Raw genomic sequence first — 56514 nt, 5'->3', positions numbered from 1 at the left:
CAGCCGCTCCCAGTCTTTGCTGCTGCCAGTCCGTCCCAGCCGGCAGAATTCCTCCACCTGGAACCCGTCGCTGATCTTCAGCAGGAGGGAGATCGCATAAGGGTGGTGGGGAATGAGAAAAAAGGGCGCGATCTGATCCGGTTTGACCCAGATCTTGAAGGGCGGGCGCGGGTCGGGGATCCAGGGCAGGATCTCCCATTCCTCCTCCCGCCGATTTCCGTATTGAAAAAGGTCCTTCACGGCTTCACCTCCTGTTCCAGCTTTTTTCTGCATTTCTCAATGTGGGCCCGCTTGGCGGCCAGAATCTCCCGCACCGTCTCCGCCTCCATCCGCAGCAGTAGGGCAATTTTCTCCGGGGGCATCCCGTCCGCCGCCAGCATACAGAGAATCTCCTTCTGCGCGGAGGCTTTGCCGGCCGCGAAGCCGGTATCATAGTCGTAAGACAGCAGGGCAAGGAATTGCTCCGGCGTCAGAGTGGAAATTAGTCCCTGCTCTCCGTGGCAGATCCTGCTACGAAGTGATTGTACTTCTTCCTGGGATAGTTTAGACATGGACTCCCCCCCCTTTCCAGCATATCAGGAACCAATCTGTCCCGCATTTACCGGGCGGAAGATCCTGCGGCCCGCCAGCAGCTCCTCCAGCTTTTTGGCCAACGCCTCCACAATGGCGTGGCAGGGATTCTCACCCCCCACGATCTCCAGCTTTTGCAGCTCGACACAGTGGAGCGTTCCATAGATGCCCAGCGTGAAGTCTGTCAAGTCAGCAATCATTTGGTAGCCCTCCATGTTGCTCACATCGGTCTGGCCCTCTTTGGCGGTCATCAGCCCAATGATCCCCACCGCCACAGTGAAAGCACCGCAGCAGGACTGCTCGGTCTGCATGCCCAAGCCCATGACAGAGAACATCTTCCGGGTCTCCTCGGACAAATTCAGATGGTAATACTCATTGCAGGCCATGAACACGGCCTCGGCGCAGGTCAGTTCCGTGCCGATGTGGTAGTGGTTGACCAGTTCATAGAGTTTCATTGTTGCCATACCATACTCCAATCGCAAAGCATTTCATTCTGTGTCACTCTGCGCAGCTCGTCCCGCACCTCCATCAGCGCAAAGCCCAGCAGGTTTTGTCCGCGCCACTTCATCGGGTCCTGGGCCTCCGGCGAACTGGCCGCGAGGCGGATGCCCCAGATGGCATCGTAGGGGCTGGCCTCCACCAGCACGCTGTCCCCGGTGGAAAGGAGAAACTCCCGCAGTTCGCGGTTCTGGCTGAATTTGTGCCAGTTGCCAAGTAGCACAATGGCGTACTTGAACTTGTCCCATACCTTCTGCTCAAAGCCCCGCACCTTGCGGCCCAGGGCCTTGATCTGCTTTTGGTCGCTGCATTTCAAAATCTGGTCCCGGATCTCTTTGTCGCCGAACAGCTCGGCCTTGGCAGCCATCATGTATTGCTCCATGCAGAGGTAGGGGGCAGCCGTCGTATAGAAGTCCTCCATCCACCACTGGCTGAGGTAGCTTTTTGTCAGCTGGCCGTCCTGGGAAGGCTGATGGCCCCAGAACAGGCACAGTTCCCGCTTTCGCCCGGCGGTAAACTCCTGCTGAAGCCACTGGCGGGTGTACTTTGGCCGGCCTTCCGGCTGCCACGCCTCCACCAGGAAGTCACCGTGTACCAGCACTTCGCCGCTGTCCTCGTCCTCCCACCAGCCCTTCCAGGTTACCGGCTCGGGAAAGAGGGCGCGGTATTCCGTCCGCTCCTCCGGGGAGAGGGTGTCCAGCCAATCGCCAAATCGGTATATGTAATCCTCCCCATAGCCCATGCGCCAGCCAATGGAGTATCGCTCGATCTCCGGGAAGGCCATCCAAGGGGGAGGCATGATTTTCTTATCTTGTAGTGCCATAGGGTTGTCCTTTCCTGTTAGAAACTGTCGAAGTTCTTCTCTCACATCCAGCGGAGCGCCGTCCAGGGATGTGATCTGTGCCAACTCTGTTTCCGTCAGATTTTTCAGGAAAATGCAGTATTCATCTGGGTGGCCCCCACAAGCTCCATTTTAGGCATCTCGATCTGCTGTGGGTCGGTGATCCGCAGACAAGGCTCTTCCGTTGCCCAAAACCGGGTCAGAGTAAAAACTTGGCCGTTGAAAATAACTTTCTGTTCCATCCTCATCCCTCCTGTAACTTCTTCAGCAGCTTCACGATCCGCTCCCGATTCTTTGCGGTTTTCATGAAGGCGGGGAGATGATCGGCCTGAGTCTTTTTCGCTCTTCCCAGCGGCTTTTCCCGCAGGTCGGCGCTGAGATAGTCGATCAGATAGGCAAGGTGCTCCCGGTTGAGTGCCCAGGCCGGTTTGCCCTGGAAGGAGGTCAAAAACCACAGTTCCAGGCCGAAATAAGGTTCTCGTCCGTCCTGAATCTCAGCAGTGTAGGAAAATGCTTCAGCTGTTTTATGAACTTCTCCCGACATGGTTGTCCCACAATAGGGACAGGCCACATGGAGAACAGAAAAGTGCTGCTTTTCCTCATCTTCAATATCCACCCGATAGTATCTTCCGCAGTTTTTGCACTGGTTATGGACATCGTAGCGGTAGATCGTCCGGTCACGGGTCTCCTGATGGCCGCAGCTCAGGCACCGGAAATAGGCGTTGTCATCATCCGCTGTCACCATACCTGCGCCGTGGCACTTGGGGCATTTCACCTGAATGCCGGAGGTCAGGGCGTTGTATGCACTGTATGTAAAGTAGGGTTCATCAACAATTCGGCTCATGCGCCCGCACATTCCTTTCTATCTAAGGCCCGGCGGACAGCGTTTTCTTCATGTCTGCCAAGCCTTTTTCATCTAACCCGTATGCCTGCTCAATCAAAGTCCCATACCGATCCGCATACTGCGAGAACTCTGCTTCACAGTGCAAATCATACAGCAACAGGCAGCCGTTGTGGAATACAACAGGGTCGGGCTCCGCTTTTCCTTCCTCCTCTGCTACCAGACGAAGCACCTCATCGGCAATGGCAAGCCGCTCTGATCTGCCTTTGAGCTTTGATAATGCCATTCGTACAAAGGCGGCAATCACCTCCTGTTCCTGTAGGGCAATCGCGGTCAGTTCTTTCTGAACCAAGAGGAGGGCTTTTTCATCCCACATCTCGGCGCTGCGTAGAAGATCCGCCACCAGCGTTCTTCTGTTGAGATCCCGATTTTCCCAGGAACCAAGCTCCAGTAGCAGATCTCTTTGCTTTACCTGATCCGGTTCGCGGCTCCAATCAAACAGCCTTGCCCGAAAAATCTGGTAGGCTGACATCAGTTCCAACCACGCCGGGCTGTGATCCTTGCCGAACTCTATCATGCTTCTCATTTTCCTCAAAAATCCCGCAGCTGCTCAAACTTCTCAATCAGGGCATCTTTTTGGAGTGTGTTGTCCGGCAGTGCGTCCAGAATCCCCCGCAGGGCCATGTAAATTTCATCCCGCTCCTCGGTTTCGATAAAGCCCATCTTGTTGAAGGTCTGGGTGTATGCTGCAACCGCATCCAGCGCCTGGGCCTGGGCGTCCTCGCCCGGCTCAGCGGCCAGTTTCATCAATTGGGAGCGGGTCTTGCGGTATTGATTGGCTGCCTTTCTCGCGGCACTGACAGGAATATGCTCCGCACCGTCCCAGCCCCGGAAGGGATTGCCCAGGTTTTGCGCCAGCCACTCCGGTTTCCGGGGCTTGGTGATCCGCAGGTCCATTCCCGCCTTACCTTTCCAGAGCTGCTTTGCCGCTTTTGCTGCCGTCTCCGGCAGGCTGGTCATCCAGAACCAGCGAAGCTCCGGCATCTGCTCCGGGGTGGGGATGTCGTCCGCCCCGAAGCCGAACAGGTCGAAGGTGGAAAGGTGCGTCAGCTCCCGGAACTCTCGCACAGCAGAGAAGTTTTGCAGATTTCCCGGCGCGCCCCAGAGCCTCAGCTCCTTCAGGTGGGGATGGACAGCAGCCAGTCCGCTCAGATCAAAATCTTTCAGCTGGATGCCATGCAGTTCCAATAGGTTCGGCAGTTCCGTGTGCGGGCGGTATTCCCCGATAAATTGGAGGGTCAGACCGCTGCCATCTTCGGGGGCATGGATGGTACAGGCGTCCGGCCCCTTGTTCTGGAACAGGAGCTGCTCTGTATCCTCACTCAGCCACAGTTCCTGAAGGCCTGTCATGTCCAACATCAGCTTTCTGATGCTGGTGCCCCGCAGATCAAGTGTCCTCTGACCGTGGTCCAGCAAAGTCAGTTCATCAACGAAGGGGGTTCCCCGCAAAAACTCCAGCAGATCCGGGTGCCACCGCTGGCAGATGAGGTCGGAGAGGCAGGGCAGCGCCTTTAGTTCCAGCGCCGAATCGAATGGCTCGTGCTGGTCCATGATCCGATGGCTGCTGACCTTCACCGGGATACCGCCGATCTCTGTCACCCCGTCGCTCTCCGTGGCCTCCTTGAAGGCCCGCCGCCGCTTTTCCGGGATGGCTTGCCACCGGATCTGGAGGTACACATCATAACCGTCATTCCAGCCGCCGTAGGAGCGGCAGGGCTGGTCGGTGAAGGGCGGCAGGGTACCCACCAGCGTGTACTGGGGCGGGACCTCCACCGGCACCCGCAGCAGATGAAGGTCACGGGACCAGTACATGAAATCTATGTAGAGCGGGCGGAGATGAGGCAGTTCCTCCGCAGTCAGAGGGGCGTCACCTGCCCAGTCCAGAGAGAGGATCACTGCCCAGGACTCCCTGCTCACCGTGTCCGGCGGCGCGATATAGGCCACCTGGCAGGCGGTGTAGCATTTCAAGTATCGATTGTAGACTGTATAGACCCCTCCGGCTTGTGCTTTCATACCTGTGCCTCCCCCTGATAGCTTATAGTCCTATTCTCTGCCAGCCGTCCAGTCGCTCCTGCACCCCGTCGATCCTCCAGCCCTCGCCCACACGCTTCATGAGGAAGCGGCGGACAAAGCCGGTGTTTTTCTCTCTGGTGTAGATGTAGAGCTTGTTTCGGGTGATCTGCTCCGCGTCCAGGAACTGCTCTCCCTTGTAGGTGCCCTGGGCGCTGTACGAGAGGCCCAGGGGTCGGAAGCCCATACGGGGCTTTTCGCTCACATACTTCTCCCAGATCACCAGCAGGCGGGGCACAGCCTCAGCATCTTCAAACCCGGCCTGTTCCATGTACTGCTCCCATTCTGTCATTTCAGCAAAGAAGGCAGACAACACCCTGCGGCATTCCACCGCCGCCTGTTCGTCCAGCTGGACGGGCTTTTTGCCCTTTTCCCGCTGGATTTGAGAGAAGTATTCCATCTGCTCCTTGGTGAACTGCACATGGGCCACCGGCTCGATGCGGTTGTTGCCGGCGATGGCCAGCAGACCCTCGTATGTAACGGCGGTATGGTCGATCTGGATGTGGGAGAGCTTGGGAATGGAGGCCGCCTGGAGCAAACCGGCGTCGTCCAACCCGGTGCGGTTGAGGGTGAGAAGGTCCAGCTTGCAGCTTTGCAGGGCGGACAGACCGCTGCCGTGGATGGCGGCGTTGCCGTCCAACAGCAGATAGCGCAGCTTGGGCATAGCGAAAAAAACGGGGAAACAGGCGTCAGTGAGTGCGCCGTCTTCCACGCCGAAGTTGACCATGCTTTTGTGTTCGGCGAAGGGGGCAAGCAGTTCATCCGTCACCGGATAGCCTTTCACATGGAAGCCTACCAGGGTGTAACCAGCCAGCCGTTCCATGAGGGCCAAGGTCAGCTCCGGGATCTCAAACTTCTTCTCTCCATCCAGGGTCAGGACACCGTTTTCCCAGTCCGCTGTCCGCGCCCGTTTCGGCCATTCCATAGCTGCTTACCCCCTTACGCCTGTTCCTGGTAGCTGGCTTCAATGTCGATGAAGCGCACGTACACGGCGCAGACTTCTCCCTTTGCGTCATAGCCGAAGTAGACGGGATAGTAGCCGTCACCCCAGCCGGAAGCGAAGATAGGCAGATTGCAGTCCGTGTCCGGCACCGTCCAGTTGAGCCAGTCGCCGTGGCTCAACTGATATTTGGGACAGGCTTTGGCGTTTTCCTCCAGCAAGTCACAGAACAGGTCGTTGTACGGATCAATGTCCGGGTCTTCCTCCAGCCGCTTGGCCCAGTATGTTTTGAAGGCCGCCTGGGTCTGGATGTCCGCAACACAGCCCATCCCGGCGTCTACGCCAAAGCCAAAATAACCGTCCTCATCCAGTTCCTCGTCCAGATCCTCTTTGCCCGTCATCCCCAACTCATAGCGGACAGGCTTTTCCCGGCTGACCTCCACCTTGACGCAGGCGTAGCGGTCGCCGTATTTTTCACTGGGCACCACGCAGATCTTCACGGGATAAGTTCCGGCAGGGATCGTCTGTATAAAGGGCGGTGTATCCTCCAGCTCCACCAGCGGATCGCAGGCAAAGATCGTTCCGCTGGGAAAATGGACGGCGCCGATGTCCAGCACATCCACTTCCCTATTCCCAATCACTTTCTCTGTGAAATGAGCGTCCAGGTCTGTTTTGCAGGCCAGTTTGTCTTTGATGGATTCATATTTGTTCAGCCATTGTGTTGCAGGCATTTCGATTTCTCCTTTCTTTTCCAGCGGTATCCGGACGATGGGCCGGTAAAAGTCATAGTTGCCGTTCAGTGCATTATCCTCCTGCACTTCCGGCTTGCAGTGGGGCGAGCAGGGCAGGAAACCAAGGAACGGTCCCAGCCCGCCGCAGATATTGCACCCGCCGTCGCCGCCGCAGGTGGTGAGCCTGTCAGCCTGTACCACTTCCCGCATATAGGGATCGTAGGCGATGGACAGGCCGAAGAAGTTGGGTTCCTCCATGTCATAGGGCCGGTTCTCATCCTCATCCATGTCCTCAAACCAGTGCAGACGCATGGAGTAGTCTAACCCATCTCCCCATGGAAACAGGGTCCGACATCCGCCGCCACACAGGTAGGCCCACTCGTCCGCCGTGGGCAGGGAGAAACCCTGTTTTTGCAGCCGGTTTTGAAAGTCCGGATAGTCTACCTCGTGATAGAGGCTTGCCTGCCAGCTGTCGCCATCCCGCTCGAAACGGGCACGGCCTACCAGAGTAAGACTGTTCCTGTCAGTCAAAGCGAATTGGCGAAAATCTTCCAACCATTCCGGGCGCAGCCGTGGGTCATCCAGCTTGACCGGCTCCCAGTTGATCTCCTCCAGCTCCCGGCCCACCAGCATGGGGCCGATGGCCGCCCGCCGGACAGGGGCCATGCTCTCTCCAATGAGTTCTGTCGGGTCTCGCTCCATTTCCCATTCCCGGAACAGGTACTCCAATTCCTCGCGGCTTTCCTGATTCAGTCCTGCGGCAAACTGTTCCCAGCCCAGTATGACGGTATCGCCGGGGACAAAGACGAACTCCCGGCCATCTTTTTTGAAGATTCCGGTGGTGCAGTGCTGTCCCCAGCGGCCAAAGTGCTCCATCCGCACAAAATCCAGGCGATACTGTGCTGCCAGCCGCTCCATTATGGGCCGCTTTTCCTCCGGGGAGAGTCGGTCAAACTGAGGGCGAAGCAGGAGGCTTTCGGTATCGGAAATGCTGTTTGCGCCATCCTTCGGCGGCTCTGGTTCTTCGCCCGCAAGAAAGATGGGCAGATTCGGGTACACTTCTTTGTACTCTCGCCAAGGTTCTAGCTTTTTGGGCTTGTTTGCCGTCCGAAGAAAACCCCAGAAGTCGATGGGATAACGAAACACCGGCCCGACCCTATCCCGCCGGGTGACGATGACCACTGTGCCATCGGTGAGTATTCCAATGTGCTGCATTTTCTCCCCGCCGAACATTCCCGGACGGATACGCAGCACTTCACGGGTGTTCATGTTGATGAGCTGGGCAAAGTCATCGGAGAGGATTTCGCCGTTTCCCTGCACCAGCAACCAGTCCCCGGTAAACCAGCGAAGTTTCAGCTCCTCGCCCAGGCCGGGCAGAGGGGCGATGCGACACCGCCCGGTGTCCATGTCCAGTTCCAGCAGGCATTCTTCCATCCGCCACTTGCCACTGACAGAGTGTATCATATAGATACAGTTGGTGCCGGGAACGGGAACGGCCTCGGAGAGATGGTCGTATCCATCCAGAGAGAAGGTGTGTTTTGTTACCTTGCCGTTTTCCCAGCGGTAGATCTGTCCCTTGTACCACTCGTTGGAAAAGTAGACCCGGCCCAGCCCGTCTGTCACGATGCCACAATGGTATTTGGTGCTCCATCCATCTTCCGGCAGGGGCCAGTTTTTCACATCCTGACAGGTGCCCCGGTCGGTGAGTTCAATCCGTGTGGCATTGGTGGGATCGCCCACCCAGAGGGAGTTTCCCACCCACCGGAGAGAATGGGGCGCCCCCTCGTATCCGATGGGAGAAGGCTCAAAAAAATTAAGTGTACTGGGGTTTTTGCCAAGCAACACCTTTCCGATCTGCCCGCTTGCAGAGGCTCCGGAGGCGGCATACACTCCGGCTTGATCCGAATAGGCGAGGTGCCCGAACTGGTACAGGCTCTTGGAGCGGGTCACTTTTGGCGGGCGGCAGCGCAGATCTGCCACACAGCCGTATTTCCATTCCTCCGAATGGCTGCTTTTCCATTCTCCCGCTGCAAAGTCTCCTGCCAGAGAGTTGAAGAAATAATCGTACTCATCTTGGAGTATGTATTCCTCGCAAGGCATCAGCTTCCCAGGGTCCTGCTCCTTGGCATGGTCGCCCCATTTTCGTCCTTGCTGTTTCATCAGGTGACAATATTGCCCCTGCTTTTTGCAGTAGCGTTCCCATCCGCTGCGTTCTTCCGCTGGAATTAGGACAAACAGATACTCGTCCTCCTCGTCCAGGTCATACAGCGCCCAGCCGAAAGTGGACAGCTCCTGTCCCAGCGCAGCCACGCCCATTTCGTGGGGTAATTTCATATACTGAATGCCGAGCGTATCAAAGCGTTCCTCCAGCAGCGCCGGGATCTGCCCGCTCCATTTCCGCCGAAGCTCCGCCAGCGTGTCCTGTACGGCTCCGTCAAATTTCAGAATGTCCAGCGCATCGGATATAATTTGTGCCCAGTCTGACATAATAGAGTCTCCTATTTCGAGCGATTCAAAGTTTTCCATCCAGTGCCTCCACAGGTTTCATGGCAGCGGAATCCAATTTGCACTGCCGCAGTTCCCGCTCAATCAGGGCAAACACATCCGGAAAGCACTCAATCTCATCCTGATATTCATATTTCGCATACAGTTTCCCGCACTCGGAAATCCAAACCTCTGCCGGGTAGTAGTAGCCGATATGACCGATGGGCTGACATTTTTCACCGGCCGCCTGTTCGATCTCTGCCAGTTCACAGCCGGACATATCCCGAAAATAGGCTTCTTCCAAATGGTTTTTGATTCCGTTGACCAAGTAAGGAAACAAAGCGAATTGAAAATCAGCCGCCCAGTTCAGTTTTCTCTGCTCCAGGTACCACTCACAGCACAGGCCGAAATATTTACGGTAAAACCGCTGGGTTGTCTTCATCATCGGGACGCCGTGGTCGGCGTAATACTGCTCCGCAATGGAGATGTCCACTTTTCGCCCTTCCTGCCATCCGGCGTACTCCATCAGCTGCTTGACCTTGCTTTTGAGGTCGCCGGAGATGGGGATGCGTTCTTTAATCATTCGAATCATCTCCTGTCTGCTGCCAATCAAAGATCCTTTGGATATCCGATCTTATCCAAGCCCGCCTTGATTTCCTCCCTCTCGCTGCGCGTAGGGTTCAACGCAGCGGCCAGTTCTTTTGTCACCGGCACCCCGTCAGCAAGCTGGCGCACAGCTTCCAAAGGCAGGTCGGCGTGATAAAACCACTTTCCGTACTCCACATAGGTCTGTGGATTGCCATCAATCGTGGAGAGCAGATCTTTGGATGCGTCCTCGCCGTCTATGGGGTTGCAGTGCCAGGTGGAGCCATCCTCCGTCCAGACGCAGAAGGTGCTCTTCATCTTTTTGACCTCTCGGCTGCCCATGAGTTTTTGCAAAGCAGAGGGCATCCCATCTGTCAGGTCTTCGACACGGGGAAGTTTTTCCTCCCAGTCATAGAGTTCGGAATCCACACCGTTGATTACACAGCCTTCCGGCGCAAACATGACGATCATGCTCCGGTCACTGCCATCAGTGGCAAAAAACGCCTCTTTGCCCTTTCGCCATGCGGGGTTGTAGGTATAGTGGCGGATGAAGCTCCATTCCTCCTCCAGCATGATGATGTCCAGAGCCGCCAGTCCTTTGCAGAAGTTTTTCAGACGCTCCGCATTGGGCAGGCCGGATAAATCTTTTGTGGAAATCATGTGGCTATCCTCCTGTCTTTCGTCACCACAGCCGGGCGATCCGGGTATATATCTTATTAGGCTCTCTGTCCGTAAAACTGGTCAATGAGTCGGTGGGTTCCGTAAGCGGCATCACATTCAAAATGTCCAGCACATAATACCAGATTCCTGTATCCCAGTCCCGGAACCGCCCATTGCAGACAGCTCTCCCATACTCACCGGGAGCCAAATCCAATGCCAGCTCATTGATGGGCTGTTTTTGCCCGGTCTCATCGTAGGTATATCGCTCCGGCATTGCACCGATGTGCCAATCATTGCGGTAACGCACATGGAGTCCGGACTCCTTCTGAATCAGTTCAAAAGGATGAATTCGCATTGAGCCATTCGGCTTCCATTCGATCAGCCTGCGACAGTCCTTATCGATCTGAAATCCATTGGGCCTCTGTAAGATCGATACAAAGTGTGTAGGCAGGCCAAAGGAATAATACGAGAAGAAGTCTTTCGGCAGCCGCATGGCTCTGGGATACTGGTTCCGCTGTGCGGCCGCATTTCCGCCCCGGCAGTCTTTATACCATTGCAGGCGGAGCTGCTGAACCAGAAGTATGGGCAGATGCTCCAACTGATGCTTATTCTGTTTCATCACCATACCTTCTTCCTTGATAGATCCTTCCAATGGTCTTCCATGTTTCAGGCATTTACAACTCTGCTGCAAACTCATAAGAAACCGCAATGATGTTGTAAACATCATCGTATGTAAACAGCCGGTAGTGCCGATAGATGTCTTTATCAAAGTCCTCCCGCACCGGCAGAGACTTCAGCCAAGTGCTATCCTCAATCAAATCGAAAGAACTGCCATCCAGATGCCCCATCCCAGCCAGATTTTCATAGGTGTCCAATTCGCAGGCAAAATAGGCCAGCACCCGCCGGAAGGTGAGTGTGTAGGGAAACCAGTCTTTTTCGTCCCTGTGCTGGGAGATCAGATGGCCATTGATGTCCCCCGTAAAGGTCAGATTGTTCAGAGCATCCTGTTTCACCTGGTCCAGATAGATACAGTCCCGTCCCATCAAAACACCTAAGCAAGTGTTAACAGCAGTCGCTTTTTCCATAGGTAACTCTCTCCTCAGCTCTCGTGGGTGATACAGAAAATCTCCTGGTTCAAGTCAAAGTAGACCACCATCAGCTCGTCGGTGATCTCTGGGTTGAAGGACAGGTCCAGAATGAAAACTTGCTGATTCATCTCGCTATCCACCAGGCTGCCGAACCGCTTGAGCCGCAAAAAGTCCGCCATCTCGGCAAAGGACAGCTTGGCCGGGTCGGTTCCTGGAAAAAGTTCCGCCGCAATATCCGGGCCTACATCGTCCCGGTGGAACTCCATGAAAAATACCACGGCATCGTGGTAGGGGCTGCCCTCGTCCGCCAGCGCCGCTTTGATGGCAGCTTTGGCCTTTTCCGCCAATCTCTCCGCCTCATCCAGCATTTCTCCTACCGCATCCATGGCAGCAGAATCAGCGGTCAGTTCTCCCTCCACATCGAAGAGAAAGGGCAGCCCCGATTCCTCGGGAAAGTTGAATATCTCCTCGCCGGGTGTATATGTAAAATCAATGCGTTTACAGTTCAGCTTCACAGGGATGCCTCCTCATTGGTTTTCCAGATGGGGTAATAGAATTGGCGAATAGACTACTGTATCTCCATCATGATCCATCTTGAGAATGACAGCAAATTCCGCCACATTGCTCTCCTGTCCCTTTGGGAGAGGAAAGATCATTGGGGGGCAACGCAGGGCAGCATGGTTCGTGGTTTTATTCCAGTCCTCCATGGCCGCAGATAAAATGGCGTCAATGTGTGCCAATACCTTCTCAATAGAACCCGCTGATATGTTGTAAAAAGCGGGGTTTTTATGATACTGCTCTGTGATGAAGTTTTTATAGGTTTGGACTGGCATAAAGCAAAATTCCCAATCAAGGGGATACAACCCAAGCCAATACTCATACAGTTTCATAGGCGCCTCCTTACCCCTCAATGTTGGCAGCTTTGAGGCCCTTTTTCAAGGAGCCGTAGACCGTCACCGCATGGTCGGTGAACATCTCGTCGCAGTCAAACCAGACGGTGAAGCTGCCGCCGGAGGTGACGGACAGGCTCGTCATGCTGATCCGCCGGGCAAGTTCTTCCTCTGTGATGGGGTCTGTTCCCGGGTCACGGGGGTTTTCCTCATCCTGGGAGAGCCAGTCGTTGGCCAGCCCGGTCAGGTTCTTTGCCGCAAGCTCCCGCATGGCCTTGTCCCAGGTCTCGCAGTCGGCCAGCAGCTTCTTGGCGGCACTGCGGGCACGGGTCCAGGAGGGCTTGCTCTCCGCATTGACCTCCAGAGACAGGTACACATCCGTTCCGCACCACTGGATCTCACCCTCAAAGGTGTTATAGTCCTTGTCCAGCGTCAGCTCCCCCAGCGTCTCATCCTGGAGCACCACCGGCCTGTGGTACTCGTCCAGAACGGCCTGAAGCTCCGGGCAGTCCTCGTGGGCCTTGACCACCTGGGCGATACACCAGGGCCACGCCACCAGATCCTTTGCCCATTCTTCCTTCATTCGGCGGATCTTCAGGCGGCAGATCTGCTCCTTGCCAAAGCGTCCCCAGCCCTTTTCGCTGTTACGCTCCTCGTCGGTGACCGGCCAATCCAGCCGCTCCTCTTTGGTGCTGACCTTGCCGGTGTCACAGAACACCATGCCCAGCGTCACAACAGTCATTTCCCAAAAGTTGCCCCTGTTGTTATATCCGCCCCCAATGCAGCGATTAATCAGAGCGACCACTTCCTGCTCCTCGGGCTCGTACATCTCATAGAATTCTTCAAACATCGGCGTGACCTCCTTTACAGCAGTTCCAGCACCGCGGCGGCGGGCTTGGCAAACTCTGCCGGGACTTGCTCCAATATATCCCGGTAGGCTTCCACCGACTGCCAGGAGTCATAATAGAAGCTGTAAAATTCGTCTGCGGGGAAAACCTCGTCCTCCTCGTAGCGCATCTCATCCGCTTCCCCGTCGTATTCTTCCGACCACAGATATTCTTCCCGGAGCAGATCGGAGAACTGCGGCAGCGGCTCGGCGTGCTCCATCTCATCCCCATCGCGAAAGCACTGGAGGATGCCGGCAAAGAAGTCCAGCAGTTCCCCGGCCAGGAAATGGGCCACAGGATTCCGGCCGCTCTCTTTGAGTGCTTTGCCCAGAATCCGGCTCAGGAACACCATGCCGAAAGGCGTGGCGTGCCAAAGGGTCCCCTGGTGCTCCATGTTGGTGGTGAGCTCATAGAGAGACTCTTTGACGGACGCCAAATCACGCATCTGCTCCAGCACCGCCAGATGCGCGGGAAAATCCGTCCCCCGGCCATAGGCGGTGGTGAGCCGGTGCCACGGGACATCCGTGACCTTGAGATGGGTGATGTAGGTCCTGTTTTCCTCTGTCATGTTGCCGCCCTCCTTACTCTGTTGTCTGGCTGCGGTACTCCTTCTCCAGCGCGGTGTACCACCGTTTCAGCATGGTTTGCAGACCGGTTTTCCCTTTACGATCTGTAAAAACGAGAAACTTCTGCATCAGTCTGGGGAATAGATATTTGCCCGCCTCTGTCAGATCCTGATTGAGATAGACCATCCGCAGGATACGGCCCTGTCGATCCAGAGGGTTCTTTTTCAGCAGTTCCTTTTCAAAGCAGAAGCGCAGGAATACTGCATTCTCGTCGTAGAAGTCCTCCACCACAGCCGCGCCAATGCTGGTATATGTGATGTCGTACACCAACCGGCTCCAGTCAAATTTCTCGGCATAGAGCAGTTTCAGTGCCTTTGCCCAGTGCTCCTCCGGAATCACCAGCATCCTGTGCTGGGCGGTGCTGGAGTAGCCACGGTAGACGGGTTCCGGCTGTCCCAGCAGTTCACTCACACTGTCGGCGTAGACGAAGCACAGCTCCTCATCGAACAGGCCACCGATGAAGTTGCCATTGCAGTACAGCATATAATTCTTGGACTTGGCTGGAGAATAAGAGAGGCTATATTCCTGCGAGACCAGGCTTTTATGTACCTTGTTCAGAAAGTCTATTGATGTCATGGCTTTACTCCTCAAACTCGCCCTCAATCATCCCGTTCAGATACCGGCCGGGATCTGCGATGAAGTCATCCCATTTGGCCAGAGGGTGGAATTCCTCATGCTCGATATCCAGATACCACAGCTTTTTGTCCCTGGGGCTCCACAGCAGCAGATAGTCGCTGTAATTGTCCATGGCCGCCATCAGGGAGAGCAGCTTCTTCCGCTTCCAGGTCATCTCCTGCACATCCATGAAAGAGTAGAGCTCTGCCCACTTCACCCATTTCTGCTCCGGGAACTCCAGCCGCAGGGGGCCGGTCTTCAAGTATTCCACCAGCCGGGCAGGCAGCTTATAGGGCATGAGCTGCCGGAGCTTTTCCTGCTCGTTGTGCCATTCCTCCGGTTCCAGGGCTTTCAGGTAGTCGGCCAGCTCCTGATTCTTGTTCTGCACCGCCACGGTGTAAGGCCGGTCGCCGTATTTGTCAGCAATGGTGATGTCGGCTCCTTGCTCAATGAGCCAGCGCACCATGGGAAGATTTTTGTGTCGGACAGCTTCGGTGACAGCGGTGGAGGCGTTCGGAAACACCATGTCCGGCTTGTGGTAATTGATGTCTGCCCCTTTTTCCAGAAGCAGCCGGGCAAGTTTGGTATTGCCCTCGGACACAGCGGCCCGGAATGCCTCGCCGCCAAACTTGTCCACTGTGATCCCGGCTTGCTCCAGCACCGGGATATTCTCCGGGCGCTTGCCCCAGCGCACTTCCTGGAAGGCCCGCTCTTTCTGCTTGGGGGTAAGCTGCGCGGTCTGTCCCACAAAGAGTTTCACCACCTCCGGCCCACAACAGCGGGCGGCGGTGAGCAGTAGGGGCTGTTCCTCTGCCAGACTGGAATCAGCCCCATGCTCCAGCAGGAAGTGGATCATAGGCACATCATTCCGAAAAACCGCGATCTCCAATGGCATCAGCTTGATGTATTCGCTGAGCTGGATGGGAACATCTAAATCCAGGCCACCTTGAAGCAGCGCCTCCAGCTTGGGAGTGTCATGGTCACAGATGGCGGCAGCCGTTTCCGGGAGAGTCTCCCAGCGGCCAAGATAGGCAATTTCGTACATAGGGCACCTACTTTCTCTATCCTACAATGGTGGTTTCCTTTACGGCCAGATTGTCATAATCCATAGCAATCAGTTTTTCGGCGGCCTCCGGGGTACACATGAACCAGGTGCTCACGCCCCAGGCGTCCATCCTTGTGACGGTGAAGAAATGGGTTTGGGCAGAAGCAGGTTCTCTTGCGTCAATATAGTAGTCGGAGTAGAGATACACCAGATCGACCTCTCGCTCCGGCAGCCACTTGGCCCGGCGCACACGTGGTTTGCCGTTTTTCAGCGTCTTCTCTCTGGGGTTCTCAAACCACGCCAGTTCCTTGAGCTTCAGACCAGTGAAGGTATCTATGAGCCGCTGGGCAATCTCCCGGTGGGTAAACACCCCGCAGTTCCAGGAGCCCACCAGCCAGGTCTGGATAAAGTCTCCCACCTTGCTGCCGGGGGCGGGCGGCCCGTAGACGCTCTCGTCCGCCCACATGACCTCCAGCTTTTCACATTGATCCGGCCGGGGACAGGATTTCTTATCACCATAGCGGTACATGATATTCACATAGCCGAAGTCCCGGCCGGTCCGGTCATGGCCGACGGCTTCCACTTGATAGGCAGTTATGGACATTTCAGCTCCACCTCCTGTGCCAGTACAAATCCGCACAGCCCAAGGGAAGCGTCGATGACAAATACCCGGATGTGCTCCCGATCCATGCGCTCCCGCAGTTCCTCGATGCTGCAACAGGCGGGAAAGCCGTAAGAGACGGCCCCGCCCAGCAGGTCTTTGTACTGTTCAAAAAAGCCGTCCACGGTGATCTCATCCATGCCGAAGAGGATGTTGTCCCGGATCACATTCTCAAACCAGTGGGCCAGCAGGCCGGTGAAGTGAACGGATACGTTCTCTCCGGCCTCAGTCCGGGTATCCACATGCAGGATATGGGCTTCAAAGTCAGCGCAATAGCACAGGACCCTGTTGTCGTGCAGATGGTCAAAGGATTGAATCACCATACTCATGCCAGCTCTGCGTCCAAAATCTGGACTTGCTTCCCTTCCTCGTTCACATAGTAAAGGGCGATATAATCAATGCCGTCCCGCCTGACCTGCTCCCAAGGCATCCGCTCACCGTTGATCAGTTCCACGGTATCCGCCCCATCCGGTTCGAAGTCCTCTTTTTCGTCCTCATAGTCAACGCTGTAACCCAGCTCCACCACCAGCTTGGAGGCAGGGATCCCATACCGCTTGAGGGGACGGTGCTCCAGCTTGGATGGATCGTGTACATCGCAGAACAGATTGTCGTAGCCATGCCGCCCACCGTCAAAGATGACGAACTCCTCGCCGCTCTCCGGATCACGGGCTGCCACCAGTCCGGGGACCTCATCCCCATCTACGATATAGGATTGGGGCTCTCCCTTCACCGTGAGCAGATCTCCGCAATACCAAACCTCCAGCAGTTCCTTGCCGGTGGAGGAACAGAGTGTCACGGTGGGCAGACGCTTCTCCGTCCACTCTTTCACATGGCCTTCCAGCCAGGTGGGATATTTTTCAGGCATCATAGCCGTTCTCCTCCTATTTCAATTTCAGCACAAATCCCCAGATACTCACCACGATCAGGAGGACACCCAACAAAAAGAAAACCACCCGCCGGTATCCCCTGCCGTGGCGGTGGGCATCCCGCGTACCGGTGGGGTCGCAGAGCCAGTTCCAGTTGCGGATCGCTCCGATCAAAATCACTGCACCGATGATTACCGAGGCAATATACCAATGCTCCTGTAAAAAAGCCGTAATCTGCCCGCTGTTCATTTACATATAACCCTCTTTCCATCATCGGGAGTTTCCCGCCGGATAATCTCCTCCCGCTCTTTCTGATCTATCTCCAAGGCTTTTTCCTCCTCCAGATATTCCTCGCAGTCCCGGACCAGCTTTTGGGCATTCGGGTCCTCCGGGGCCAGGTCCAGCCAGTGTTTTGCGTATTCATAGGCGGTGGCGGCGGAGGGGTATGCCATCAGACAGGAATAGCCCATCCTGGCGTTCCAGTAGGGGTCGTTCTCCCCCTGGGTGCAGACGGACTCCAACAGGTCAATGGCGTGCCGGATGAGAGCCCCGTCCACTGCACCGTCGGTCCCATGCGCTCTATGATCCCCCAGCACCGCCAGATTGCTGTAAGCCCGGCTCAGCTTGACGGTCAGAAAATAACCCCGCTCCTGCTCCGGGATAGCTTCGATGGCCTCAATACATCGGGAGAACTCGTCCGCATCATTCCACTGTTCAAGCAGCTCCGACAGCTTTGCTGTCTCCGCCTGATTCATGACTTCACCGCCTTTCCCGTATCACCCCTGTATATCCGCACCAATGGGGCCTTTTTTCAGTGTTCCATCCACAGTGACCACATGGCCCCAGAACATATCATCGTCCTCATACCAAGCGGTAAAACGCCCGCCGGGGGAGACCGAAAACTCAGTGAGAATGATGCGCCGGGCGAACTCATCCCCGGTGATGGGATCTTTCTCCGGGTCCCGGTCGGTCTGGTCATTGTCCGCCAGCCATTCGTTGGCCTGAGCGGTGAGCTTCTGGGCAGCCATCGCCCGCAGGGACTTATCCCAGACTTCCTGATCTGCCAGCAGTTTCTTCATCACATTGGTGGCGCGGGTCCAGGACGCTTTCTTTTCAATCTCCACATCCAGCGAGATCTGGACTTCTTTTCCCATCCACCGGCAGGTCCCGGTGAACATACTCATTTCACGATCCAGCGTGAGGGTTCCCAGCACCTCGTCCTCCAGAAGAATGGGCTTTGTGTATTCCGCCCAGAGCTCCTCCAGTGCCGGACAGGGTACGCCTTCCTCCAGTATCTCCGTGACATACCACTGAGGTTCGCTGAGGGCATCGCCTTTCCAGCCGCGGGCTTTGATCCGGTAAATCCGGCCCTTGGCAAACCGCTTGGAATAGCCGCCGGATTCCCGCTCCTTGTCCGTCAGCGGCCAGCTCAGGTAGCATCGGCCGGAGATCACCTGTCCGGTCTGGACATCCGCCATGGCAAGGGCATGGGTATGCGCCGTCCAGAAAGTATCCAGAAAGGTTTTGTCCGCGCTGGTACCGCTCTGGATCAGCACCAGCTTTTCCCCATCTTCCTGGGCGTACAGGGCAATAAAGTCCTTGACCGTTCTCTTTTTCATGACGTTCTCCTTACGCAAATACCTGCTGGTATTTCTCTTTCAGTTCCTTTGGCACCGTCTTGATGACCTTGCTGCCGCCGTTTTCAGAGGACGGGCCCCAGATGGCCCAGAGCAGGCTCTGCCAAGCGATGGCCCGGAATTTCGGGTCCTTGTCCTCTTCCGGCAGGAGATACGCGGAAAAGCGGCGCTTGACTGTCAGCAGCGCATCCAGGCTTTCCGCGTTGGCAATCAGGCTGCGGAACTCCTTTGCAGGCTTTAGATTCTGCATGGACAATGCGCCCCGTACCAATACGCCCAGTGTCCATGGTTGGAAACCAAACTTCCGGATCAAGGCATGAAGGAATTTCTCTTGCAGGGAGGAGTGCTCGTCATCGCAGAGATCCAGATACTCCGCCACCAGCGGCGCCCACTGTTCTCCTTCCAGCCCCAGAGCGAACACAGCAAAAGAGCCGGGCATGGCGCAGGCTTCATCCGCGAGGTTTTGGTACCACTCATACTCCCGCATAGCCAGACGAGCGTATCGCTCTATAGCCGGATGCAGATTGGGGTGTTGCACAGCGCAGGCAAAGAGCTGATTGACTCCCTTCTTGGGCAAGCCGGGAATGGGCAGATAGATTTTCTCCTTTCCTCTGCACTCCACCGAGTAACTGCGGGGGAATTCCTCCTGCTCCAGCACCGCGCACAGGTAGTCCAGGATTTCAGCATAGCACTCCTCCGTGGAGTCCCTGGCGGTGATGCGGATGGTGGCAAAGGCGTCATTGGCCGATGCGGTGAAATGCACCGTCTTACGTTGTTGGATGTCCTTTGGCAATTTGCCGCTGCCGTTGGTTTTCAGTTTCTTTACCATGTCGGGACGGATTTGGGAAACCAAGCCGAAAATGTGTTCGGTGGTGAGGGATTCAAAACTCTGCCCATACACGGTATGGCAGACAGCCACATAGCAGGCAAAGCGCAGCAATCCTTCGTCCACATCCTCCGGACGCAATTCCGGCCGCACTGCGCAGGGCGGAAAGACGGTAAAGCCATCTTCCCGCTCTCCCACAAGGAAGCAGCGTTCCTGCACCTGCTTTTCTATGTACTTCTCCAACTCATAGCGGATCTCTTCCCAGCCCACCAGCCGCCGCATGGCGTCGCAGATGGAAACCGCATCCTCGCAGGGAAATTCCTTCAGCGGCAGCCGGGAAAGATGCCGCTCCAGCAGCTGATTGGGGAGAAAGGGCGTTCCGTTATGATTTCGCACCACGGTCGGGTAGGCGGCGTGATTTTCACGGGCGGCGCCGCTCAGCACATCCTGAATGCAGAGATCCGCTTCCACCAGCACCTCAGGGTCAGTATCCGGCTTATGGATCAGATAATAACGGCCATGTACGCCGTCACGCTTTGGCAAACTCATATAGGTTCTCCCCTCAGGTCTGCTGGTGCTGCATGGATACGATCTGGCAGTCCGGGCAGAACTCCACATAAAGCGCGCCCTCTGCACAGTCAAACACCGTATCCCACTGGATCTGGGCCAGGTACTTCATGGGCTTCCCACAGTGGGGGCAGGTCGTATATTCCGCGTCCTGCACCCAGTTGGCAAAGCCGCCGATGGTGTTCACATCCTCACAGGCCGCGCCGTAAAACAGGGGCACAGGCGCTTTGCCCAGTACAAAGGGATTTTCGGTGAGGGCCTTGTAGTCCTCGGGACTGACATAGCAGTCCATCTTCTCCGCCCCGTCAAAGAGTTCGGAGGGAAAGACCTCCACGCCGCCATCCAGAGAAAAGCGGTTGAAGGCGGGGCCTTTCAGGAATCCCACGCAGCTGGGGCAGCAGGTGGCGGTCAGGATACCATCCAGCCCCAGGAACCGGAGCCGCTCATCCCTGCCATCCAATACCAGCATGTCCACCATACGCCCGCCGCAGTGGGGACAGGTGTCCTCCCGCGCCCGGCCAATGCGGACGGGAGATTTCTCGCCAGCGGTTCCCTTGACCATAGGATAGCAGGTGTCGAAGTTGAGCTGGATTTTCTGGCCCTCCTTGTTGAAGGTCCAGCCTCCGATCTGCGCATAGCTGGATGGGTCCACATAGAGGCCCTTGCGCCAGGGCCGGGGATTTCGCTCCAGCTCCAGCAGCGTCTCCATTGCCTTGTCATCTCCCTGCATAGCAAGGCAACTCATCAGGTTGGAGGCCTCGCTGGAATATTCCGCGGACAACAGCGCATGAATCAGGCCATCCCGCACATCGGCGGGAGCGTGATAATAGATCTCACAGGGCCAGAACACCTCTGCGGCCAGTGCCGCCCGCTGGATCTCCGGGGCGATGGCATCCCGGTCCCCCAGCAGCTGCCAGAAGTCGGTGAACTCCGGGTCCTCCATCTCCGCCAGCCTCTGGATGTTCTGAATGAGATTTTTCTGCTTTTCGCCAATTTGTTCCGGCGTCCAGGCAAGAGCAGCTTGCCGATCCTGCTCGCACTTACATTTCCAGCACAATCCCTCATAGCCCAAAGAGGTCCCACAGCCGGGGCAGGCGTATTTCAGGCTCATATTCGTTGACTCCTTTCCAAAGACAGAAAGACGCCCCGCGACACCCTGTCACTTGGACAGGCTGACGCAGGGCGTGAAAAGGCCGCAAGAAAGAAGCCACATCTACCCCCAGATGTGGTTTCCTCCACAGGCAAAATCCATTTTTTATATAGAATCAAAGTTATCTTTAACTGATTCGTGTGCATCTCCAAAAACTTCCGCCTACATCACGCATGATTCCACGCGTATAGTGTAAGTTGCTTGTGATACTTTTATATGGTTAGTTGCTTCTCTTCAAACCACAAGGTCGGATGGTTCTTTTCCATCATACCTAATTACATGGAAATTATCAACTAAAACTTGCATCGATAAAATCCCAGAAACCGCTCTCTGTTAGGAAAACACATAGATGATGGCTGACAACTGCAACAGGCTCTGCAAAGGCTATGCCCAGCCCTGCAAACTAAGCTTTCAGGCTGTGGCGGTGTTTCCCTCCATTTTCAAAAGCATAGGAATTAGGATTCAAAATGGATAGAGGAACTGTTTGTGGCACTCTTTCTTTATAGGGCAGCAGAAGACTTCCATGCGGAGCAGCAGGGTGTTTCCGCATAGAAAAATGCCGAATTTAAATCTTTGAGCAGGTAAATTGAGAACACCACAATCGAATTAGAGCAATTCGATTGCGGTGCTCTTTTTTGTTAATTACAGGTTAAAAAAGAATTTTTTCTTGCGTTCTTGTCAGCAGGGCCATTGTTGATGATATAATAAAAAGCAATATACACCACACCTGTTAAAATTAAGAATTTCCGATATCTGCTTTGCTATATAGCAATAAGGATCAGTTAATAACAGATGTATGGAGAAATTCAAAGGAGCAAAGTATGCGCAACCTTTTTGTCATTGGAAACAGATTTGATCTTGCGCACAATATAAAACGGGATTCAACCATTTTAGAGACTACTTAAGTGCAAACTACTCGATACTTCACAATATGCGCCATATGTACCAGAAGCAATAACAGAGCCATTACGGAAAAGAACTGCAAGACACTACAGAGATCGTTGGCTTAATCGCATATCTTTTAGACGAGGCTGCCGCAGACACAGGAAAATGTTTTGATAATGTTGAACCTCAATACGATAAAGAAGGAGACCGTATCTATTCTTGGGAATACGAAATGCAGAATCTATATGCGGGAATATGGCATGAACAATTCCATATATTACTGAACTTTCCATGGTAAAATTCAAACTTCCCTTTTGGTAGACAGCTTGATATTTTATTCAAAGAGGTGCATTTGCGATGGATATTTCTGTCCTTTATATTATTCCGAATGACCGGATTATTGAAACTGTCCAACGGGTTATGCAGCGTTGTGATGTTAACTATCCGGTATATTATGGAACCATGTCCGGAGCTTTGGAAATTGCGAAGCGGATGATCGCTCAGGGGAGCCGGGTGATTGTCAGCACCGGACTGACGGCTCTGTATTTGCGCAAGCATCTTTCTGTGCCTGTTCTGGAACTGCTTTTTACAAATACGGAGTTTGCCAGAGCCATTCAGGAGGGACTTGCTTTTTCCGATAAGATTCTCATAGTTGCCAGTACCTATGTTAATTATTTTGTCCAGCGCAGTCTGGAGTTGTTTCAAAATCCAACCCATTCTATTCAGGCGGCTGTGCTGTCTCTCGACCGCCCCTTTGAAGAGCAGGTTCAAGAATATCTTGACCAAGGCGATTTTGACGTGGTCATTTCGTCCACGCCTGGCGTGAAGCAGGCGCGAATCAACGGGAAAATCGGGATTTTGTTTGACGTTGATGAAAAAATGGTTGAGTTTTCCATACAGACTGCGCGTTCTTTGCTGGATTTTGTAGTACACCGCGCGGAAAACGATCAGCTAATACACGCTGTTATGAATTATACGCAAGAAGGGCTTATTATTACGGACCGCGACGGGATCATTTCACAGCTCAACGCCTCTGCAGAGCGCATTATTGGCACTGTAAATGAGGAAGCCTGCGGGCAGAATGCCGACCAGCTGCTGGCGAATCGTCATATTGTAGATTCTCTTACCAATGAAAGTGGTCTGGCTGATCCGGAGGCCCATCCGGTCGTTTTGCAGCGCAACACGATCCAACTGGATGGAAAATCTGTTGGCATATTACTCTCCATTCACGACATGGCGGATATTCGGATGCTGGAACGCTCTGCCAAACGCATTCATGAGTTGAACGGCCATGTTGCCACATGGCGCCTTTCCAATATTATTGGCAAATCGGAGGCTATTTCTCAGGCCCGGCAAATGGCGCGCCGCTTTTCTCAGTACAACAGCACGGTTTTGATCCTGGGAGAGACGGGCACCGGGAAAGAGTTGTTTGCCCAGGGGATCCACAATGCGAGTCCTCGCCGCAACGAACCTTTTCTGGCGATTAACTGTGCTGCCTTACCGGAACAGTTGCTGGAAAGTGAGCTGTTCGGCTATGTAAAAGGTGCATTTACAGGCGCCCGCAGCAACGGGAAAACCGGTTTATTTGAAGCAGCAAATGGAGGTACTATTTTCTTGGATGAAATCAGTGAGATCCCACCCAACATGCAGGCGCGTCTGCTTCGGGTGATCCAAGAACGTCAGGTAGTCCGGATCGGTGATGACAAAGTGATACCCGTTGATATTCGGATCCTTGCTGCCAGCAATCGGGATCTGAGGACTCTTGTGCAGCAGGGGGCATTCCGGGCAGACCTCTATTACCGGCTGAGCGTACTGGAATTAAAGGTTCCGCCTTTGTCCTGGCGCAGAGAGGATATTCCGCTACTGGCACAGTCCCTTTTACAGAACAAGAACAAGGCCCTGAATACACACGTTACGGGATTTGCTCCTGAGGCGCTGGAAGTTCTCCAAAGCCTAGAATGGCCGGGGAATATTCGTCAGCTGTCCAACTTTATTGAACGCCTGATGATTTTGTCTGATCCGCCGCTTATTACGGGGGAGAACGCCCGCGCCCTTGCGCAGAATGAGGCCACAAAAGAGCTGCCTGTTTCTAGGGAGGGCCATTTCCCTACCCTGGAGGAAGCGGAATCCAATCTGATTCGAAAGGCATTGGATCAGACGGGAGGCAGCCGTACAGCTGCTGCGCAGCTGCTGGGTATTCACCCCTCAACTTTGTGGCGGAAACTACGGGATTTTGATACAGAAATTCCTCTTTGATGATTGCATAATGCACAGTCCCCATTGCATGATGCAACTGTTCCAGCCGATTTTTGCCTTTTTTCGGTAGAAATCGGCTGGATTTTCTTATATGGATATGGCATGTAAATTGCTTTATACTTGTTTAAAGCGATTGTGAATTGCTTTGAAGAAAAGGGGGAATTTTCATGGTATCCGTTGGTTGCAGAATCCACACGCATCCCGCACGTACAGATCCCGGTCTGGTGGAACGGTTTCGCAATATCCCGGTTGCGAATCTTGACGACTGCATGGGACGTACAGCAGCGCTCTCCTCCGCCATCAGGCCCTATGGCCCGCGCCGGCTGTTAGGGCAGGCATTTACTGTAAGAGTCCCGGCGGGGGACAATCTGATGTTCCATAAGGCCATGGATATGGCTCAGCCAGGAGACGTTTTTGTGATTGATGCTTTCGGCTGCGAAGAACGCTCTATATTGGGGGAGCTGATGGTAAGTTACTGTAAAATACGGGGTGCTTCCGGCATTGTGGTGGACGGCTGTATCCGGGACGCAGACGCCATTCGGGCGATGAATTTCCCCATATATGCAAGGGGAGTTACGCCCAATGGCCCCTACAAGAACGGGCCAGGTGAAATCGGTGGAGCAGTTGTTGTAGGTGGACAGGTTATTCGTCCTGGTGATATTCTTGCAGGAGACGGCGACGGAATTGTTGTAATACGTCCGGAGGATGCGGAGGAGATTTTGGAGCAGGTCGAAAAGCTCATGGCCAACGAGTCCCGCACTCTCAGTGAGATGAAGCAGCATAGTACATATATCCGCCCCTGGGTGGACGAGAAGCTGGCAGAATTGAAATGTGAATATTTATGAGGTATCCAAATGAAAATTTTTGTCAACGAACCCATACATCCGGCAGCAATGGAACTGCTGCGGTCACGGGCTGAAGTTGTCTCCGAATGGGAGGATGTCCCGGCTGTCAGCGCGGCATTGGTGCGGACAACAAAAATTGGACCTGATTTTTTAAATCGAGCGAAGCAGCTGCGCGTGATCGGAAAGCACGGGATCGGGTACGACAATATTGACATTGCATCTGCGAAGGAGAGAGGGATTGCTGTTGTCTATACTCCTTTGGCGAATGTCAACTCGGTGGCTGAACTGGCGGTATCTCTTTTCCTTGCGTTGGCCCGAAAGCTGGTTTCCGCTCAAAAATTGATACGTTCCGGAGAGTGCACCAGGATCGCGCCCCCTGAGCTGACGGGCACTGAGTTGAGCGGAAAGACAGTGGCCCTGATCGGCCTTGGACACATTGCACAGCAGGTTGCACAGATTCTAGGAGTCGGTTTTCACTGCCACCTTGTGGGATATGACCCATATGTTTCCCGGGAAAAAATGGCTACGCTCGACATTGAGAAAGCAGATTGTTTGAAAGAAGCGCTGAGGGCGGGAGATTTGATCAACATCAGCGTGCCCCTCAATGACAGCACCCGTGGTATGATCGGCTCCGCGGAACTGGGCGTCTGTCGCCCCACTGCAATTCTGGTCAATACGGCACGTGGCGGGATTGTAGATGAGGTGGCGCTCTATGAAGCGCTGTCCCGTAATGAGCTGGCTGCGGCAGCAAGTGATGTTTTTGCCGTCGAGCCTCCCGGTGTGGATATGCCGCTGATGTCTTTACCCAATTTTCTGCCCACTCCGCATATAGGAGCCAATACGGAGGAGGCGCTTTATCGTATGGGGATTACGGTAGTGGAAGATCTTTTCGCCGTTCTGAACGGTGTTTCTCCACGATTTCCTGTTCCGTAAACGGATGAGATAAAAGAAAGGAGATTCACTATGCAACCCAAAAATTCCATTCGTCGAAAGCCTGCTTTTCCGGACGGCATGTTGATCGTCCTTGGAGTCATCATACTGTGTGTCATCGTGACTTGGTTTATTCCTTCGGGTCAATACGACCGTATTTTAGATGCCAGCGGACGGCAGATCGTTGATCCAAACTCTTTCCATTATATTGAAAGCGAAAAAATCAGTCTCCTGCGTATTCCACACTTTATTGTAGAGGGTACGATTGCACAAGCGGAAATGATTTTCTTCCTGCTGACGATCGGTGGCTGCTATGAAATCGTAATGCACACCGGAGTGCTTCAGGCGATCATAGCCAGAATGGCCAAATGGAAAGTGCGGGACATGGCGTTTATACTGGTCTTTACGCTGGTGTTTGCCGTGATCGCAGCTCCTGCTGGCGGTGTAGTGTCTTTCATCGGATTTGCGCCCATTTTTGTCATGATCGCCCGGGCCATGGGCTATGATGCGCTTGTGGGCGTCTCTCTGGTGCTGCTAGGAGGTGCTGTGGGTGCTGCTGCTGGACCGATCACTCCCTTTACCACAGGCGTTGCCCAGGGAATTGCAGAACTGCCGCTGTATTCCGGCCTGTCTTACCGGATAATCTGCATGCTTGTTTTGTGGATTGTTACAGCCCTCTTTATTGCTCGGTATGCTAAAAAAGTTCGGTTGGATCCCTCAAAGAGCTATGTTTACGATCTTGAGCAGGTGCAGAAGAATCAAGAAGTAGAAAAGCACTATGACACCGATCTTTCGGCTCAACAGATCGCTATTCTGGTGATTTTTATTTTAGGCTTGTGCCTGATCATCTATGGCAGCCTTCGCCTGAACTGGGGCAATCGAGTTCATATGCAGATCTATCTGTGCATGAGCGTGATTCTTGCGATTGTTGGTAAGTTCAATCCCAATGAGACAGTCCGGGTCTTTGTGCGAGGAGCCAAGGGGATGCTGGCCGCAGCTCTGGTACTGGGGCTTTCCCGCAGTATTAGCATGATTCTGGATGAGGCGCTGGTTCTGGACACCGTTATTTACGGCTGCGCTGCGATTTTGAACGGGCTTCCCACGTTGCTGCGGGGGCCGGCTATGCTGATTGCCAATACGGTTGTCAATGTTTTCATTATTTCTGGAAGCGGGCAGGCTGCCGCAGTTATGCCGGTGTTCATCCCTGTTGCGGATTTGGTGGGGCTGACTCGTCAAACCGCTGTGCTGGCCTTCAATTTCGGCGATGGCTTTTCCAACTGGATCCTTCCGCATTCTGCTCCGCTGATGGGATTTATTGGTGCTACCAGCATCTCCTACGGAAAATGGTTTAAATACTTCTGGAAGCTATTCCTGCTTTGGAATGCCTTGGCCATGGCGCTTCTTTTTATTGCACAGTTAATGAACTATGGGCCTTTCTAAATGAAAAGGAGATCACGATCTATGATGACAAAAGAAGAAATTCTGAATGCTGCAAAAAAATGGGAAGATTTTTGCATCGCTCTGCGCAGGGATTTCCATGAATCCCCTGAATTGTCCGGGCAGGAAACTCAAACAATTGCTCGTATTTGTACTGAGTTACGTGCTGTGGGACTCTCTCCCATCGAAGTGCAAGATGGTGGTGTTTTAGCGGTAATCGAGGGAGATGCTCCTGGCAAAACCGTGCTTTTGCGGGCGGACGTGGATGCACTTCCTGTTCAGGAGGATCCGTGCAATCTTTTGCGCAAGAAAGAATGTGTCAGCAAGATCCCCGGCGTGTCCCATGTGTGCGGCCATGACTGCCATGCAGCCATGCTGGTCACTGTGGGGAAGATTCTTGCAGCCCGTCGGGATTTTCCTGGGCGAATTGTGCTCATGTTTGAACGCGGTGAAGAAGGGGGCGGCAATCTCCGGTATCTCATTGATTATCTGCAAAAGAACCATTGGGACATTGATGGAGTTTGGGGCATGCACCTAAACAGTGATATTCCCGCAGGAAAATTTGCGATTCGAAGTGGACCGTTGATGGCTGGGGGACTGATGTTTGACATCACATTGGTGGGTAAGGACGGACATGGTTCAAGGCCGGATTGGGCCAATAATCCTGTGGATTGCTTTCAGACGATTCAAACAGCATTGGATAAAATTCGTATGCGCGCGGTAGATCCAAATGATGCAATTACCTTTTCGATTTGCAGGGTGTCAACGGAGTCCCAGCGGCCCAATATTATTGGACGAACTTTAAATTTTGCCGGTACAGTTCGTTACTTTGATTTGGAAAGAGCATACCGTCCTTTCAGCAAGGCAATGCGGCGAATTATTGATAATATTGCCGATGCTTTTGAATGCGAAGCAGTATATAATCAGTTTGAGTGTATTGCAGTCCCTCTTATCAATCAATCTGATTGTTATGAAATTGCAAAGCAGACATTGACGGAGATTTTTGGAGAAGATCGTGTAGTGCAGGGGCCATTGAAGTTTGGATCAGAGACACTTTCCTATGTAATGAGCTTTTGGCCGGGTATGTATTTGAATTTGGGTATTAAAGATCCCACATTGGGTACTGGATCCGGTCATCATACGGCCAAATTCGATGTAGATGAATCGCAGTTCAAAACCGGTGTCGCGGCACACATCGGATATGCCCTGGCCTTCTTGGAAAGCTCAAAGAAAATACAGGATTTCAAGCCTTATGATGGAGATATTTGGGATCTGTTAGGCGAATAGGTAAATGGATTTTAAGGAGTCACCAGAAAAACATTGATATCTATTCTGGCACCTATGATGAACTGTTTTACAGTAGCGGTTATATTTTTAACCTTGCCCTGTGCACAGATGGGCAGGTCGAAATGACCTCTCGGAAGAATTGGGTACTCCATTAACAAGGGGAAGCCCTTGAAAACAATGTTTTATGGAGACATTTTCTGCGAAGATTTTCTTGTTTATGGGGATACCCGACTGTTCAAGCAGGTCTTCATATTACCATCCGGTTAAAAAAACACAGTACACCGGATGATGGAGGATATCTTCCCATCCGGTGTGCTGTCTTTTGGAATCCACTTTAACTGATCCCATGCAGTAGAATTTTGGCTTCATATGCAGATTATGGCGTGGAGATGCTGAAATAATCCGGAATATGCTTGGTAAACACACTGCCAGAGCCAAATTCATAAAGGATTGGAGGCGTCTCCCTTGTTTCATTTTAAATAATTGTTAGTCAGCTTCTCTATCCCTAAAAACAGAAGGTGGCTACATTATACTCAAGCAGGATCAGCCTCCCCTCATCGTCAAAGGGACCGATGCCCATGCCGTAGCGCATGGGGCTTGGCTCCCTCCGTGCCAGTGTCAAGTGCGCCCGCGTCCCCCGGGCGTTTGGCCGGGTTCCAGAACCAGAGACGCCCTGGAGCGGAAAGCGGACACCGGATCTTGATTTCCTGACAGCAGAAAATGTCTGCTTTGGACTTGGCGGGGATGCGCAAAAGCTTTTGCGCTTGCAGGCGCAAAGCCGTTGACATTCCAGACCACTGTCTTCATGACTGCAGCCCCTCCCTGCCCACCGAAGTGGGCTTTGGCATGCCCCAAGCCGGCAGTATAAAATCTCTTCCAGAAAAATACAATGCCTGCCCTTGCCGAATTTGTCAAGAGCAGGCATTGTTGTTTCCTCCTTGCAGCGGTTTTTCAGGGGCGTTGCAATTATAACCAAACCAGAGCCGAATGGGGGGAAGCCTTCCGAAATTTCTCCGGATAGGACATTCCGCAGTCTGTGGGGGCTATTTTTGCCGCAAATAATTACCGGCAACTTGGCCAGAAAGAGTCACCAGAGTAATTCGTTTCTATATTCGGCTTATGCTGGTAAGAAACTGTATAACACTGTTGGGTGAAGAGCAGATGATGTTGTTGATCTTGATGCCATCAGCTGCGTGGCCTCAAAATTCCAGGAGGCAGCCCGCATATCCATACCGATCTTTGTGCGGTTGACGAGCCGGGGCAGTACCACCAGCACCGCCTCCAGGAACGGCGTGATCACCTTCGCCATCCTGGTAGACGGCTTGACAACGGTGATCTGGCTGGACGGGCCGGGCAGGCATCTCTCGGCTCATTCCCCACGAAGCAGTGACCTGCCGCCCAAAATCATCCTAAGATTTGTACAAGATATTCCATTGACTTGCCTGTGTCTCTATGATACGTTTGACTCAAATTTGCAGCTTACGACAGGAGGCTTCTATGCGCTCAGAAATCGGAGTCGGCATCATCGGATGCGGCAGCGTTGCCAGATGGAAATATGTTAAAAACCTGGCAGAGATGTCAGGCGTCTCTCTTCGGGCCTTCTATGGTGGCCGGGCTGAGGAGTTCCAGCAGCAATACGGTGCTCCGGGCTCCGCAGTCTGTCGAGATCTGGCGGAATTTTTGGCCCGTGAAGACGTTGATGCCGTCTGTATCTGTACGCCGAACAACAGCCATGCAGAAATTGCCCTGGCAGCCCTGCGCGCAAGAAAGCATGTGCTGTGCGAAAAGCCCATGGCCATCTCCGCTGAGGATGCCGTTCGGATGGTCGAGACAGCGGAACAGATGGGCGTCCTGTTGACAGTGGGGCACCAGTCCCGGTTCTCTCCCGCCGCTCAGGCCCTTTACCGCCAACTGCGGGAAGGCGCCTTCGGCTCCCTCTACTTTGCCCGGGCCAGCATGGTCCGGCGGATGGGAATCCCCACTTGGGGGCACTTTTTCGACCCAGCAGTCCAGGGTGGCGGATGTCTGATCGATCTGGGCACTCACGCTCTGGATCTGGCTCTGTGGTTGCTGAACGATTTTTCCCCGGCCTATTGCTGCGCCGGCATCTTTCGAGGCCCGGGAGACTCCCCTACTCCCGCCAACCGTTGGGGCACTTGGGACCCCGCCATGCTCCGGACGGAGACCGGTGCCTTTGGACAGGTTGTGCTGCAAAGCGGCACGGTGCTGAGTCTGGATATCAGTTGGGCCCTTCACGTGCCGGAAGACCGGGAAGAGACCGTTACGCTCTGCGGCACAGCCGCCGGGGCGGAGCTCTTTCCCGGCGGCTATACAATCAGCGGCACACAGGGCGCCCGCTTGGTCACTACCCGCTATCAGATGCCGGAGGAGGAGCAGAGCGCAAATCGGGCGCAACTGGAGGATTTTTTATCTTCCATCCGGGAGCATCGGCTGCCTCTGGTAACAGCAGCGCAGTCTTTAGTCGTAATGCAGATCCTATCAGGACTTTACCGCTCCGCGCGGGAACTTCGTCCTGTGGAATTTTAAGGAGGATGCAACTATGCACGAAGAAAAAGTAGCTCTCACCAAGAACCAGATCGCGGCGCTCCGGAGAGCGGCAGAGACTCGTTCCATTCAGGACATCTTTGTAGTGGCCTGTGGCGGCTCTTTGGCCACTCTGTACCCCATTCTGTACATTCTGGATCGTGAGACGAATGCCGTCCATGTATCCTCTGTCAATGCAGCGGAATTCTTCCATAACCCGCCACACCGGTTGGGAGATCACAGCCTGGTTATCTTGAATTCTCAAAGCGGCACAACACCGGAGACCGTTTCCGCCGCCCGTTTAGCGCACGAACGCGGGGCGCTTACTGCGGCGTTTACCACAGTACCAGGCTCCGCTATCGAGACTGTGGTGGATTTTCCCATTTACTATTATGACGATCCGATAAATCCCTATCCTCTGCTGCTCTCCATTTTTCCGGAGGTTTACCAGCTGGCCTTTGCTCTTGTGGATCTGTTGAACGGCAGTAATTGTCTCCCCGGCATGGAAACCGCTATGGAACATCTGGAGGCCGTATGTCAGCGTGCGGTTTCAGACTTCGCTCCTCAGGCCCGGGAGTTTGCCCGGAAACACCGCACGGAACAGCTCATTTACACGGTCTCTGCTGGTCTTGACCGATGCATCGCCTATATTCTCACCAACTGCTCTTTTATGGAGTCTGTATGGCGTCATTCCTCTCCTCTTCACGCCGGAGAACTCTTCCATGGCGCCTGCGAAGCTATTGGAAAAGACACCCCTGTTGTGGCTTTTCTAGGGCTCGGCCGTTGCCGCCCGGTAGAAGAGCGGGCTGTGAAGTTTCTGCAGCGGGTCACCGATAAGTTAACCGTCTTAGACGCCGCCGCCTTGGATCTCACTGAAATCCCAGAGGAATTACAAGAGTATATTGCGCCTCTAGTGCTTCACTCCCTAGCCTCAGATTTCTGTTTACAGTTGTCCCATCTCACCGGTCATCCCATGAGTTCCCGGCGCTATATGGGCGTAGTAAAATTTTAAACGAGGTGTCATAATGAAACTGCTGGGACTGGGTGACAACGTATTTGACGCCTATTTGTTTCGAGACGAACTCTATCCCGGTGGGAACGCCGCCAATGTGTCCGTACTGGCCCGCCGGATCGGTGCTGAATATACAGGCTACCTGGGAGTGCTGGCAGATGATCCACCAGGTCGTCATTTCCTGGCCGCCCTCAGGGAGGAATCCGTGGAAGTCAGCCGTGTCCGTATTGGTGTGGGCAAATCCGCATGTAACTATATTGTGTTGGATGACCATGGAGACCGCACGTTCTCAGGAAATAATGGCAAAGAGACCGTGCAAAATCTTTTCTCTCTACACCTGACGCCGCAAGATCTGGCATATGCCGCCGCTTTCGATGTGATCCACACCAGTATCCACAGCGGTATTTCCAACGCGGTGCTGGGCGGTCTATCCCGCCGGGCAGATCTGTCCATGGATTTCTCCAATGACGGCTTTACTCACACAAACGTGGCGGAACTTGCGCCGATCCTTCGTTTTGCCTTCTTCTCTGCCGGAGAAAGGTCTTTGGAAGAAGTCCACACTTTTGCAAAATATGCCGCCGACTGTGGGATCCCCCAAGTAATCTTTACTATGGGGACTCGCGGCGCTTGTGGAATCTCCCAGGGCCAGTTTTGGCAAGCGGATGCCTGTGTTATTCAGCCTGTGGATGCTTTAGGTGCCGGAGATGCCTTTATTGCCGCCTTTTTATATACTTTCTGGGAAAATGGCGGTAGTGCTCTTTTGGCGGCAGAACAGGCGGCGCATTTCGCCGCAGACTGCTGTCTCCACTATGGCGCCTTCGGTCATCCGCTTTCTCTGGCGGAAAGCGACTTGCTTTCCACAGGCCCCCAAAATTAGACTGAGAAAACAGGCTCCGGTGGTTTTCCACCGGAGCCTGTTTACTGTACTCTTTACGGATTTTTCATTTCCACCAACTCCCTTGGCAACAGGCCTGCAGCATCCTGGTCCAAAAGCCAGATACAATTGGGGTGCTTCTGGAGGATGGAGGCCGGCAGTTCGTTGGTAACCGGACCGGTAATGGCTTTGAAAACGATCTCCGCCTTTTGAACACCGCTGGCCAGCAAAATCACAAGCTCTGACTCCATGATCTGAGCGATGCCCTGTGTGATCCCCTCAGCAAGCGGTAACTCACGGCCACCGAAGTACTTCTTCTGTACAGCCTTCGTCACCGCGCTCAGCGGCGTTCTGTGCGAACGCAGAGAAAAGTCCACCCCGTTTTCATTAAAGCCCAAATGGCCGTTCATCCCAATGCCCAGCACCTCCACGGCAATGGGGCCATAACGGCGGATGAAGGCATCCTGCTCTTTCAGCTGGCAATCGATGGCAGCAATCCTGCTTCCGTCAAACAGAAACTTATCGGCAAACGGGCGGTGCATGGGAGTCAGCAGTTGGGTGTTCACAAAGTGGGAGCAGCTCCCCTCATCCTGAGGCCCGATACCTACCCAGTCATCCAGTTGTACAAACTTCACCCCTGTTGGATCAATCATTCCGCTGTTGACGCGGCTCACGAACTCCCTCAGCATCCCAACCGGTGTATCTCCGCCCGGAAAGCTAACCAGGCACTGCGGGTCTTTCTCTATGGCCTTCTGCACCAGGTCAGTCGCACACCGGCTCATTGCCTCATAATCCTTTTCAACAACTACTCTCATGATTTTTCCTCCTCTGCAACTGTCACAGCAATCATAGCACAAATCGTCCGGCACTGTTAGGACAATTCCATCCTGATGTCTGGATTTTTTTGTTCTCTTTTTCTGGGGACAAAAAAATCCTAGAAATCTCACGAGAATCTTCATTGTACTCGTCCTGTGATTTGGATAGAATAAAGATGCTATCGCTATACAAGTCATAGTACACAAACAGAAGGGAGCATTTTTATGGTCAAAGTTGGAATTATCGGGGTGGGCACGGTGTCTCAGATGATGCACCTTCCCATTCTCAGCGGCCTTCACGATCTTTACCAGATTACGGCGGTATCCGATGTGTCTCCCACGCAACTAAAGCATATTGCGGAGACTTATCGTGCGAAAGCCTATGCAGACCCCTATATGTTGGTGAAAGCCCCCGATGTAGATGCCGTCTTCATCTGCTCACCTGACCAGTATCACGCAGACTACGCCCTTGCTGCCATTGAGGCCGGAAAGCATGTGTTTGTGGAAAAGCCTGTGACGCTCTGTATTGAAGATCTGGAAAAGCTAATCGCCGCTGAAAAAGCTCATCCTGAGCTTGTGTGCATGGTCGGCTACATGCGCCGTTACAGCCAAGGCTTCCTGAAATGCAAGGAACTCTTGGCCAGCGATGATCGCAAGATTGAATACATGCGCTTCCGGGATATTATTCTGGAAGGCGACTTCTTTATGGATCAGACCCGTCCTCCCTATCTATGCAGCGACATCTCCGACGAGGTCAAGGCGGAAAGTTCCTCCCGCCGCCGGGATCAGATCACTCGCGCGCTTGGCAACGACTGCACGGATCAGCAGCGCACCACTTATGTGATGCTCACAGGCCTCGGTTGCCACACCCTGGCCGCTGTGCGAGAACTGGTAGGGCTGCCTGTGGAGGTGGAATCTGTCTCCGTCCAGGGAGAACATGTCATTATTGTTTTCCGATACAATGATTTCTTGGCCGTCTATGAGATTCTCAACGATCAGGATGTGGTGCAATTCGACGCCGCCATCGAGATCTATCAGCATGATCGTCGAATGAAAATCAAGTATGAGACGCCCTATCTGCGTTATCAGCCTCATACATTTGAAGTGATTGAGTCCACAAAGAAGGATACCAAGACCACCCTTTATGGTCCTGATTATCGCGACCCCTTCCAGGATGAGGTCCAGTATTTCCATGACTGCATTGCCAACGGAACCACACCTAAGTCCGATTTTGCAGATGCTATGGCTGATTTGGTACTGTTCCGGGAGATCTGCGGCAAGATCAAAAAATGATGAAGAGTACGCTGCTTCAAGAATATATTGCCCAGCAGCCCGCCCTGTGGCGGGCTCTGCTGGATTCCCGCGAGGAAATCACCGCAGAATTTTCCCGGCGTTTCGGGGGATTTCAGCCGGATCGGGTGATTCTGGTCGGTTCCGGTTCCTCTCACTATGCCGCCCTGATGGCCCGCCCGGTTCTAGAGCATGCCTGGGGAACAGAGGTCACCTGCCTTGTCCCCTCCGAGGCAGCGGATGCCCGCCTTACTGCAGCACACCCGCTGTATTTTGCCATTTCGCAAAGCGGCGTCAGCACCAATACCTATGATTTGGTCTGTCAACTGACCAACGCAGGCAGGGCTGTGATTGCCGTTACGGAACAGGCAAACTCTCCCGTAGGGCTAGCCGCCTCTCTGTCCGTTCCTCTTCGAATCGGAACAGAACGGATCGGTGCCAAAACCAAGGGCGTCACCGCCACTGTGCTGACATTAATGCTGTTAGCGTTGTCTGTCTGCCAAGACACGTCCTATGGGCAGAGAATGCTTCAGGCCTTGGATCGACTGTGCCGGAACGCTCCGGAAAACCTGTCCCGTTCCCGTGCGTGGAGCCACGCGCATCGGAACGTGTTCCTGCCGTTCCGTCACCTGTATGTGCTCGGCTGCGGCAACAGTCTCGGAGCCGCGCAGGAAGGAGCGCTGAAGCTGCTGGAGACCAATTATCTTCCAGTTTCCTGCTATCCTTTGGACGAGTATATCCATGGTATCCAAAACGCCCTGGACGGCGATGCCTGCCTTTTGTGCCTGCTGCCGTCCCAAGGGCCAGATCGGGACCGGATGCTGCGCCTAGTGAATTTCTCCAAATCAGTTGGGGCCTGCTGCGGCTTGATCTCCCCCAGCGACACCGGCCAGCCGGACGCTCTTCACCTGCTGGATGCCGGAGAAGATGCCCTCCAGTCCTTAGAGTTTCTTCTTGCTTTGCAGACGCTGGCCGCGGAGCTTTCCGCTGCCAGAGGGATCGATTCCTCCCATCGGCGCTACTCGGATTTCTTCTCTATCATGGGCAGCAAGATGGAGGGAGATATATGCCAGCCAAAGCTCTAAACCGGCGCTTTTTCCTGCTCCAGGCTATTATGATGCTGATAGACTGCATTACAGTGGCTTACATATCTCCCATTCTGGTCTCCTTTGGATACTCCAAGCTACAGATTGGCCAAGTAATGACACTGGGTGCCCTAGCAGCCACGTTAGCCCGCCCCCTATGGGGGTTTCTCAATGACCGGTTCTCCTGTGCCAAGCAGGTGACATTAGGCGGGACGGCGGTCGGGATCGCCTGTTATTTTCTGCTGACCTGGGGTGGCGGTCAGATGGGGCTGACCACCATAGCGGTAATGGGGTTGTACATCACTGTCGTCTGTATGATGAACTTTGTGGACTCCTGGGCTCTCCGTCTGATCAACGGCGGTGCATCCCTGAACTATGGTGCTACCCGGGCAGGCGGGTCTCTCTCTTACGCTCTCGGTGCCGCCATCTTCGGCATGGTAGTCTCACGCTGGGGCTTTCGTCCAGGCAACGTGGCTCTGTGGGTGCTCTGGATTTTGATGTGTGTGGTTGCCCTGTCTTTACCGAATCCTCCGCCCGCCAGCCATCTTGACCAGAAGCCGGTCACTCTACTTCAAGGGTTCCGCACACTGCGATCCAATCGCGTCTATTGGGTGATGCTGGCCGCTCTGTTTCTTTGTACTCTGGCCTCCGGGTCCATGGAGAGCTTCTACTCTGTGCTGATTCTATCTGCCGGAGGAACAGAGCAGCATGTTGGGTTCGCCCTGTTTCTTCAGGCCACCAGTGAGTTGCCTGTGATGTTTGGCTACAGTCGGCTGCGCTCCAGGCTGCATTTGTCAGCAGCCCCCCTGATGGCAGTTTCTATGCTGTGCTATGCGCTGAAAGCCCTGACTCTCGCCAGCGCCGGCTCTCTGAATATTATCCTTGTTGCAGCCCTGTTTCAGGCGCTTTCCTTTGCGCTTTTCACCCCCGCCTGCGTGGACTTTATGCTGGAGACTGTGCCCGGGGAGTACCTAGCCATGGGGCACCTTCTGTTTCTGGCCATTGGTCAGGGTATCGGTGCCGTGGCAGGGAATGCCCTCAGCGGGATCCTATCAGAATATCTTGGCATGGCCTGGATGTTCCGCACGGTCGGATTCCTTGCGTTGCTGGCCAGTGTCCTGGCCTGCTGCTCCGCAAAGATGTTGAAGAGGAGGAATTTCTCGTGATCTTTTTAGGCTGTGATGGAGGCTCTACCAAAACAGAGTGGCTCCTAGTAGACCACACCGGCCAAGTGCTGGCTCATCGGATTTTTCCCGGCTGCAACTTTGCATTTTGGGGTGAGGACGGGTTCCGGGACCTGATGGTCCGCTCTGTTCAGACCCTGCTGGCAGACAGCGGCATCACTTCTCAGCAGATTACGTCCGCCATGCTGAGCCTGACTGTTTACGGAGAGGTTCCCGGTACCGAGGAGTTCTTCCCCCAAGTCATGCAATCCATCCTGCCTGACTGCCCTCTTCAGTTTTCCAATGACTCTGTGGCAGGCTGGTGTGGCAGTCTGGCCGGCCGGCCCGGCATCAACATTGTAGCCGGCACCGGTTCTGTCGCCTATGGCCAAGATTCGGCCGGAAACGCCTCTCGCGTAGGAGGCTGGTCTCTGTTTTTTGCAGATGAGGGTTCCTGCAGCTGGGTAGCCCGGCAAATGATCACCGAATTTGTAAAGCAGGCAGATGGCCGGCATCCCCGATCTGCCATCTATGAAGAATTGCGGCAGGAGCTGTCCATTACTCACGATCTATATTTCTCCGGATATCTGCAGACAAATGTCCGGCAGGATTCCTCGCTGTTGGCAAAGCTGCAGCTGGTTGTCTTGCGGGCTGCACAGCGGGGAGACCCAGCAGCCATAGGTATCTACCACCGTGCGGCTGAGGAGCTGACGGAAATGGCCACTGCTATTCGGCAGCAGTTGACCTTCTCCGCAGGAGAGACTGTGCCAGTCTCGTACTCCGGCGGCCTGTTCCGTGCTGGAGAAGTCATCATGACTCCCTTCCGCGCCTGCATGGACCGGGAGAGCTTTGTGCTGAATGAACCTCGGTACAGTCCGGTGCTAGGAGCACTGATCCTGGCCGCTCGCGGGTTCCTCTCCCTGGAGGAAAGCGACGCCATGGCTGACCGAACGGCGGCCCAGTTGACAACCGCCCCATCCGTCCAATAAGGCTTCTGGAGGTTATCAAAATGAAAATCATCCACGCAAAAGATTATAATGACCTCAGCCGCAAAGCCGCCAACATCATATCCGCCCAGGTAATTTTGAAGCCGGAGAGTGTACTTGGCCTAGCCACCGGTTCCTCACCTCTCGGAATTTACCGGCAGCTGATTATTTGGTATGAAAAAGGAGATCTGGATTTTTCTGCTACCACTGCCGTGAATTTGGACGAGTACTGTAATCTGCCGCCGGACAATCCACAGAGCTACCACGCCTTCATGCGCCAAAATTTCTTCGACCATATCAATATCAACCCTGCCCGGGTCCATATTCCCAACGGCATGGCCTCAGACTTGGAGACAGAGTGCCGCCGCTATGACCAATTAATCCAATCCCTGGGCGGAATCGACCTGCAGCTGCTTGGAATCGGCCGCAATGCTCACATTGGATTTAACGAGCCGGACAGCTGCTTTTCCAAATATACGCACAAGGTAGCATTGTCAGAGAGCACCATCGCTGCCAACACCCGTTTTTTTGATCGGGAGGAGGATGTTCCTCGTCAGGCCATTTCTATGGGGATGCAGGCCATTACTCAGGCCCGTAAGATCCTGCTGATTGCCAGCGGTCCCGATAAGGCAGACGCTCTCTGCGCCTGCTGTTTCGGTCCGGTAACGCCACAAGTCCCAGCCTCCATCCTTCAGCTTCATCAGGATGTCACCATCATCGCCGATGAAGAATCGCTGTCCAAGTGCCCCTCCAATGTTCCTGTTTCTGCCGCCAAGTGAAGGAGCAGTCGTATACGTCAATACTGGGACGGATTAAAAAGTCAAAGAGGGTATCAGATAGTAAATCTCGAGAAGTCTAAGGGCTTCTCGAGATTTCTCATTTTGAGAGGTGCCGGGAAAGATTGGCGCGTGGGAATGGAAACACCAGGCAAAGCCGGAGCATTTGGAGGACGCTGCAAATATCAAATGGTGGTTTGAGGAATGCAGAGGAGGACACGGCTTTGCCGCGCTCTCCAGCTGCGAAGAATCTCAGGACAGTTCATCCATTGCCACATCGGGCAGGTGTATAGGGTCAAGCTGCCCTCTGTTGCAACGTTGAGCGAGTGAATCAGCAAAGTCCCTGTCATATGTAGGCCATCCTCCGGGCGGGCTGCTCCACCTTCAGCCCCTCCATCAGACAGCGGTACTGCTGCGGCGTCAACCGCCGTACCTCCTTTTCGTTTTGCGGCCGTTGGTATGCGCCTGCTCCAGCCGCTTATAGCTTATACAGCAGGATGCATCCATCCCGGTCCCTGCAGAACTCCTTGATGCAGTCCCGCCGTCTGCCGCAGAACAGAAACAGCGTGTTGGTGAACGGGTCCGGTTTAAACCGTTGCTGCACCATGGCAGCCACCCCCATCGATCCCCTTCCCCGACAGTTGCATAACGCCGGAGCATTGTCGCTTTTCCCATTGCAGGGGTGTAAAACACTCTTGGCATGCAAATTTGTTCATCGTGCCGTTTAATGAATATTAAGAGCGGGCAAGCAGAACTGCTTGCCCGCTCTCTTTTGTCTGTTTTGGCCGAAGCGGTCCTCAGAAATTCTCTGAAGACCGCTCTCCGTTTTCGGACTTCGCCTTATTGGATGAGGTGGATTTTTTGCAGATAGGCCAGATTCTTCTTGGCCTTTTCAAATGCCTCCTGTGTGGTGGCGTGGGGGCAATCCTGTTCGATGATCCCGACTCCCCGGAAATTCAAACGATCCAGCAAATCCCGGTAAGCTTCGTAATCAATGATCCCATCCTCCAGATCGCACATAATATCATCCATCCGGGGATCATCTGGTGCCAGAGCACCCTCCATCTCCATCTTTCTGATCTCACCAGATACATTTTTGAAGTGGAGATAGGGAATATGATCGATATGAGCCTCCAGGAAATCCAACGCGCTGCGGTCGCCCTGCTTCCAATTCCCATTGGCCGCAGCATAGTGGCCGTTATCAAAGCAAATGCATAGATCCAGATCAATCAGTCGCTCCAACTCCTCCCGGGTCTCGATCAGAGAGCGCCTCTCCGGATGCATCAGAACCTCAATACCGTAGGTGTCCCGGCAGTAACTGCCCATTTCCCCGAAAAGCTTATAGGTCCTGATTTGCTGCTCCTTGAGGCCGGCCTTGGTCTTGCAGTCCATGGCGGTTCCGTCCATTGTCATCAGGTAATGCACATCGAATGCCTGCAGGCGCTTGCACAAATCATCCACATCCCCTCGGACATCGGCAAAGGAACGTGCCTTGAGAAAATCATAGCAAGCTGTTCCGCCGCAGATAGAAAGGTCCCGGCGAGCCAGTTCTTCCCTCAGTTGGCCAATATCTGTGGGCAGATACCCCACTGGTCCCAGTTCCAGGGCCTTATATCCAGCTTCTGCCGCCTGGTCCAAAAAGATATCATACGGGGTGCCAGAGGGAGTTCCATCCGGCCACCAGACTCCCCAAGAACAGGGGGCAGTTCCAATTGTTACTTGCAAGCTCATGATTTGATCTTCCTTTCCATTTCATCTGCTCCGGAGCGTTCACGGTATTCTTTCGGTTTCAGGCCTGTTGACTTTTTAAAAATTTTAGAGAAATATACCGGGTCATAGATACCTACAGCCTCCGCGATTTCATATGCTTTTTTATCTGTGGTCCGCAGCAAAAATTTAGCACGCTCAACCCTGGTATTAAGAATATAGGTACTCAAATTCTCTCCCATCTCCCGCTTAAACAGCTTGCTGAAATAACTGGGACTTAGATGCACCATCGTTGCCAGCGCATCCAATGAGAGATTGGTGCTGTAATTTTGGTCAATGTACTGTTTTACCTTGTAAATGATACTGTCGATATTCTCCTCTGTCCTCCCGATCCGGGACAGGGTCTCTGTCACATACTCCCGCACACTGTTCTCCAGAAGCTCCATGCTCCCAGTGGGCAAAGCCGTTAGCTGTTCGGCGGGCAGATTGTGGCTGAACAGAAGACTCACACAGAAGTTCTGCAATAAAAGGGCGATCTGACACACGCTGGAGAAAGGAATTTTCTGTGCTTTTATCAATTGGAAGAGATCCTCCATGTTTTTCAGAGCCGCATCACCACTGTGATTTTCCAGGGCGCTTTCCACCAAACGCAACCGCTCCCACAGAGCACTGGCTGTGTCTTCGGACAACTTTGGCAGGTCCTCACACCGCATGACGGATGGCTGGCTACTATACAACGCAAATTTCTGTGCGTCATCCGCCTCTCTGGCCGCCTTCTGCATATTCAGTGGATTTTTGTGGAGGCGGCTAATTCCGATCGTCAGCAGGAAATCCGTTTTTCCTTCTACCGCTTCTACAGCCGAAGTGCAGAGTTCAGCGGGGTCTATTCCCTCCGGCAATGAGAGAACTGCATAGCAGCAAGTATCGCTCTTCGGTACCAAAAACACTGTATGCCCCTCGCAGCAGGACAGTATGACCTCCTGCGCTTGCTGGAGCATCGCTGTGCATTCCTCCAAAGTTCCCCGGAAAACCACCTCCAGGCTCAGAACATAATAACTGGGCAGCACAATGTGCAGGTCATTGAGTTTATTGAGAATGTAAAGCAGCGAGTGTCGGCTTTGAAAAATCAGTTCTCCCAACAGAGCCTGCTGTTCCAGCAGGAGGCTCTTCTGCACACGGCTTTCCTTTTGAAGCCGTTGGCATGCCTTGTCCACTGCAGCGGAGAGCGCCTTCTCCGTGGTAGGCTTCAGAACGAAATCCGTCACCCCACACTGGATAGCCTGTTGAGCATACTCAAAGTCCGGAAAGCCTGTAAGCAAAATCATCTGAATGCCCGGATAGTGTTCCCGGACCCAGCCGCAAAGTTGCAGTCCGTCCATCTCCGGCATGCGAATGTCTGTAATCAGAATGTCCGGTGGGGACTCCTGAATTTGATGGACAGCATCTACTCCGTCGTTTGCAATTGCTCGCACACAGCAGTTGTGAGCCTTCCAGTCAATCAAACACATCAGCCCTCGGGGAATTATCGCTTCATTGTCCACAAGCATCACAGTGTACGGCATGGTTTCTCACCCCTTTGTTTGATCAAGCGGCAAAGTCAGCAGCACGGTGGTACCCTGACCGGGTTTCGAACGGATCTGCAGATCCGCCCGGTCTCCATATAGCAGATGCAGACGGCGAAGTACATTTGTTAGTGCAATATGATTGTGCTGTCCGGCACTTTCCACCTCTCTTGCGAGATCCAGATTTTCCGGATCAAAGCCTACGCCATCATCCTCAATTCGCACACAAATATTCTGCGTCTCCTCCCACAGCCGGACTGCCACGCTTCCTAAGCCCCGCCGGGGTTCCAGCCCGTGGACGATGGCGTTTTCCACCAGAGGCTGGATCGTCAGCCGCGGAACCAGGTACCGCAAAAGGTCCTCGTCCTCGTATTCCACTGAGTAAGAGAGCTTTTCCCCAAATCGTTCTCTCTGTAAATCCAAATAATAGTGGACGTAACCGAGCTCCTGTTCAAATGTAATTTTCTGGCTGCTTCCCACACCGATATTTCCCCGAAGCAGGCACGCCAGGTCCGTAACCATACGGGAAATATTTTTCAATCCAGCATCCACGCAACGCATATTGATGGTCTCCAGCACATTAAAGATGAAGTGCGGATTGATCTGCGCAGCCAACAGGCGTGATTCGCTCTCCTGCAATCGAATGCCCTTTTGATAGGCATCCTTCCAGGATGCCTCCAGATTATCAGCCATCTGGTTAAATGTAGTTTCCAGATCAGCCAGTTCCCGATAGCCGCTGTCAGGCATACGGGCGGCATAGTCTGACTCCGCCATCCGGTGCAGCATCCCCTCCATTTTCTGCAGCGGATCCCCCAGCACTCGATGATAGGCGACCGCAGCCGCCAGAACCGTCAGCAGCACAATCGCGATACACAGGGCTGAGAAAATCCAACTCCCCTCCCAAACCAAATCGTACATGGACGGAAGTGGTATAAAAATATCCACCCGCAGCTCCTCATCGTCCACACGCTGACTGACATGGTAAAAGCGGCCCTGCCAACCCGGGGCAGTTCCTTGGAGATAGGAAGAGTTATCCTCAGTCTGCTCCAGAAGTTCTTGCAGGTCCTCCCCCTCCCCGTATAGCAGTTTTCCCTCTCCATCTGAGAGCGCCAAGCATGTGTTTGGATAGAGTTCCGTCAAGTCTCCAGCATTCAGTAAAGTATCTACATCAATCTCCATAATCAGCTTGCCCAACGGTTCCAGCGTATCGATATTCTTATAGTCCAGCAAAAAATAGGCGGTGTTCTCTGGCGTATTCTCTATGGAAAACAGCGTCTCTGCTGAAGATTGTTCGTTTGCAGCCTCATAGATACTCTGCATTCGGCGCTGCTCCTGCTCATAGGACCCCCTGGGGGAGTAAAAGGTGAACGCCCCATCCCTGCGAAAAAGGTACACGCTGTTTACCGCTCCCCGTTTCCAAGTGGATTGGTAAGCCGCCACTCCCCCCACGACCCGAAGCAGGTCATCCCGTCCCTGCAAAGCCAGATACATGTCCAAATCCTGCATACTTGCACACAGGCTATCGTCTATCATGGCATTATACGCGATGTCCTGTGCCAATTCCATAGTGTTGGCAACAGATGCAGTCACTTGGCTGATGTAGAAATTTACATTTCCCTTGGCCTGTGATTCCATTCTAGCAGGGATCGTACGATAGAACACCAGAAGCATCAGTAGTGACGGTCCCAAAATCGTCACACAGACCAGTAAAAACATTCTGACCATGAGAGACCGCTTCCGCCTGACATTTCCCCGTCTATGTGCCATTTCCTTCACCGCCTCGGGCCGCCTAACTTTTCTCTTGGGTTCATTGTACAATGAGGATTTTCCTTTTTCAACACTGAAATCTGTAAATCTCCCGCCCTCTTCTCTCTCCGCCTTCGGCGGCAAAAATTGAGCGAATTTATACCAGAATCAGAGCAAAAGAGTCTTAATATTTGTAGTCTTTTCCGTGATATACTGAGAAAGCATACAGGAGGGGTGTAGCTATACCCCTGAAACGAAGGAGGAACACGATAATGAAGATGAAAAGATGGTTGTCTTGCACACTGGCTCTGGCCATGCTCCTCGGTCTGATGGGCTGCGGCGGCACCAGCGATGAGGCCCCCAATGATGGTAGCGGCTCCTCTGAAGATGAGATTGTAATCAACTATCCCACTTTCCAGATCGGGACCAACACGGCTGCCCCCGTGGTGGAGGAATTGGTCAGTCGCTTCAACGAAGAATATGCGGGCCAGTATCGCATTGAGGTTGAGGAGATCCCCGGAGATGCCAATTATGCTGATCGAATTCAAGTCCAAATCTCTTCCGGCAAACTGCCTCCCGTGGTCTACGGTGGCGGATACAGCTTGCTGGACTTAGCCCTGGAAGCTGATCTGGTTGTAGACCTGACCGACGTGGTGAACGAGGATCCCGAATGGGCTTCCATGTATGAAAACGACGCCTGGCAGGCTGCCAACTGCCGCGATGGAAAGATCTATGCTTCCTCCAATGAAGGTCAGTTGATTGGCTACTTCTACAATAAGGAGTTATTTGACCAGGCTGGTATTCAGCCCGCTACCACTTGGAATGAGTTTTTTGACAACTGCGACAAACTGCTGGCTGCAGGCATCACTCCACTGGCTATGGACACCGCTGACGGTGCTTGGGTCTCCATGCTGCTGATGGGCGCCATGGTTGCCACCAGCGGCGATGAGGGCCTGGAGTTCATGAACACCAAGTATCCCACCGACTACAACATTGAGCCGGTTGTCAACGCTGTCGCCGAGATGCAGAAGTGGTATCAGAACTACACCACGCTGGACGCTGTGGGCGGCGCCTATGAGAACGCGGCCAACAACTTCTTCTCAGGCAACGTGGCCATGATCTGCAACGGCCCCTGGATGATCGGTGATTTCTCTGACACCTCCAAGACGCCTGATGGCTTTGATCAGAACGTGGGTGTGGCTGCCTATCCCGGCAACTTCGTCTATGACGCCCCCATTGAAGGCATGTTTGTCACCAAGCAGGACGATCCTGCCCTGGAGGAGGCGGCCATCGCCATGGTGAAGTTCTTCACCAGCCCCGAGTCTCAGCAGCTGGCACTGGAGATGCAGGGCATGGTCCCCGCCGCTGCCTCTGTGGAAATCACTGATACCGCTACCACCAACTTCCCGTTGCTGGGCGAGTTTCTGAACATAGCCTCCGAATGCACGGTACGTTCCAACACCTTCACCGGCAACATGGTTCCCGGCCTACAAGATCTCTTCAGTGCCGAGTTGCCCAACCTGGCCAATGGCACCTACACACCGGAGCAGTTCTGCCAGATCCTCACAGATTTTGCTGCGGCAAACGCCGTGTCCTGATCTTTCCGCCAGAGATGGCGTAGACGAAACTCCGGAAGCCCGTGACCGCAATCTGCGCACAAAGGATCGGGTTGCCCTAGCGGCAGCCCGATCTTCCCTATCCTTGGACAAGGAGATGGAATTTGATGAAACAAAAAAATGGCGGGTGGATCGCCCTGTTTTTAGCGCCAGCATGTATCCTCTTTATCCTGATCTTCGCAATCCCGCTGGTAATGGTGTTCGTTACATCGCTGTTCGATTACCGCCTGCTGCCCCGCACCTTCACCTTTGTCGGATTTTCCAATTTTGTTCAGCTGTTTACGGAGGACAATCGCTTTTGGCCCATCTTTGGCAACACGGTCAAGTGGCTTTTTATCCATTGCATCTTCCACGTGACTCTTGGTACGCTACTAGCCTTCATCCTGTATAAAAAACCCAGAGGCTGGAAATTCGTTCGTGTGACTTACATGATTCCAAATATTATCTCCCAGTCCGCTATCGCCATGATCTTTCTGAACTTGTACAATGCCCAATACGGTGCGGTAAATTCGTTCTTGAAGTTGGTCGGGCTTGAGAGTTTACAGCACAACTGGTTGTTCGAGACGGCAACTGCGTTCCCGTCCGTCACTTTGACTTGGTTCCTGTTCGCAGGATACACCACCACGTTGGTCCTGGCTCAGTTGTTGAGCACGGATGAGAGCTTGATCGAGGCTGCGGAGATTGACGGTGCCACCAGTTTCCAGATCGACCGTCTGGTGATGTTCCCGGTGGTCAAGAAAATGATCGGTACCACGGTCATTATGGCCGCTACATACATGCTACAGCTGTTCTCCATGCTCTATATCACCACCGGCGGCGGCCCGGGTACAGTCACTACCAATCTGCCGCTGTATCTATACACCACTATGAAGGCCAACAATTACGGCTATGCCAATACAATCGGAGTTGTAATCATTCTGTTGGGCTTCATCACTATGACGCTGATCCGCAAGATCTTCGGCATGAATAAGGAAGACTAAGGAGAGAATCGGAATGTTGGCACATTATAAGAGAACGCCTACCCAGAAGGTCACCCGTGGATTTTCCTATCTGTTCATGGCACTATGTGTGTGCGTGGCGCTGCTCCCCATTATCTGGGTCATTTTGTCCTCCTTCAAGACCAACAGCGAGATCTTTTCCAATGGCCTGTCCTTGCCCTCCCACTTCGGCTTTGACGGGTATGTGCAGGCACTCGAGATCGCCCCGATCCTGAAGTTTTTCGCAAATAGCCTGATAGTTGCCACCATCACAACGATTCTGAATGTGTTCTGCCTAGCTATGGCGGGGTATGTGTTCGCCAAGAAGAGGTTTCGCTTCAAGAACACGATTTTTGCCATTCTTTCCTTGTCCATGGTGATTCCCACCACGGCGCTGATGAGTCCCGTGTACAATATCATCACAAAGCTGGGCCTCTATGATACTAAGATTGCGCTGATTCTGGTGTACACAGCGCTGAATATGCCTATTTCTCTGATGGTGCTCCGATCTGCGTTCGCCTCTATTCCCACAGAGCTGGAGGAGGCCGCCTATATTGATGGCGCCGGCTTTTTCCGTACCTTTGTCCAGGTAATGATGCCCTGCGCCAAGGGCGGCTTGGCCAGTGCGGCGGTGCTGACTTTTTTGGAGAGCTGGAACGAGTTTACCTTTGCTCTGCTACTCACCAGCTCCACAGACAACCGGACCCTGCCCCTGTCCCTGAGCTATTTCACCAGCCAGTTCAGTTTTAACTACACGGCAATGTTTGCTGCCATCACTATTGCGGTGCTGCCCAGCATCATTGTATTCGCTATCTTCCAAGAGCAGGTGAATGCCAGTTTGACTGCCGGATCGGTAAAAGGCTGAGGCCTTCTTTTTCGATTCCCTTTCAGTCCATGGAAACCCGTGTCCCACAGGTTTGCTTCCTGTTCTGAACTTCGTTGAAAATCCCCGGCCTTTTCGATAAAGGAAAAGGCCGGGGATTTTGATGCGTTTCTGGACTCTTAGTACTCCAGATTGACACTTTCTGTGTTGAAGATGTGGCAGATATTTCCGCCGAAACAGAAGTCCGGTTCCCGCCCGGGAGCAAACCGCTCCGTATAGCTCCCGCTGATATTCATAGTGGGAACGACGATGACTGCATTCTTTCCCGCAGCCATAGCATGAAGATGGATCCCATTACCCAATCATTTCGAACACATCTACCTTGGCCAAGATATAACCTCCTTCTCCCTTCCCCAACATGATGTGATTGGGCCGGGCACCCAATGTAACAGGCTGTCCAGAAATCCCTTTCTTGGTCAAGTCAGCACTCTTTTCAAGTGACAACTCCACCTTGATGCCGCCAAGTATCACAGAGTACCGGTCTCCTTCCCTTTGCAGCTCCGCATCAAAAAAATTCATCTGCGGCGTACCGATGAAGTCAGCCGCGAACAGATTGGCAGGATGGTCAAAAACCTCCTGAGGCGTACCGATCTGTTGGATGAAGCCATCCTTCATGATAACAATCCGGTCCCCCAGAGTCATAGCCTCTGTTTGATCATGGGTGACATAGAGGAAGGTAGTATTGATCTTCTGGCGCAGTTTGATAATCTCTGCGCGCATCTGATTACGCAGCTTGGCGTCCAAGTTGCTGAGAGGCTCGTCCATCAGCAGGATCTTGGGTTCCCGTACGATAGCGCGGCCAATCGCCACACGCTGCCGCTGCCCACCGGATAAAGCTTTTGGCTTGCGGTCCAGGTACTGCGTAATGTCTAGGATCTCCGCCGCCTCACGTACAGCTTTGTCAATCTCGCTCTTAGGGCGCTTGCGCAGCTTCAGTGGGAACGCCATATTTTCATACACTGTCATATGGGGATAGAGCGCGTAGTTCTGGAACACCATAGCGATGTCCCGGTCTTTAGGGGCTACATCGTTCATCAACTTCCCATCAATGTACAGTTCTCCGCTGGAGATCTCCTCCAGCCCCGCCACCATTCGCAGAGTGGTCGACTTGCCGCAACCAGAGGGGCCGACCAATTTCCCCTTGAATTTTTGTTTAATATAAGCATTTGATTTTTCATGATCTCTCAATTCATGTGCTCACTCCTCATGGCAGATGATCCATTCCCATTCGGACAGCCCTGAACTGTGGGCGCTACCTTGTTATGACGGCCCCAAGTCTTCAATCCTTTGCTGCACTCCGCATTATCTTTGAAATCAGAGCGGATACGTCCGTGTTTCCCGCCTCGAAGCACCTTTATTCTTGAGCCAGGTTGACACCGCAAAATGACGGGAACTCCGAGAAAAAGAAAGCCGCCGAAATCAGCCGGGCCTAAGCTCCTTTGATCATCCGGCGACTTCTATTGACAGAGCTATTGATAACTTCCCCACCTTTCACTTAGACTTTTTTAGGAATAATTTTTAATTTTCTATGCTTTTAGGGACTTGGTTCTGCGTACTTCTTTGGGAAAAAGCGCCTATATTACAATGTTCCAGCCTTCTATGCCCCAACATGATGAGGTCACTCAAAGCGGGTTCTCATAAAATGAATAAACTGGCGGATCTCCCGGGTAAGGAATACGTCCCGCCGCCATACCACCGCGATGTTCAGCGGCAACGGCGGGTCCACCGGCAGGGCTATGATATTCTCCCCGGGCTCGATCACTTGGGGTAATAAAAAGGCCCCTGCCAGATTCTGCCGGACAAAACTCTTGATGGTCAGCAGTTGGTTGGAATAGAACAACACATTAGGCGTCAGTCCTGCGTCTCGGAAACGGGTCTGCAGCAGGGTCTGGTGATAATATCCGCTGGTAAATAGGATTAAAGGTGCCATTGCAATTTCCCTCAACTCCGCCTTCTCTCGCCCGGCCATGGGGGTGCCGTAGCCGGTGCAGTACATCATGGACATCCGCATCAGTGGATGAGCGGCCAGTGCAGCGGGTGGCGTTTCTCCCACGGCGATGATCGCCAGATCTAGCTGACCGGCGCGCACCATATCCCGTGCTGTATCAGATCCTGCTTCTGTCAGCCGAATGTGTACTTCCGGACAACTTCCGGTGAACTCCGCAAAAATCTTGGGGAATAGAAAAAAGGCCACCATAGGCGGCACTCCCACGGAAAGAGTGCTCCGGCGCTGGCTCCGGGCCTGAAAATCCGCTGTTAGGCCCTCCACTTCTGTCAGGATGCCATCGCAGCGGGCCAAAAACGCCTCACCATCCAGTGTGGGAACCAACGTCCGACCACCCCGACTCAGCAATAGCAGCCCCAGTTCATCTTCCAAGTTCTGAATAGCCGCGGTAATTGCCGGCTGGGAAACGTGGAGTCGCTCCGCCGCCCGGGTAACCCCACCCAAGTGGCAAACGGCGGAAAAGTAGCGCAGCTGCATCAGTTTCATCCCATGGTGCCTCCCCTTTTTAATATCGAAAAAAACGATATTTAAATAAATATTATATATTATATTTATTATAAAATACGTGCTAAAATAAAGTCAACCGCCGCTCTGCGGAATTCAAAAAAGGAGGACTGCCCTGTGATGGACAGAGAATTTTGGATGGGACCCAGTTTTCCCCAGCAGCCCCGAGAACTGTTGAACCGCTTGAAATCCTATGGTGTCTGCGTGGTGGCAGATGCCCTGAAGGGCTTTAACGCCATGAACGGCTCTATTCAGCCGGTGGTACCGGGCAAATGCATATGCGGTTGTGCGGTAACCGTGCGTCTGCACCCCGGAGACAATTTGTTGCTCCATAAGGCCATTGAGTCCGCCCAGCCCGGGGACATTCTGGTGCTGGACACCAACAGCAGCTATCGCAGGGCCGTCATCGGCGGAATCATGTCCGGGGCCGCTTTCGGCAAAGGCATCGGCGGCTTGGTGGTGGATGGCGCCGTCCGGGATGTGGAGGAGCTCCGCGCCCACGGCTGGCCGGTGTTCGCCGCCGCCGTGGTTCCCTGCGCCGCGGACAGCGATGGCCCCGGCCAGCTGAATCACCCCATCAGCTGCGGCGGTGTGCCGGTCCATCCGGGAGATATCATCCTGGCGGATGACAACGGCGTCGCCGTCATCCCCCCCACATGGGTGGAGTGGGTGCTGGAGGGCTGTGAAAAGCGGCATCAGTCCGAGGCCCGCCGCATGGCGGAGATCCGACAGGGGCAGCTGACCTCCGCCGCTGTGCTGGGCAAGCTGGAAAAGCTGGGACTGTGAGGAGGGGCAGCATGATCTCCAAACTGGAACGCCTTTTGTCCGGCGGGACCGTGACGTGGGACCGTCTCCTGGTGACGGACGGCCTGTCCCCGGAGGCAGTGGAGCAGATCACCGCTGTCTCCCCCGCCGCGCCGGACCGGGTCTGGGTGGTCATTGATCACGACACTCCCGCCGGCTCCGTGGCGGTGGCGGAAAAACAGAAAGCCCTGCTGGACTGGGCCCGGCAGACCGGCGCCGTCTTCCGCTCCGGCCGGGGCATCGGGTATGCCCTGCTGCTGGAGTCCGGGCTGCGGGAGGGCGAGATCGTCCTCTCCGGCGGAGCCCATGCCGCGGCGGTGGGAGCCGCCGGCGCGGTGGGCCTGTCCCTGCCTCCGGCGGAGCTGGCCGGCGCGCTGGAGAGCGGGCAGATCTCCCTGTCCCCGGCTCCGCCGCTGCGGCTGGCGGTGACCGGCCCGCTCTCTCCCTATCTCTCCGTCCGGGATCTGGCCTGGACCCTGATCCGGAGCGGCCAGTGCAGCGGAAAAGCCGTGGTCATCCGGGCGCCGCAGCTGACCGCCGCCCAGGCCATGGACCTGTGCGGCCTGCTGGGCGCCGCCGGAGCTGTGACCGCGCTCTGTGTGCGGGAGGACTTCCCGGCAGATGAGACGGTGGATCTGACTGCCCTTCAGCCCATGGCAGCGCCGCCCGGGGACGCCGCGCGGGTCGTTCCCGCCGGAGAAACCGACGGACTGCGGGTGAATCAGGTGTTCATCGGCGGCTGCGGCGGCGGGAGCCTGGAGGCCCTGCGGGAGACAGCGGACCTCTGGCGGGGCCGGACCGTATGCCCCTATGTGCGGGTCATGGTGGCGCCCGCCACTTCCTCTGTCTATGTCCAGGCACTAGAGGAAGGGCTTCTGGATGTTTTTCTGGATGCCGGGGCGTTGGTGATGAACCAGGGCTGTTCCGCCTGCTGGGCCCAGAGCCAGGGGCGGTGCGATCAGGCGGAGGCGTTCGTTTCCACCGGCTCCATCAACTGTGCCGGCTGGGCGGGCAGAGCCCACAGCGGCATCTGCCTGACCACGGTCCGCCGGGCAGCCCAGGCGGCGCTGTCCGGCAGTCTCTATGGTTCCTGAGAGGAGGTCCGCCATGGAACAGACGTTTTGCAGCCGCATCTGGCGGCTGGGTGACAATATCGATACTGATATCATCATCATGAGCAAGTATCTGGCCAAGCCCTCCCTCCGGGAGATGGTCCCCCATCTGTTCGAGCCCCTGCGGCCGGAGCTGGCCGCCCGGCTGCGGCCCGGGGATGCCATCGTGGCCGGGGAGAACTTCGGCTGCGGCTCCTCCCGGGAGATGGCTGCCTCCGTCCTCAAAACCGCGGGCATCCGCTGCATCATCGCCAAGAGCTTTGCCAAGATCTTTTTCCGCAATGCCATCAACAACGGCCTGCTGCTGATTGAGTGCCGGGACCTGTATGACCGCTGCCGGGAAGGCGACACCGTGGAGGTGGAAGTGGGGCGGCAGATCATCTGCAACGGCACGGCTTACCCTGTCCCCGGCATGAGCCCGGAGGTACTGGATATCCTCCGTTACGGCGGCCTGGCGTCCCGGATGCGGGCTCTGGACAAATCTGTCCCGGCCGCTCCCGCTCCACGCGACACCCTGCGGGACGTGCACCGTCCCGGCCATACCCTGGCGGAGCAGCTCCTCATCCACAACACCGGCGCACAGGATCTACGCCCCGGAGACGTGGTGACGGTCCGGGTGGACGAGGCGGTCCTCCATGATATCTACACCCCTTATATCTTCCAGCAGTTCCGGGACATGGGATTCGATCATGTGTATGACCCGGATCGGATCTCCGTCATGGTGGACCACCTGTATCCCACCTGCCTGGATGACGACCCCCGGTGCTTCCGGTATAGCCGCCGGTTTCAGGACGAGTATGGTGTGAAGCGCCTCTATGTGGCCGACGGGATCAGTCACCAGCTGGCGCTGGAGGAACATCTCGCCGCCCCCGGCAAGATCATCTTCGGCACGGACAGCCACACCACCACCTACGGTGCCGTGGGCGCCTTCGCCTCCGGCGTCGGCTATACGGAGATGGCCTCCATCATCGGCTGCGGGCGGCTGTGGGTCCGGGTCCCCTCCGCCATCAAGGTGGTGGTGAACGGGCCCTTGCCCAAAGGCGTCTTTCCCAAGGACATCATCCTGCGGGTACTGGGAGACCTGACTGCCGCCGGCGCCATATACAAGTCCCTGGAATTCACAGGCTCTACCATTCAGCAGCTCAGCATCTCCGGCCGGGCCGCCATCGCCAACATGGCAGTGGAGTGCGGGGCCAAAGCGGCCCTGTTCGCCCCGGACGAAAAGACCGCCGCCTTCTGCGGCGTGGACCTGGCGGACTGTGACTGGCTTCGCTTTGACGGGGATGCCCGGTACGAACGGGTCCTGACCTATGACGCAGGCACTTTCCGGCCTTACCTCTCCTGCCCCTACGGGGTGGACAACGTACACCCCATTGAGGATGTAGCGGGCACGCCGGTGGATCAGGTGTTCATCGGCAGCTGCACCAATGGCCGTCTGGAGGATCTGGCCGCGGCGGCGGCAGTGCTGAAAGGACACGCCATCGCCCCCTTTGTCCGGCTGATCGTGACGCCGGCCTCCAGAGCTGTCCACCGGGAGGCCGCCCGGCTGGGATACCTGAAGACGCTGGTGGAGGCAGGCGCCATGGTGACCCATCCATACTGCTCTCTGTGCCAGGGCCGCAGCGGCGGTCTGGTCAGCGGAGAGCAGGTGGTCGTCGGCACCCACAACCGCAACTTCATCGGCCGTATGGGCAGCCCTGCCGCCCGGACTTTTCTGGCCAGTCCCGCAGTGGCCGCGGCCTCCGCGCTGGTGGGACGCATCGCCGACCCCGCGCCCTATCTGTGACGGTCCCAGATCAGGCCCGCTTCCGGGGTACCCCAACACAGGCCCCCGGCTGTCTGGTGTAGCCGGGAGCCTGTGTTCTGTGAGGGTCGGGTGAGCGGGCTTTATGTCCGAGTGTAATTCTCCACAAAGTTCAGGATGGTCTTGTTGAACTGCTCCGGGTCCTCCAGGAACATCACATGTCCCAGATCCAAGAATTCGTGGAAGCAGCAATTACCATTCACCAAATCCCGATAGTACCGCCCCATTTCGATCCCCCGGGGGATGGCCGGGCTGTCCGCACAGCACAGCAGGAGGGGAATGTCGATCTTGGAGAGAGTCTCTGTATAATCCTTGAACAAAAAATCGTTATACAGAGCAAAGGCGATATATACCGGCAGCTTCTTCATTTCCGTACTGGCCCAGTCCTCGTCCTCCTGACAAGGCGGTGTATGGAAGCAGAGCCGGGTAAACGTCCGGGCGTAATCATCGTGGTGGGAGAGCGCGTTCTCCAAGGTGGCAGTCATGGCGTCCATGTTGAAGCCCGCCAAAGAATGGCTGTTCCAGGACTCCGGCGAAAAAGGGTACAAGGCAGAGTCGATGACGCCGATCTTCTTCAGATGCTCGTCGCCGAACTGCTCGTAGTACTCCATCACCACACTGCTGCCCATAGACCAGCCCAGCAGTGTCACATCCTCCAGGCCCAAATACTCAATGAGTTCATGAACATCCTTGGCACAGCGGTCCATAGTGAGATTTTGAAGCGTTTTTGACGAAGAACCGTGCCCCCGCCAGTCTATCAGCACCAGCCGGTGATCGGCGGAGAGGGCATCAATATTTTTATAGAAAAATTTGGACGAGCAGAGAAAGCCATGGAGGATCATGATCGGCTCCCCCTTGTCCTTGCCGTAGTCCTCAAAATAGATCCAGGCGCCGTCGCTGACCTGAAGGAAATTGTCCTTGCTCCTGATCATACCTCTACTTCCTTTCTTAGTCTTTCAATGTATCGATCTTGGCATACTTCTCATCATAGTCCTCACAGAAGAACACCTGGAAATATCCCAGCTTGACCCGTTCTTTCTGCGTGGCATAGCTGACAGCCACCAACAGCACCAGAGAGATCAGCCAGGCAGGCAGGAAAGCGTGGACACCCCCCAGCGCCGCAGCCCACCACTCCTTTGTGGATGGGATCACGCCGGAGATGAAATAAAGAATGACGTATGCGGCAAAACCGCCCACCGTAGAGGCGAACATTCCCTTTGCTGTGGCTTTCTTCCAGTACATGCCCACCAGAACAGGGAAGTACCAGGCCGCTGCAAGGGCTGCCAGGGCGAAGTTGATCATGTACTGGGTCAGGGTAGAGGGCTTCAGGGCGATCAACGTCGCCACCAGGGAGATGCCCAATACAAATGCGGTGTTGATGGTGCTCTGGGTCTTGGGAGGCGTGTTTGGCTTCCAGCAGTCCACCACAAAGTCCTTGGCCAGTATGGACGCACCGGCCATGGCCAGCCCCGCGAGAGAGGACTGGATAGCAGCAAAGATACCGCAGAAAATGATGCCGCCCATCCAGGAGGGCAGGAGATTGGTGGCGTTGAAGATGGTCGTATAGTCCGCAGTCTCCAGGCCGGGGTTAATGGCCCGGGTCAGGGGGCCGGTGAAGCACATGATGCCCTGGATCAGAGTAAATACACAGCAGGAAATGATGACGCCCTGCTTCAGCTTCTTATGGTTGTTGTAGGTCATCGTGACCGACAGGGCGTGGGGTACAGCGCCCAGGCCCACGCCGGCAAACAACGCAGTGCCCATAGCGTTCCAGAAGGTGAAGCCTGTGTCCGCCTGGATCGCGCCGGGGAAGGCTGTGCCCAGATACTCCATGGCGGCCTGGACACTGCCGTACTTTTCCACGTTGTCGGCAATCAGAACACCGATGATGGAGAACGTGGCAATCAGCATGATGACACCTTGAATGCTGGCCACCTTGGCCATGGACTTGATCCCTCCGGAGACGGTGTAGATCACAGTGATGACGATGGTCAGCAGGATGCCCAAGTAGTAGGAGTTGGAGCCGGTGACAGCGGCGAAGACCTTGGCGCCGGAGGTGATCTGACCCACGGCGAAAAAAGTCAGGCCGAAAGCTCCGGTGATAGCCAGCGCCCCCACGACCTTTTTAGACTGGAACCGCAGCCCCAAAAGCTGCTGGAACGTGACGGCACCGGTGCGGTCACGCAGGATCGCCACTTTGCGCCCCACGCTGCCCAGGCCATAGGCAGCAGTCAGGAAACCGGCGTAATAGACCAATGCAGCTGTGAATCCAACGGAATACCCAAGGCCGGGCGCGGCCACCATGGTGCCGCCGGCCATGGAATTTGTAGCGGCGATCATGGCGATGGCAAAGGCTCCCAGCCCGCCGCCGCCCGTCAGAAAGGAGGCCAGGCCGTCTTTACCGCCCTTTTTGGATTGATATTTGATGTAGAAGCCGAAGCCCACGATAACAACGCTGTAAACGGCAAAGA

At 54.5% G+C, this 56514-nt stretch carries 55 protein-coding genes and 1 pseudogene (2 of these 56 cut by a window edge); 19 read left to right on the top strand and 37 right to left on the bottom strand.

The features are described from left to right. The 28 genes from OCV80_RS03590 to OCV80_RS03455 form a co-directional block, all read right to left on the bottom strand. A protein-coding gene (locus OCV80_RS03590) for an immunity 51 family protein (protein WP_021747671.1) crosses the window boundary here: on the bottom strand, nucleotides 1-240 show its 5' portion. 201 nt of this gene lie to the left of the window's left edge; 240 of the gene's 441 nt are visible here — the first part of the coding sequence; the start codon lies at nucleotides 238-240; its stop codon lies off the left edge, out of view. Continuing rightward, nucleotides 237-551 carry a hypothetical protein gene (locus OCV80_RS03585; protein ID WP_021747672.1) on the bottom strand — a complete coding sequence of 105 codons (315 nt, stop codon included), beginning with the start codon at nucleotides 549-551 and terminating at the stop codon, nucleotides 237-239. The genes OCV80_RS03590 and OCV80_RS03585 overlap by 4 nt, the downstream gene beginning before the upstream one ends. Nucleotides 552-575: 24 nt before the next feature. Further along, a complete protein-coding gene (locus OCV80_RS03580; protein WP_249390793.1) occupies nucleotides 576-1034 on the bottom strand; it encodes a C-GCAxxG-C-C family protein in 459 nt (152 codons plus the stop codon). Next, nucleotides 1022-1891, bottom strand: a complete 870-nt coding sequence (locus OCV80_RS03575; protein ID WP_267288225.1) for an NADAR family protein — start codon at nucleotides 1889-1891, stop codon at nucleotides 1022-1024. The genes OCV80_RS03580 and OCV80_RS03575 overlap by 13 nt, the downstream gene beginning before the upstream one ends. Nucleotides 1892-1995: 104 nt before the next feature. Further along, nucleotides 1996-2151: a hypothetical protein gene (locus OCV80_RS03570; RefSeq protein ID WP_429835524.1), complete on the bottom strand. Its 156-nt coding sequence runs from the start codon at nucleotides 2149-2151 to the stop codon at nucleotides 1996-1998. 2 nt (nucleotides 2152-2153) lie between these two features. Continuing rightward, on the bottom strand, nucleotides 2154-2753 hold the full coding sequence (locus tag OCV80_RS03565; protein ID WP_136890794.1) for a hypothetical protein: 600 nt from the start codon (nucleotides 2751-2753) through the stop codon (nucleotides 2154-2156). Nucleotides 2754-2775: 22 nt separating this feature from the next. Further along, complete coding sequence (locus tag OCV80_RS03560) at nucleotides 2776-3327, bottom strand: hypothetical protein (protein WP_119311449.1); 552 nt, start codon at nucleotides 3325-3327, stop codon at nucleotides 2776-2778. Between the two features lie 14 nt (nucleotides 3328-3341). Then, complete coding sequence (locus tag OCV80_RS03555; protein ID WP_136890795.1) at nucleotides 3342-4823, bottom strand: hypothetical protein; 1482 nt, start codon at nucleotides 4821-4823, stop codon at nucleotides 3342-3344. 22 nt (nucleotides 4824-4845) lie between these two features. Further along, entirely contained in the window at nucleotides 4846-5805 is a 960-nt protein-coding gene (locus OCV80_RS03550; RefSeq protein WP_119311451.1) for an NTF2 fold immunity protein, read from the bottom strand. A 14-nt stretch (nucleotides 5806-5819) separates the two neighbouring features. Continuing rightward, on the bottom strand, nucleotides 5820-9038 hold the full coding sequence (locus tag OCV80_RS16525) for a DUF4241 domain-containing protein (protein ID WP_394802906.1): 3219 nt from the start codon (nucleotides 9036-9038) through the stop codon (nucleotides 5820-5822). Nucleotides 9039-9063: 25 nt separating this feature from the next. Next, nucleotides 9064-9618, bottom strand: coding sequence for an SUKH-3 domain-containing protein (locus tag OCV80_RS03540; RefSeq protein WP_136890796.1), 555 nt, complete (start codon nucleotides 9616-9618; stop codon nucleotides 9064-9066). A 26-nt stretch (nucleotides 9619-9644) separates the two neighbouring features. Next, nucleotides 9645-10280 carry a hypothetical protein gene (locus OCV80_RS03535; protein WP_136890797.1) on the bottom strand — a complete coding sequence of 212 codons (636 nt, stop codon included), beginning with the start codon at nucleotides 10278-10280 and terminating at the stop codon, nucleotides 9645-9647. A gap of 22 nt (nucleotides 10281-10302) precedes the next feature. Beyond that, entirely contained in the window at nucleotides 10303-10899 is a 597-nt protein-coding gene (locus OCV80_RS03530; protein ID WP_136890798.1) for a hypothetical protein, read from the bottom strand. A gap of 55 nt (nucleotides 10900-10954) precedes the next feature. Next, on the bottom strand, nucleotides 10955-11365 hold the full coding sequence (locus OCV80_RS03525) for a hypothetical protein (protein WP_025543916.1): 411 nt from the start codon (nucleotides 11363-11365) through the stop codon (nucleotides 10955-10957). Between the two features lie 14 nt (nucleotides 11366-11379). Continuing rightward, nucleotides 11380-11883, bottom strand: coding sequence for a DUF2004 domain-containing protein (locus OCV80_RS03520; protein WP_025543915.1), 504 nt, complete (start codon nucleotides 11881-11883; stop codon nucleotides 11380-11382). A 12-nt stretch (nucleotides 11884-11895) separates the two neighbouring features. Beyond that, the gene (locus tag OCV80_RS03515; protein WP_025543914.1) at nucleotides 11896-12258 is read right to left on the bottom strand and encodes a hypothetical protein; all 363 of its coding nucleotides are present in this window, start codon (nucleotides 12256-12258) and stop codon (nucleotides 11896-11898) included. Nucleotides 12259-12268: 10 nt separating this feature from the next. Next, the gene (locus tag OCV80_RS03510) at nucleotides 12269-13108 is read right to left on the bottom strand and encodes a DUF2262 domain-containing protein (protein ID WP_119311453.1); all 840 of its coding nucleotides are present in this window, start codon (nucleotides 13106-13108) and stop codon (nucleotides 12269-12271) included. Between the two features lie 14 nt (nucleotides 13109-13122). Next, nucleotides 13123-13713: a hypothetical protein gene (locus OCV80_RS03505; protein ID WP_119311454.1), complete on the bottom strand. Its 591-nt coding sequence runs from the start codon at nucleotides 13711-13713 to the stop codon at nucleotides 13123-13125. 13 nt (nucleotides 13714-13726) lie between these two features. Beyond that, complete coding sequence (locus OCV80_RS03500) at nucleotides 13727-14347, bottom strand: hypothetical protein (RefSeq protein ID WP_136890799.1); 621 nt, start codon at nucleotides 14345-14347, stop codon at nucleotides 13727-13729. Between the two features lie 4 nt (nucleotides 14348-14351). After that, the gene (locus OCV80_RS03495; protein ID WP_119311456.1) at nucleotides 14352-15431 is read right to left on the bottom strand and encodes an ankyrin repeat domain-containing protein; all 1080 of its coding nucleotides are present in this window, start codon (nucleotides 15429-15431) and stop codon (nucleotides 14352-14354) included. Between the two features lie 16 nt (nucleotides 15432-15447). Then, a complete protein-coding gene (locus OCV80_RS03490; RefSeq protein WP_119311457.1) occupies nucleotides 15448-16035 on the bottom strand; it encodes a hypothetical protein in 588 nt (195 codons plus the stop codon). Continuing rightward, nucleotides 16026-16421, bottom strand: coding sequence for a hypothetical protein (locus OCV80_RS03485; RefSeq protein WP_119311458.1), 396 nt, complete (start codon nucleotides 16419-16421; stop codon nucleotides 16026-16028). Before OCV80_RS03485 ends, OCV80_RS03490 begins: the two co-directional genes overlap by 10 nt. Then, complete coding sequence (locus OCV80_RS03480; RefSeq protein ID WP_119311459.1) at nucleotides 16418-16960, bottom strand: hypothetical protein; 543 nt, start codon at nucleotides 16958-16960, stop codon at nucleotides 16418-16420. The genes OCV80_RS03485 and OCV80_RS03480 overlap by 4 nt, the downstream gene beginning before the upstream one ends. 13 nt (nucleotides 16961-16973) lie before the next feature. Then, the gene (locus OCV80_RS03475) at nucleotides 16974-17207 is read right to left on the bottom strand and encodes an Imm17 family immunity protein (RefSeq protein WP_021747696.1); all 234 of its coding nucleotides are present in this window, start codon (nucleotides 17205-17207) and stop codon (nucleotides 16974-16976) included. Further along, nucleotides 17204-17713, bottom strand: coding sequence for a hypothetical protein (locus tag OCV80_RS03470; RefSeq protein ID WP_119311460.1), 510 nt, complete (start codon nucleotides 17711-17713; stop codon nucleotides 17204-17206). Before OCV80_RS03470 ends, OCV80_RS03475 begins: the two co-directional genes overlap by 4 nt. A 21-nt stretch (nucleotides 17714-17734) precedes the next feature. Next, on the bottom strand, nucleotides 17735-18577 hold the full coding sequence (locus tag OCV80_RS03465) for a DUF2262 domain-containing protein (RefSeq protein ID WP_025543907.1): 843 nt from the start codon (nucleotides 18575-18577) through the stop codon (nucleotides 17735-17737). A gap of 10 nt (nucleotides 18578-18587) precedes the next feature. After that, nucleotides 18588-19970: a DUF6138 family protein gene (locus tag OCV80_RS03460; protein WP_119311461.1), complete on the bottom strand. Its 1383-nt coding sequence runs from the start codon at nucleotides 19968-19970 to the stop codon at nucleotides 18588-18590. A gap of 13 nt (nucleotides 19971-19983) precedes the next feature. Beyond that, on the bottom strand, nucleotides 19984-21099 hold the full coding sequence (locus OCV80_RS03455; protein WP_119311462.1) for a hypothetical protein: 1116 nt from the start codon (nucleotides 21097-21099) through the stop codon (nucleotides 19984-19986). A 1281-nt stretch (nucleotides 21100-22380) separates the two neighbouring features. On the opposite strand from OCV80_RS03455, the gene OCV80_RS03450 reads away from it, so the two are divergent. The 8 genes from OCV80_RS03450 (at nucleotide 22381) to OCV80_RS03415 (ending at nucleotide 33211) form a co-directional block, all read left to right on the top strand. Beyond that, nucleotides 22381-24279 (top strand): sigma-54-dependent Fis family transcriptional regulator, encoded by a 1899-nt coding sequence (locus OCV80_RS03450; protein ID WP_025544207.1) that lies wholly within the window; start codon nucleotides 22381-22383, stop codon nucleotides 24277-24279. 167 nt (nucleotides 24280-24446) lie between these two features. Beyond that, complete coding sequence (locus tag OCV80_RS03445; RefSeq protein ID WP_025544208.1) at nucleotides 24447-25124, top strand: RraA family protein; 678 nt, start codon at nucleotides 24447-24449, stop codon at nucleotides 25122-25124. A gap of 9 nt (nucleotides 25125-25133) precedes the next feature. After that, on the top strand, nucleotides 25134-26057 hold the full coding sequence (locus tag OCV80_RS03440; RefSeq protein ID WP_025544209.1) for a hydroxyacid dehydrogenase: 924 nt from the start codon (nucleotides 25134-25136) through the stop codon (nucleotides 26055-26057). Between the two features lie 30 nt (nucleotides 26058-26087). Next, complete coding sequence (locus tag OCV80_RS03435) at nucleotides 26088-27494, top strand: YfcC family protein (protein ID WP_119311463.1); 1407 nt, start codon at nucleotides 26088-26090, stop codon at nucleotides 27492-27494. Between the two features lie 21 nt (nucleotides 27495-27515). Continuing rightward, nucleotides 27516-28778, top strand: coding sequence for an amidohydrolase (locus OCV80_RS03430; protein WP_025544210.1), 1263 nt, complete (start codon nucleotides 27516-27518; stop codon nucleotides 28776-28778). Nucleotides 28779-30275: 1497 nt separating this feature from the next. Further along, complete coding sequence (locus OCV80_RS03425; protein WP_158629692.1) at nucleotides 30276-31325, top strand: Gfo/Idh/MocA family protein; 1050 nt, start codon at nucleotides 30276-30278, stop codon at nucleotides 31323-31325. Nucleotides 31326-31338: 13 nt separating this feature from the next. Beyond that, nucleotides 31339-32334, top strand: a complete 996-nt coding sequence (locus tag OCV80_RS03420) for an SIS domain-containing protein (protein WP_119311465.1) — start codon at nucleotides 31339-31341, stop codon at nucleotides 32332-32334. Nucleotides 32335-32347: 13 nt separating this feature from the next. Continuing rightward, entirely contained in the window at nucleotides 32348-33211 is an 864-nt protein-coding gene (locus tag OCV80_RS03415) for a PfkB family carbohydrate kinase (RefSeq protein ID WP_136890801.1), read from the top strand. A 53-nt stretch (nucleotides 33212-33264) separates the two neighbouring features. Here the strand turns inward: OCV80_RS03415 and OCV80_RS03410 are convergent, their stop codons facing one another. Continuing rightward, nucleotides 33265-34023 (bottom strand): glucosamine-6-phosphate deaminase, encoded by a 759-nt coding sequence (locus OCV80_RS03410; protein ID WP_025544214.1) that lies wholly within the window; start codon nucleotides 34021-34023, stop codon nucleotides 33265-33267. Nucleotides 34024-34248: 225 nt separating this feature from the next. On the opposite strand from OCV80_RS03410, the gene OCV80_RS03405 reads away from it, so the two are divergent. The 5 genes from OCV80_RS03405 to nagB are packed head-to-tail and all read left to right on the top strand — an operon-like array spanning nucleotide 34249 to nucleotide 39326. Then, nucleotides 34249-35316: a Gfo/Idh/MocA family protein gene (locus tag OCV80_RS03405; protein ID WP_119311466.1), complete on the top strand. Its 1068-nt coding sequence runs from the start codon at nucleotides 34249-34251 to the stop codon at nucleotides 35314-35316. Next, the gene (locus OCV80_RS03400; protein ID WP_119311467.1) at nucleotides 35313-36398 is read left to right on the top strand and encodes an SIS domain-containing protein; all 1086 of its coding nucleotides are present in this window, start codon (nucleotides 35313-35315) and stop codon (nucleotides 36396-36398) included. The genes OCV80_RS03405 and OCV80_RS03400 overlap by 4 nt, the downstream gene beginning before the upstream one ends. Continuing rightward, nucleotides 36380-37564 (top strand): MFS transporter, encoded by a 1185-nt coding sequence (locus OCV80_RS03395; RefSeq protein ID WP_136890802.1) that lies wholly within the window; start codon nucleotides 36380-36382, stop codon nucleotides 37562-37564. The genes OCV80_RS03400 and OCV80_RS03395 overlap by 19 nt, the downstream gene beginning before the upstream one ends. Continuing rightward, complete coding sequence (locus tag OCV80_RS03390) at nucleotides 37561-38550, top strand: N-acetylglucosamine kinase (protein ID WP_025544219.1); 990 nt, start codon at nucleotides 37561-37563, stop codon at nucleotides 38548-38550. The genes OCV80_RS03395 and OCV80_RS03390 overlap by 4 nt, the downstream gene beginning before the upstream one ends. Nucleotides 38551-38570: 20 nt before the next feature. Further along, a complete protein-coding gene (gene nagB, locus OCV80_RS03385) occupies nucleotides 38571-39326 on the top strand; it encodes a glucosamine-6-phosphate deaminase (protein ID WP_025544221.1) in 756 nt (251 codons plus the stop codon). Between the two features lie 475 nt (nucleotides 39327-39801). On the opposite strand, the gene tnpB is transcribed toward nagB, so the two are convergent. The 4 genes from tnpB to OCV80_RS03365 all read right to left on the bottom strand — a co-directional run bounded on the left by tnpB (nucleotide 39802) and on the right by OCV80_RS03365 (nucleotide 44317). Continuing rightward, entirely contained in the window at nucleotides 39802-39945 is a 144-nt protein-coding gene (gene tnpB / locus OCV80_RS03380; protein WP_119311470.1) for an IS66 family insertion sequence element accessory protein TnpB, read from the bottom strand. Between the two features lie 218 nt (nucleotides 39946-40163). Further along, nucleotides 40164-41054 carry a sugar phosphate isomerase/epimerase family protein gene (locus OCV80_RS03375; RefSeq protein ID WP_119311471.1) on the bottom strand — a complete coding sequence of 297 codons (891 nt, stop codon included), beginning with the start codon at nucleotides 41052-41054 and terminating at the stop codon, nucleotides 40164-40166. Next, on the bottom strand, nucleotides 41051-42592 hold the full coding sequence (locus OCV80_RS03370) for a response regulator (RefSeq protein WP_119311472.1): 1542 nt from the start codon (nucleotides 42590-42592) through the stop codon (nucleotides 41051-41053). Before OCV80_RS03370 ends, OCV80_RS03375 begins: the two co-directional genes overlap by 4 nt. Nucleotides 42593-42598: 6 nt before the next feature. Then, complete coding sequence (locus OCV80_RS03365; protein WP_160117434.1) at nucleotides 42599-44317, bottom strand: sensor histidine kinase; 1719 nt, start codon at nucleotides 44315-44317, stop codon at nucleotides 42599-42601. Between the two features lie 293 nt (nucleotides 44318-44610). Here OCV80_RS03365 and OCV80_RS03360 point away from each other — a divergent pair, with 293 nt between their 5' ends. The 3 genes from OCV80_RS03360 to OCV80_RS03350 all read left to right on the top strand — a co-directional run bounded on the left by OCV80_RS03360 (nucleotide 44611) and on the right by OCV80_RS03350 (nucleotide 47796). Next, complete coding sequence (locus tag OCV80_RS03360) at nucleotides 44611-45936, top strand: ABC transporter substrate-binding protein (protein WP_119311474.1); 1326 nt, start codon at nucleotides 44611-44613, stop codon at nucleotides 45934-45936. 125 nt (nucleotides 45937-46061) lie between these two features. Then, nucleotides 46062-46934: a carbohydrate ABC transporter permease gene (locus OCV80_RS03355; RefSeq protein WP_025544225.1), complete on the top strand. Its 873-nt coding sequence runs from the start codon at nucleotides 46062-46064 to the stop codon at nucleotides 46932-46934. Between the two features lie 13 nt (nucleotides 46935-46947). After that, entirely contained in the window at nucleotides 46948-47796 is an 849-nt protein-coding gene (locus OCV80_RS03350) for a carbohydrate ABC transporter permease (RefSeq protein WP_025544226.1), read from the top strand. A 137-nt stretch (nucleotides 47797-47933) separates the two neighbouring features. On the opposite strand, the pseudogene OCV80_RS03340 reads toward OCV80_RS03350, so the two are convergent. Beyond that, nucleotides 47934-48948: pseudogene (locus tag OCV80_RS03340) on the bottom strand (ABC transporter ATP-binding protein); the annotation flags it as partial. Between the two features lie 484 nt (nucleotides 48949-49432). Next, entirely contained in the window at nucleotides 49433-50305 is an 873-nt protein-coding gene (locus tag OCV80_RS03335; protein ID WP_025545771.1) for a LysR substrate-binding domain-containing protein, read from the bottom strand. A gap of 138 nt (nucleotides 50306-50443) precedes the next feature. Between OCV80_RS03335 and OCV80_RS03330 the strand changes: the two genes are divergently transcribed. From OCV80_RS03330 to OCV80_RS03315, 3 genes are read left to right on the top strand one after another with little or no spacing between them, the layout of a single operon-like run. Beyond that, nucleotides 50444-51109, top strand: coding sequence for an RraA family protein (locus OCV80_RS03330; RefSeq protein ID WP_119311475.1), 666 nt, complete (start codon nucleotides 50444-50446; stop codon nucleotides 51107-51109). Nucleotides 51110-51120: 11 nt separating this feature from the next. Beyond that, nucleotides 51121-52221 carry an aconitase family protein gene (locus OCV80_RS03325; RefSeq protein WP_267288218.1) on the top strand — a complete coding sequence of 367 codons (1101 nt, stop codon included), beginning with the start codon at nucleotides 51121-51123 and terminating at the stop codon, nucleotides 52219-52221. 13 nt (nucleotides 52222-52234) lie between these two features. After that, a complete protein-coding gene (locus OCV80_RS03315) occupies nucleotides 52235-54025 on the top strand; it encodes an aconitase/3-isopropylmalate dehydratase large subunit family protein (protein ID WP_317258888.1) in 1791 nt (596 codons plus the stop codon). Between the two features lie 101 nt (nucleotides 54026-54126). Here OCV80_RS03315 and OCV80_RS03310 read toward each other — a convergent pair whose 3' ends face one another. Beyond that, nucleotides 54127-54975 (bottom strand): alpha/beta fold hydrolase, encoded by an 849-nt coding sequence (locus tag OCV80_RS03310; RefSeq protein ID WP_025543854.1) that lies wholly within the window; start codon nucleotides 54973-54975, stop codon nucleotides 54127-54129. 16 nt (nucleotides 54976-54991) lie between these two features. Next, nucleotides 54992-56514, bottom strand: the 3' portion of a protein-coding gene (locus OCV80_RS03305) for a sodium:solute symporter family transporter (RefSeq protein ID WP_025543855.1). It continues 61 nt past the right edge of the window; only the last 1523 of its 1584 coding nucleotides appear in the window; its start codon lies off the right edge, out of view; it ends in the stop codon at nucleotides 54992-54994.

Source organism: Oscillibacter acetigenes, assembly GCF_025567605.1.
GTDB lineage: Bacteria > Bacillota > Clostridia > Oscillospirales > Oscillospiraceae > Oscillibacter > Oscillibacter welbionis.
Note: the sequence above shows the minus strand (reverse complement) of the source record. Positions and strands in the feature narration are given on the sequence as shown.

Excerpts from the sequence above, each read along its gene's own strand:
- OCV80_RS03470 (WP_119311460.1), bottom strand. The coding sequence starts at position 17,713 with ATGAATCAGGCGGAGACAGCAAAGCTGTCGGAGCTGCTTGAACAGTGG.
- nagB (WP_025544221.1), top strand. The coding sequence starts at position 38,571 with ATGAAAATCATCCACGCAAAAGATTATAATGACCTCAGCCGCAAAGCC.
- OCV80_RS03445 (WP_025544208.1), top strand. The coding sequence starts at position 24,447 with ATGGTATCCGTTGGTTGCAGAATCCACACGCATCCCGCACGTACAGAT.
- OCV80_RS03370 (WP_119311472.1), bottom strand. The coding sequence starts at position 42,592 with ATGCCGTACACTGTGATGCTTGTGGACAATGAAGCGATAATTCCCCGA.
- OCV80_RS03465 (WP_025543907.1), bottom strand. The coding sequence starts at position 18,577 with ATGAAAAAGAGAACGGTCAAGGACTTTATTGCCCTGTACGCCCAGGAA.
- OCV80_RS03365 (WP_160117434.1), bottom strand. The coding sequence starts at position 44,317 with ATGGTCAGAATGTTTTTACTGGTCTGTGTGACGATTTTGGGACCGTCA.
- OCV80_RS03525 (WP_025543916.1), bottom strand. The coding sequence starts at position 11,365 with ATGGAAAAAGCGACTGCTGTTAACACTTGCTTAGGTGTTTTGATGGGA.
- OCV80_RS03490 (WP_119311457.1), bottom strand. The coding sequence starts at position 16,035 with ATGTCCATAACTGCCTATCAAGTGGAAGCCGTCGGCCATGACCGGACC.
- OCV80_RS03420 (WP_119311465.1), top strand. The coding sequence starts at position 31,339 with ATGCACGAAGAAAAAGTAGCTCTCACCAAGAACCAGATCGCGGCGCTC.
- OCV80_RS03355 (WP_025544225.1), top strand. The coding sequence starts at position 46,062 with ATGAAACAAAAAAATGGCGGGTGGATCGCCCTGTTTTTAGCGCCAGCA.
- OCV80_RS03460 (WP_119311461.1), bottom strand. The coding sequence starts at position 19,970 with ATGAGTTTGCCAAAGCGTGACGGCGTACATGGCCGTTATTATCTGATC.
- OCV80_RS03555 (WP_136890795.1), bottom strand. The coding sequence starts at position 4,823 with ATGAAAGCACAAGCCGGAGGGGTCTATACAGTCTACAATCGATACTTG.
- OCV80_RS03430 (WP_025544210.1), top strand. The coding sequence starts at position 27,516 with ATGATGACAAAAGAAGAAATTCTGAATGCTGCAAAAAAATGGGAAGAT.
- OCV80_RS03580 (WP_249390793.1), bottom strand. The coding sequence starts at position 1,034 with ATGGCAACAATGAAACTCTATGAACTGGTCAACCACTACCACATCGGC.
- OCV80_RS03500 (WP_136890799.1), bottom strand. The coding sequence starts at position 14,347 with ATGACATCAATAGACTTTCTGAACAAGGTACATAAAAGCCTGGTCTCG.
- OCV80_RS03570 (WP_429835524.1), bottom strand. The coding sequence starts at position 2,151 with ATGGAACAGAAAGTTATTTTCAACGGCCAAGTTTTTACTCTGACCCGG.
- OCV80_RS03585 (WP_021747672.1), bottom strand. The coding sequence starts at position 551 with ATGTCTAAACTATCCCAGGAAGAAGTACAATCACTTCGTAGCAGGATC.
- OCV80_RS03560 (WP_119311449.1), bottom strand. The coding sequence starts at position 3,327 with ATGATAGAGTTCGGCAAGGATCACAGCCCGGCGTGGTTGGAACTGATG.
- OCV80_RS03360 (WP_119311474.1), top strand. The coding sequence starts at position 44,611 with ATGAAGATGAAAAGATGGTTGTCTTGCACACTGGCTCTGGCCATGCTC.
- OCV80_RS03330 (WP_119311475.1), top strand. The coding sequence starts at position 50,444 with ATGGACAGAGAATTTTGGATGGGACCCAGTTTTCCCCAGCAGCCCCGA.
- OCV80_RS03350 (WP_025544226.1), top strand. The coding sequence starts at position 46,948 with ATGTTGGCACATTATAAGAGAACGCCTACCCAGAAGGTCACCCGTGGA.
- OCV80_RS03455 (WP_119311462.1), bottom strand. The coding sequence starts at position 21,099 with ATGAGCCTGAAATACGCCTGCCCCGGCTGTGGGACCTCTTTGGGCTAT.
- OCV80_RS03415 (WP_136890801.1), top strand. The coding sequence starts at position 32,348 with ATGAAACTGCTGGGACTGGGTGACAACGTATTTGACGCCTATTTGTTT.
- OCV80_RS03495 (WP_119311456.1), bottom strand. The coding sequence starts at position 15,431 with ATGTACGAAATTGCCTATCTTGGCCGCTGGGAGACTCTCCCGGAAACG.
- OCV80_RS03400 (WP_119311467.1), top strand. The coding sequence starts at position 35,313 with ATGATGAAGAGTACGCTGCTTCAAGAATATATTGCCCAGCAGCCCGCC.
- OCV80_RS03335 (WP_025545771.1), bottom strand. The coding sequence starts at position 50,305 with ATGAAACTGATGCAGCTGCGCTACTTTTCCGCCGTTTGCCACTTGGGT.
- OCV80_RS03485 (WP_119311458.1), bottom strand. The coding sequence starts at position 16,421 with ATGAGTATGGTGATTCAATCCTTTGACCATCTGCACGACAACAGGGTC.
- OCV80_RS03505 (WP_119311454.1), bottom strand. The coding sequence starts at position 13,713 with ATGACAGAGGAAAACAGGACCTACATCACCCATCTCAAGGTCACGGAT.
- OCV80_RS03440 (WP_025544209.1), top strand. The coding sequence starts at position 25,134 with ATGAAAATTTTTGTCAACGAACCCATACATCCGGCAGCAATGGAACTG.
- OCV80_RS03475 (WP_021747696.1), bottom strand. The coding sequence starts at position 17,207 with ATGAACAGCGGGCAGATTACGGCTTTTTTACAGGAGCATTGGTATATT.
- OCV80_RS03325 (WP_267288218.1), top strand. The coding sequence starts at position 51,121 with ATGATCTCCAAACTGGAACGCCTTTTGTCCGGCGGGACCGTGACGTGG.
- OCV80_RS03565 (WP_136890794.1), bottom strand. The coding sequence starts at position 2,753 with ATGAGCCGAATTGTTGATGAACCCTACTTTACATACAGTGCATACAAC.
- OCV80_RS03310 (WP_025543854.1), bottom strand. The coding sequence starts at position 54,975 with ATGATCAGGAGCAAGGACAATTTCCTTCAGGTCAGCGACGGCGCCTGG.
- OCV80_RS03435 (WP_119311463.1), top strand. The coding sequence starts at position 26,088 with ATGCAACCCAAAAATTCCATTCGTCGAAAGCCTGCTTTTCCGGACGGC.
- OCV80_RS03530 (WP_136890798.1), bottom strand. The coding sequence starts at position 10,899 with ATGAAACAGAATAAGCATCAGTTGGAGCATCTGCCCATACTTCTGGTT.
- OCV80_RS03315 (WP_317258888.1), top strand. The coding sequence starts at position 52,235 with ATGGAACAGACGTTTTGCAGCCGCATCTGGCGGCTGGGTGACAATATC.
- OCV80_RS03450 (WP_025544207.1), top strand. The coding sequence starts at position 22,381 with ATGGATATTTCTGTCCTTTATATTATTCCGAATGACCGGATTATTGAA.
- OCV80_RS16525 (WP_394802906.1), bottom strand. The coding sequence starts at position 9,038 with ATGTCAGACTGGGCACAAATTATATCCGATGCGCTGGACATTCTGAAA.
- OCV80_RS03575 (WP_267288225.1), bottom strand. The coding sequence starts at position 1,891 with ATGGCACTACAAGATAAGAAAATCATGCCTCCCCCTTGGATGGCCTTC.
- tnpB (WP_119311470.1), bottom strand. The coding sequence starts at position 39,945 with ATGGGGGTGGCTGCCATGGTGCAGCAACGGTTTAAACCGGACCCGTTC.
- OCV80_RS03540 (WP_136890796.1), bottom strand. The coding sequence starts at position 9,618 with ATGATTAAAGAACGCATCCCCATCTCCGGCGACCTCAAAAGCAAGGTC.
- OCV80_RS03535 (WP_136890797.1), bottom strand. The coding sequence starts at position 10,280 with ATGATTTCCACAAAAGATTTATCCGGCCTGCCCAATGCGGAGCGTCTG.
- OCV80_RS03480 (WP_119311459.1), bottom strand. The coding sequence starts at position 16,960 with ATGATGCCTGAAAAATATCCCACCTGGCTGGAAGGCCATGTGAAAGAG.
- OCV80_RS03510 (WP_119311453.1), bottom strand. The coding sequence starts at position 13,108 with ATGTTTGAAGAATTCTATGAGATGTACGAGCCCGAGGAGCAGGAAGTG.
- OCV80_RS03515 (WP_025543914.1), bottom strand. The coding sequence starts at position 12,258 with ATGAAACTGTATGAGTATTGGCTTGGGTTGTATCCCCTTGATTGGGAA.
- OCV80_RS03550 (WP_119311451.1), bottom strand. The coding sequence starts at position 5,805 with ATGGAATGGCCGAAACGGGCGCGGACAGCGGACTGGGAAAACGGTGTC.
- OCV80_RS03395 (WP_136890802.1), top strand. The coding sequence starts at position 36,380 with ATGCCAGCCAAAGCTCTAAACCGGCGCTTTTTCCTGCTCCAGGCTATT.
- OCV80_RS03405 (WP_119311466.1), top strand. The coding sequence starts at position 34,249 with ATGGTCAAAGTTGGAATTATCGGGGTGGGCACGGTGTCTCAGATGATG.
- OCV80_RS03425 (WP_158629692.1), top strand. The coding sequence starts at position 30,276 with ATGCGCTCAGAAATCGGAGTCGGCATCATCGGATGCGGCAGCGTTGCC.
- OCV80_RS03375 (WP_119311471.1), bottom strand. The coding sequence starts at position 41,054 with ATGAGCTTGCAAGTAACAATTGGAACTGCCCCCTGTTCTTGGGGAGTC.
- OCV80_RS03410 (WP_025544214.1), bottom strand. The coding sequence starts at position 34,023 with ATGAGAGTAGTTGTTGAAAAGGATTATGAGGCAATGAGCCGGTGTGCG.